Origin of the sequence: Streptomyces sp. CB01881, from assembly GCF_002953255.1 — a bacterium.
Classification (GTDB): Bacteria; Actinomycetota; Actinomycetes; order Streptomycetales; family Streptomycetaceae; genus Kitasatospora.
On sequence record NZ_CP026498.1, the window covers coordinates 4,706,003 to 4,754,302 of the forward strand.

General features: G+C 72.8%; 49 protein-coding genes. 17 read left to right on the forward strand and 32 right to left on the reverse strand.

Annotated features, from left to right (window positions below):
- Nucleotides 1–611: 611 nt before the first annotated feature.
- Entirely contained in the window at nucleotides 612–1,880 is a 1,269-nt protein-coding gene (gene tyrS, locus C2142_RS10415; protein WP_148642376.1) for a tyrosine--tRNA ligase, read from the reverse strand.
- A 293-nt stretch (nucleotides 1,881–2,173) separates the two neighbouring features.
- On the opposite strand from tyrS, the gene C2142_RS10420 reads away from it, so the two are divergent.
- Entirely contained in the window at nucleotides 2,174–2,701 is a 528-nt protein-coding gene (locus C2142_RS10420) for an HNH endonuclease (RefSeq protein WP_148642377.1), read from the forward strand.
- Between the two features lie 51 nt (nucleotides 2,702–2,752).
- On the opposite strand, the gene C2142_RS10425 is transcribed toward C2142_RS10420, so the two are convergent.
- The 7 genes from C2142_RS10425 to C2142_RS10455 all read right to left on the reverse strand — a co-directional run bounded on the left by C2142_RS10425 (nucleotide 2,753) and on the right by C2142_RS10455 (nucleotide 8,909).
- Entirely contained in the window at nucleotides 2,753–4,726 is a 1,974-nt protein-coding gene (locus C2142_RS10425; protein WP_148642378.1) for a PQQ-binding-like beta-propeller repeat protein, read from the reverse strand.
- A 127-nt stretch (nucleotides 4,727–4,853) separates the two neighbouring features.
- Nucleotides 4,854–5,159, reverse strand: a complete 306-nt coding sequence (locus C2142_RS10430) for a 4a-hydroxytetrahydrobiopterin dehydratase (RefSeq protein ID WP_148642379.1) — start codon at nucleotides 5,157–5,159, stop codon at nucleotides 4,854–4,856.
- 74 nt (nucleotides 5,160–5,233) lie between these two features.
- Nucleotides 5,234–5,410: a DUF1272 domain-containing protein gene (locus C2142_RS10435; RefSeq protein WP_148642380.1), complete on the reverse strand. Its 177-nt coding sequence runs from the start codon at nucleotides 5,408–5,410 to the stop codon at nucleotides 5,234–5,236.
- 34 nt (nucleotides 5,411–5,444) lie between these two features.
- Complete coding sequence (locus C2142_RS10440) at nucleotides 5,445–6,203, reverse strand: sulfite exporter TauE/SafE family protein (RefSeq protein WP_148642381.1); 759 nt, start codon at nucleotides 6,201–6,203, stop codon at nucleotides 5,445–5,447.
- Between the two features lie 279 nt (nucleotides 6,204–6,482).
- Nucleotides 6,483–7,529 (reverse strand): SPFH domain-containing protein, encoded by a 1,047-nt coding sequence (locus C2142_RS10445; protein WP_148642382.1) that lies wholly within the window; start codon nucleotides 7,527–7,529, stop codon nucleotides 6,483–6,485.
- Between the two features lie 10 nt (nucleotides 7,530–7,539).
- The gene (locus C2142_RS10450) at nucleotides 7,540–7,962 is read right to left on the reverse strand and encodes an NfeD family protein (RefSeq protein WP_148642383.1); all 423 of its coding nucleotides are present in this window, start codon (nucleotides 7,960–7,962) and stop codon (nucleotides 7,540–7,542) included.
- A gap of 155 nt (nucleotides 7,963–8,117) precedes the next feature.
- The gene (locus C2142_RS10455) at nucleotides 8,118–8,909 is read right to left on the reverse strand and encodes an ABC transporter ATP-binding protein (protein WP_148642384.1); all 792 of its coding nucleotides are present in this window, start codon (nucleotides 8,907–8,909) and stop codon (nucleotides 8,118–8,120) included.
- 119 nt (nucleotides 8,910–9,028) lie between these two features.
- On the opposite strand from C2142_RS10455, the gene C2142_RS10460 reads away from it, so the two are divergent.
- The gene (locus tag C2142_RS10460) at nucleotides 9,029–9,859 is read left to right on the forward strand and encodes a hypothetical protein (RefSeq protein ID WP_241002490.1); all 831 of its coding nucleotides are present in this window, start codon (nucleotides 9,029–9,031) and stop codon (nucleotides 9,857–9,859) included.
- 8 nt (nucleotides 9,860–9,867) lie between these two features.
- Here the strand turns inward: C2142_RS10460 and C2142_RS10465 are convergent, their stop codons facing one another.
- The 4 genes from C2142_RS10465 to C2142_RS10480 all read right to left on the reverse strand — a co-directional run bounded on the left by C2142_RS10465 (nucleotide 9,868) and on the right by C2142_RS10480 (nucleotide 14,996).
- Nucleotides 9,868–10,272, reverse strand: a complete 405-nt coding sequence (locus C2142_RS10465) for a hypothetical protein (protein WP_153882771.1) — start codon at nucleotides 10,270–10,272, stop codon at nucleotides 9,868–9,870.
- A 94-nt stretch (nucleotides 10,273–10,366) separates the two neighbouring features.
- Nucleotides 10,367–11,026 carry a response regulator transcription factor gene (locus C2142_RS10470; RefSeq protein ID WP_148642385.1) on the reverse strand — a complete coding sequence of 220 codons (660 nt, stop codon included), beginning with the start codon at nucleotides 11,024–11,026 and terminating at the stop codon, nucleotides 10,367–10,369.
- Complete coding sequence (locus C2142_RS10475) at nucleotides 11,019–12,116, reverse strand: GAF domain-containing sensor histidine kinase (protein ID WP_241003162.1); 1,098 nt, start codon at nucleotides 12,114–12,116, stop codon at nucleotides 11,019–11,021. The genes C2142_RS10470 and C2142_RS10475 overlap by 8 nt, the downstream gene beginning before the upstream one ends.
- Nucleotides 12,117–12,428: 312 nt before the next feature.
- Nucleotides 12,429–14,996, reverse strand: coding sequence for an FHA domain-containing protein (locus C2142_RS10480; RefSeq protein WP_241002491.1), 2,568 nt, complete (start codon nucleotides 14,994–14,996; stop codon nucleotides 12,429–12,431).
- A 301-nt stretch (nucleotides 14,997–15,297) separates the two neighbouring features.
- Between C2142_RS10480 and serB the strand changes: the two genes are divergently transcribed.
- Entirely contained in the window at nucleotides 15,298–16,560 is a 1,263-nt protein-coding gene (gene serB / locus C2142_RS10485; protein ID WP_148642388.1) for a phosphoserine phosphatase SerB, read from the forward strand.
- A gap of 60 nt (nucleotides 16,561–16,620) precedes the next feature.
- Here the strand turns inward: serB and C2142_RS10490 are convergent, their stop codons facing one another.
- The 3 genes from C2142_RS10490 to C2142_RS10495 form a co-directional block, all read right to left on the reverse strand.
- Nucleotides 16,621–17,148, reverse strand: a complete 528-nt coding sequence (locus C2142_RS10490) for a histidine phosphatase family protein (RefSeq protein ID WP_148642389.1) — start codon at nucleotides 17,146–17,148, stop codon at nucleotides 16,621–16,623.
- A 246-nt stretch (nucleotides 17,149–17,394) separates the two neighbouring features.
- Nucleotides 17,395–17,517 carry an SGM_5486 family transporter-associated protein gene (locus C2142_RS41505; RefSeq protein ID WP_277347249.1) on the reverse strand — a complete coding sequence of 41 codons (123 nt, stop codon included), beginning with the start codon at nucleotides 17,515–17,517 and terminating at the stop codon, nucleotides 17,395–17,397.
- Between the two features lie 95 nt (nucleotides 17,518–17,612).
- Nucleotides 17,613–18,899, reverse strand: a complete 1,287-nt coding sequence (locus C2142_RS10495; protein ID WP_241002492.1) for an MFS transporter — start codon at nucleotides 18,897–18,899, stop codon at nucleotides 17,613–17,615.
- 164 nt (nucleotides 18,900–19,063) lie between these two features.
- Here C2142_RS10495 and C2142_RS10500 point away from each other — a divergent pair, with 164 nt between their 5' ends.
- From C2142_RS10500 to C2142_RS10515, 4 genes are all read left to right on the forward strand, one after another.
- Nucleotides 19,064–19,738, forward strand: coding sequence for a FadR/GntR family transcriptional regulator (locus C2142_RS10500; protein WP_148642391.1), 675 nt, complete (start codon nucleotides 19,064–19,066; stop codon nucleotides 19,736–19,738).
- A 346-nt stretch (nucleotides 19,739–20,084) separates the two neighbouring features.
- Nucleotides 20,085–20,411, forward strand: a complete 327-nt coding sequence (locus tag C2142_RS10505; RefSeq protein ID WP_148642392.1) for a hypothetical protein — start codon at nucleotides 20,085–20,087, stop codon at nucleotides 20,409–20,411.
- 2 nt (nucleotides 20,412–20,413) lie between these two features.
- Nucleotides 20,414–22,582 (forward strand): DUF6571 family protein, encoded by a 2,169-nt coding sequence (locus C2142_RS10510; protein ID WP_148642393.1) that lies wholly within the window; start codon nucleotides 20,414–20,416, stop codon nucleotides 22,580–22,582.
- Nucleotides 22,579–23,646, forward strand: a complete 1,068-nt coding sequence (locus C2142_RS10515) for a hypothetical protein (RefSeq protein ID WP_148642394.1) — start codon at nucleotides 22,579–22,581, stop codon at nucleotides 23,644–23,646. The genes C2142_RS10510 and C2142_RS10515 overlap by 4 nt, the downstream gene beginning before the upstream one ends.
- A gap of 67 nt (nucleotides 23,647–23,713) precedes the next feature.
- Here C2142_RS10515 and fabI read toward each other — a convergent pair whose 3' ends face one another.
- A complete protein-coding gene (gene fabI / locus C2142_RS10520; protein ID WP_148642395.1) occupies nucleotides 23,714–24,481 on the reverse strand; it encodes an enoyl-ACP reductase FabI in 768 nt (255 codons plus the stop codon).
- A gap of 2 nt (nucleotides 24,482–24,483) precedes the next feature.
- Entirely contained in the window at nucleotides 24,484–25,203 is a 720-nt protein-coding gene (gene fabG / locus C2142_RS10525) for a 3-oxoacyl-[acyl-carrier-protein] reductase (RefSeq protein ID WP_148642396.1), read from the reverse strand.
- A gap of 419 nt (nucleotides 25,204–25,622) precedes the next feature.
- On the opposite strand from fabG, the gene C2142_RS10530 reads away from it, so the two are divergent.
- From C2142_RS10530 to C2142_RS10555, 6 genes are all read left to right on the forward strand, one after another.
- Nucleotides 25,623–26,768 carry an MBL fold metallo-hydrolase gene (locus C2142_RS10530; protein ID WP_148642397.1) on the forward strand — a complete coding sequence of 382 codons (1,146 nt, stop codon included), beginning with the start codon at nucleotides 25,623–25,625 and terminating at the stop codon, nucleotides 26,766–26,768.
- A gap of 184 nt (nucleotides 26,769–26,952) precedes the next feature.
- Nucleotides 26,953–28,506, forward strand: coding sequence for a TldD/PmbA family protein (locus tag C2142_RS10535; protein WP_174315687.1), 1,554 nt, complete (start codon nucleotides 26,953–26,955; stop codon nucleotides 28,504–28,506).
- Entirely contained in the window at nucleotides 28,506–29,903 is a 1,398-nt protein-coding gene (locus C2142_RS10540) for a metallopeptidase TldD-related protein (protein WP_148642398.1), read from the forward strand. The genes C2142_RS10535 and C2142_RS10540 overlap by 1 nt, the downstream gene beginning before the upstream one ends.
- 29 nt (nucleotides 29,904–29,932) lie before the next feature.
- A complete protein-coding gene (locus tag C2142_RS10545) occupies nucleotides 29,933–30,478 on the forward strand; it encodes an RNA 2'-phosphotransferase (protein WP_148642399.1) in 546 nt (181 codons plus the stop codon).
- Nucleotides 30,479–30,584: 106 nt separating this feature from the next.
- The gene (locus C2142_RS10550; RefSeq protein WP_148642400.1) at nucleotides 30,585–30,968 is read left to right on the forward strand and encodes a DUF3099 domain-containing protein; all 384 of its coding nucleotides are present in this window, start codon (nucleotides 30,585–30,587) and stop codon (nucleotides 30,966–30,968) included.
- Nucleotides 30,969–31,255: 287 nt separating this feature from the next.
- Nucleotides 31,256–31,498, forward strand: a complete 243-nt coding sequence (locus C2142_RS10555; protein ID WP_148642401.1) for a hypothetical protein — start codon at nucleotides 31,256–31,258, stop codon at nucleotides 31,496–31,498.
- 82 nt (nucleotides 31,499–31,580) lie between these two features.
- Here the strand turns inward: C2142_RS10555 and moaA are convergent, their stop codons facing one another.
- The 3 genes from moaA to C2142_RS10570 all read right to left on the reverse strand — a co-directional run bounded on the left by moaA (nucleotide 31,581) and on the right by C2142_RS10570 (nucleotide 34,630).
- The gene (gene moaA, locus C2142_RS10560) at nucleotides 31,581–32,570 is read right to left on the reverse strand and encodes a GTP 3',8-cyclase MoaA (protein WP_241002493.1); all 990 of its coding nucleotides are present in this window, start codon (nucleotides 32,568–32,570) and stop codon (nucleotides 31,581–31,583) included.
- Nucleotides 32,571–32,666: 96 nt separating this feature from the next.
- Nucleotides 32,667–34,277: a cation acetate symporter gene (locus tag C2142_RS10565; RefSeq protein ID WP_148642403.1), complete on the reverse strand. Its 1,611-nt coding sequence runs from the start codon at nucleotides 34,275–34,277 to the stop codon at nucleotides 32,667–32,669.
- On the reverse strand, nucleotides 34,274–34,630 hold the full coding sequence (locus C2142_RS10570) for a DUF485 domain-containing protein (protein ID WP_241002494.1): 357 nt from the start codon (nucleotides 34,628–34,630) through the stop codon (nucleotides 34,274–34,276). The genes C2142_RS10565 and C2142_RS10570 overlap by 4 nt, the downstream gene beginning before the upstream one ends.
- Nucleotides 34,631–35,007: 377 nt before the next feature.
- Here C2142_RS10570 and C2142_RS10575 point away from each other — a divergent pair, with 377 nt between their 5' ends.
- Nucleotides 35,008–37,443, forward strand: coding sequence for a hypothetical protein (locus tag C2142_RS10575; protein WP_148642405.1), 2,436 nt, complete (start codon nucleotides 35,008–35,010; stop codon nucleotides 37,441–37,443).
- Nucleotides 37,444–37,521: 78 nt separating this feature from the next.
- Here C2142_RS10575 and C2142_RS10580 read toward each other — a convergent pair whose 3' ends face one another.
- Nucleotides 37,522–38,565 (reverse strand): zinc-dependent alcohol dehydrogenase family protein, encoded by a 1,044-nt coding sequence (locus C2142_RS10580; protein WP_148642406.1) that lies wholly within the window; start codon nucleotides 38,563–38,565, stop codon nucleotides 37,522–37,524.
- 180 nt (nucleotides 38,566–38,745) lie between these two features.
- Here C2142_RS10580 and C2142_RS10585 point away from each other — a divergent pair, with 180 nt between their 5' ends.
- Nucleotides 38,746–39,741, forward strand: coding sequence for a DEDDh family exonuclease (locus C2142_RS10585; RefSeq protein WP_148642407.1), 996 nt, complete (start codon nucleotides 38,746–38,748; stop codon nucleotides 39,739–39,741).
- Nucleotides 39,742–39,772: 31 nt separating this feature from the next.
- Nucleotides 39,773–40,567, forward strand: a complete 795-nt coding sequence (locus C2142_RS10590) for an SURF1 family protein (RefSeq protein ID WP_148642408.1) — start codon at nucleotides 39,773–39,775, stop codon at nucleotides 40,565–40,567.
- A 60-nt stretch (nucleotides 40,568–40,627) separates the two neighbouring features.
- On the opposite strand, the gene trxA is transcribed toward C2142_RS10590, so the two are convergent.
- From trxA to C2142_RS10605, 3 genes are all read right to left on the reverse strand, one after another.
- Nucleotides 40,628–40,960, reverse strand: coding sequence for a thioredoxin (trxA, locus tag C2142_RS10595; protein WP_148642409.1), 333 nt, complete (start codon nucleotides 40,958–40,960; stop codon nucleotides 40,628–40,630).
- Nucleotides 40,961–41,386, reverse strand: coding sequence for a MerR family transcriptional regulator (locus C2142_RS10600; RefSeq protein ID WP_148642410.1), 426 nt, complete (start codon nucleotides 41,384–41,386; stop codon nucleotides 40,961–40,963).
- A gap of 95 nt (nucleotides 41,387–41,481) precedes the next feature.
- Nucleotides 41,482–42,057, reverse strand: coding sequence for a hypothetical protein (locus C2142_RS10605; RefSeq protein WP_206670975.1), 576 nt, complete (start codon nucleotides 42,055–42,057; stop codon nucleotides 41,482–41,484).
- 175 nt (nucleotides 42,058–42,232) lie between these two features.
- Between C2142_RS10605 and C2142_RS10610 the strand changes: the two genes are divergently transcribed.
- Entirely contained in the window at nucleotides 42,233–43,003 is a 771-nt protein-coding gene (locus C2142_RS10610) for an SDR family oxidoreductase (RefSeq protein ID WP_148642411.1), read from the forward strand.
- Nucleotides 43,004–43,021: 18 nt separating this feature from the next.
- On the opposite strand, the gene C2142_RS10615 is transcribed toward C2142_RS10610, so the two are convergent.
- The 8 genes from C2142_RS10615 to C2142_RS39595 form a co-directional block, all read right to left on the reverse strand.
- A complete protein-coding gene (locus C2142_RS10615) occupies nucleotides 43,022–43,660 on the reverse strand; it encodes an alkaline shock response membrane anchor protein AmaP (RefSeq protein ID WP_148642412.1) in 639 nt (212 codons plus the stop codon).
- Nucleotides 43,657–44,559, reverse strand: a complete 903-nt coding sequence (locus C2142_RS10620) for a DUF6286 domain-containing protein (RefSeq protein ID WP_148642413.1) — start codon at nucleotides 44,557–44,559, stop codon at nucleotides 43,657–43,659. Before C2142_RS10620 ends, C2142_RS10615 begins: the two co-directional genes overlap by 4 nt.
- Nucleotides 44,556–44,915: a hypothetical protein gene (locus tag C2142_RS10625; RefSeq protein WP_148642414.1), complete on the reverse strand. Its 360-nt coding sequence runs from the start codon at nucleotides 44,913–44,915 to the stop codon at nucleotides 44,556–44,558. The genes C2142_RS10620 and C2142_RS10625 overlap by 4 nt, the downstream gene beginning before the upstream one ends.
- The gene (locus C2142_RS10630) at nucleotides 44,915–45,106 is read right to left on the reverse strand and encodes a hypothetical protein (protein WP_148642415.1); all 192 of its coding nucleotides are present in this window, start codon (nucleotides 45,104–45,106) and stop codon (nucleotides 44,915–44,917) included. Before C2142_RS10630 ends, C2142_RS10625 begins: the two co-directional genes overlap by 1 nt.
- Before the next feature lie 72 nt (nucleotides 45,107–45,178).
- Entirely contained in the window at nucleotides 45,179–45,688 is a 510-nt protein-coding gene (locus tag C2142_RS10635; RefSeq protein ID WP_148642416.1) for an Asp23/Gls24 family envelope stress response protein, read from the reverse strand.
- Between the two features lie 211 nt (nucleotides 45,689–45,899).
- Nucleotides 45,900–46,706, reverse strand: coding sequence for an enoyl-CoA hydratase/isomerase family protein (locus C2142_RS10640; protein ID WP_148642417.1), 807 nt, complete (start codon nucleotides 46,704–46,706; stop codon nucleotides 45,900–45,902).
- Nucleotides 46,707–46,937: 231 nt separating this feature from the next.
- Entirely contained in the window at nucleotides 46,938–47,171 is a 234-nt protein-coding gene (locus C2142_RS10645) for a helix-turn-helix domain-containing protein (protein ID WP_049658450.1), read from the reverse strand.
- A gap of 327 nt (nucleotides 47,172–47,498) precedes the next feature.
- Nucleotides 47,499–48,300: ATP-binding cassette domain-containing protein (locus C2142_RS39595; protein WP_241002495.1), on the reverse strand; the 802-nt coding region annotated here is incomplete at its 5' end.

Consider the following 48,300-nt stretch of genomic DNA (forward strand, 5'->3'; position numbering starts at 1 on the left):
CACACCCGCGTTGAGCGGCACGGCAACCACCGGAATAGGGCGGCCCCGCGCACTGCGTCCTCGCTGTGTTATTTCAAAAGGAATCTCCAACCCCAGAAGAATCTGAGGCCGGGGATGTCAACATATCTGGCGTTGACTTTTGGCACGCTGTTGAGTTCTCAAGGAACGGACACTTCCTTCGGACCGCCTTCCAGCGGGCCCTCCGGGTGCTTCGTTCTTTCGTGTTCCCAGCTTACCAGATGTTTTCCGCTCCGTTTTCCGGAGTTTCATTCATCCGACCCTTGCTGGCCAGGTCCGCTTTTCTGCGGCGACCTCCACATTAGCTTATTTCGAGACTTGCTCGAAATTCCCCGCTTTCACTGGCCGACGAGAACGCCAACCGACCCAACCGAATGGGCATCGAGTGAAAGTTAGGACTTGCTGAGTGTGATGGCCGCTCCGGCTGGTCCGCGGCGGCCTCTCGGCCTCTCCGTGCACCTGCCCGCTTCAAGCGACTCGTTCAACACTAGGCCAGCCGGGCGGCCGCGTCAAACACCGAGGGCCGGATCTGTCCAGATCCGGCCCTCGGTGTTCAGAACCGCAGGTCAGCGGTCATGCGGTTTCGGCCACGCTCAGCCGGCCGCGACCAGCTCTGCCGCGGCCAGGTTGCGCTTGCCGCGACGCAGCACGAGCCAGCGGCCGTGCAGCAGGTCGGCCTCGGTGGGCACGGCCTCCTCGTCCGTCACCTTGACGTTGTTGAGGTAGGCGCCACCCTCCTTGATCGTCCGGCGGGCCGCGGAGCGGCTGGGCGCCAAGCCGACAGCGACCAACAGGTCGACCACGGGCTGGAGTTCGGCGACCTCGGCCTTGGGGACCTCGGCCAGCGAGGCGGCCAGGGTCGGCGCCTCCAGGTCTGCGAGGTCGCCCTGGCCGAACAGTGCCTTCGACGCGGCGACGGCGCGCTCGTACTGATCGGCGCCGTGGACCAGCGTGGTGAGCTCCTCGGCCAGCGCGCGCTGCGCGAGGCGGGCGGCCGGGCGCTCGGCGGTCTCGCGCTCCAGCTCCTCGATCTCCTCCTTCGAGCGGAAGCTGAAGATCCGCAGGAAGTTGGGAACGTCCCGGTCATCGGCGTTCAGCCAGAACTGGTAGAAGGCGTACGGGGTGGTCAGCTCGGGGTCGAGCCAGACCGTGCCGGACTCCGTCTTGCCGAACTTGGTGCCGTCGGCCTTGACGATCAGCGGGGTGGCCAGCGCGTGCACCGACTTGCCGTCCGCCTTGCGGATGAGGTCCGTGCCGGCGGTGAGGTTGCCCCACTGGTCGCTGCCGCCGGTCTGCAGGGCGCAGCCGTAGCGGCGGTTCAGCTCCAGGTAGTCCATGCCCTGGAGGATCTGGTAGCTGAACTCGGTGTAGCTGATGCCCGCGTCGGAGTTGAGCCGCCGGGCGACGGCCTCCTTGGCGATCATGTTGTTGACGCGGAAGTACTTGCCCACGTCGCGCAGCAGGCTGATAGCCGACATCCCGGAGGTCCAGTCCAGGTTGTTGACCATGCGCGCGGCGTAGGGGCCCTCGAAGTCGAGGAAGCGCGAGATCTGGCCACGCAGGCGCTCGACCCAGCCGGCCACCGTCTCGGGGTCGTTGAGCACGCGCTCGGCGGTGGGCTTCGGGTCGCCGATCAGGCCGGTGGCGCCGCCGACCAGGCCGAGCGGGAGGTTCCCCGCCTGCTGGATGCGGCGCATGGTCAGGATCTGCACCAGGTTCCCGAGGTGCAGGCTGGGGGCCGTCGGGTCGAAGCCGCAATAGAACGTGACCGGGCCGTCCGCGAACGCCTTGCGCAGTGCGTCCTCGTCAGTGGAAAGGGCGATCAGCCCGCGCCACTGCAGCTCGTCGACGATGTCCGTCACGGTCACGCTTCTCCTTCGGTCGGGCGTCCGCCCGGTGCGGGCCCGGTTCGGTCGGGCCCCGGTGCGGAACGGCTCCAGCGTTGTAGAGCCTACGCGGTCCCGGCCAGCGGGTTTTCGCCGAGGCGGCCCGCGGGGAGGGTGCCGGCGCCCGCCACGCCCCTGTCCGACACCGGAAATTCCGTTGTTCGTCGGCCCCGGGCCCCTTCAGAGTGGTTCCACCGCCGTGCGGCGGCAGTGACGTGTGTGGAGACGGTCGTGCCGCCGTGGCACGCCTCTGGAAAGGGTGGGCCGAGGTGCGCAGCACGCTGGTTCTGAACGCAAGCTACGAGCCCCTGACGACGGTGTCCCTCCAGCGTGCCGTGGTCCTGGTGCTCCAGGACAAGGCCGTGGTGGAGCAGGCCCACCCGCTGCGGAGCGTCCGCGGGACGGGCATCACCGTCCCGGTGCCCCGGGTGATCAGACTGCAACGGTACGTACGGGTGCCGTTCCGACAACAGGCTCCGTGGTCGCGTCGTGGCGTGCTGGTCCGGGACCAGCACCTGTGCGCCTACTGCGGCCGCCGGGCAACCACCGTGGACCACCTGCAGCCCCGGTCGCGCGGAGGGGTGGACAGCTGGATGAACACCGTGGCCGCCTGTGCCGAGGACAACCAGCGCAAGGCCGACCGGACGCCGGAGCAGGCCGGGATGAAGCTGCTGCGGAAGCCCTTCGTACCGACGCCGCAGGCCACCCTCATGATGGCCCTGGGCCTGCGCGGCTCGGACGTCCGTGAGCTGGCCGAGTGGCTGCCGACGGTGGCGCCGACGCCCTCCGCCGCGTAGCCGGGCCGGGCCCGGCCGGGAGCGGAGCCGCCGACAGCCCTCGGCCCGCGCTCAGCCCTTGGCCTGGTACCCGGCCGCCGTGCCGAAGGTGGCCGCGTGCTCGGGCACCGCGACGACCTGGCCGCCGCCGATCAGCACCCGGCCGGAGACCAGGAGCGAGCCGGTGCCGGCCGGGAAGTTGCCGCCGACCGCCTCCTGGCCGTTCGCCAGGGCGAAGCGGCTGAGGTGGGCCGGCTGGTCACGGCGTTCGTCGGCGGCGAGCACCAGCGCGCCGCCGTCGACGCCGACCGCCCGGACGACGCCCTTCTCGCCGGCAGCCGTCTTCCAGCGCTGCCGGCCGGTGTCCAGGTCGTAGCCGACGACGGAGACCGCGCCGCCACCGCTCGCCGGTGCCAGCGTGGTGACCATCGTCCGGTCCTGGAAGAAGACGTCGGGAGTGGCCGAGAACGTACCGTGCGCGACGTCCAGCCGGCCCTCCCCCGCCCTTACGGGGATCTCGGCGGCCGGGTCACCGGTCGGGCCCCAGGCGAACACCTTGTCGCCCTCGGGCTTCTCGCCGGTGGTGAGGACGACGGACGGCTCGGCGGAGAGCACCGTCACCGTCTTCGGCTGGTTGTTCAGGCCCCGCCACCAGCTCACCTTGCCGTCGGCGGTGCCGATCGAGACGGCCTGGTCGACGGGGGTGGAGTCCGCGCAGGAGCTGGCGACCATGACGGTCTTGCCCGCGACACCGCCGGAGAGCGTGCAGAACTTGCCCTGGCCGGTGTACTGCCAGACGTCCTTGCCGTCGGCGGACTCCCAGGCGACGGCGCGGTCGTCGCCGACCGCGATCACCTTGTCGTCGGTGACGCCGACGTGGGCGTTGTAGGTGCCCTTGGCGTCGGAGACGGTCTTGGTCCAGGCATTCTTGCCGGTCTTGGTGTCGACGGCGGCCACCAGTGTGCACGGGCTCTTCGGGTCCGCCTGGGTGCGGAACAGGGCGGCGCCGAGGCCGGCCTGGTTGACGCTCGGCGAGAGGCCGCAGGGGACGGCGCCGGCGGCCGGCGGCTCGACCGACCAGGTCGGCTTGCCGTCCGTACGGTCGTAGGCGTGGACGCCGGTCGCGTCCGCGCGCACCACGGCGTCGGCCAGCGCCCAGCTGCCGACCAGGGTGTCGTCGGCGCCCGGCTGGAGCGCGGCGGCGGGCTGGGCGGACCAGGCCTTGGCGTGGGCGACGGCGAAGCCGGGCTCACCGCCGGCGTTGTCGGCGGAGGCGCTGCCGCCACCCTCGACACCGACCATCAGTGCGGCTACCACCAGCACGCCGAGTGCGGCGACACCGGCGCCGGCGCGGATCGTCAGGGCGCGGCGGCTGGGCGCGTGCTCGGCGGAGACCACCGCGTCGGCGGCGGCCCGGGCCTTTGCCGCGAGCCCGCTCCGCGCGGACCCGTCCCCGTCGCGACCGGCGTTGCCGTCACGCCCGCCGGTGTTCGCGTCGCCGTCGCCGTTCCCGGCGGGAGCGCCGCCCCGGCGCCCGGACGAACGGCGGGCAGGCGGTTCCGTCCCTGCGACGGGTGCGACCGGTTCGGGTGCCGGGTCGCGGTCCGGCTCCCGGTCCGGCTCGGGATCGAGCTGCACGTACCCGTCGGCGGAGTACGCGGCGCCCACCGGGGCGTACAACTCCTCACCGGCCGACTGCTGCGGGACGGCGTACGGGGCGTACTGCTGCTGCTCGTGCTCGGCGTACTGGTAGTACGGCTGGTACTGCCCGCCCGGGTAGCCGCTGCCCTGGGCGTACCCGGTCTCCCCGTACCCGGCCTGGCCGTGGCCGCTCTCCCCATAGCCGCTCTGGCCGTAGTCGCTCCGGGCATGACCGGTCTGGTCGTAGCCCTGGGCGTCGTGCCCGCTGCCGGTACCGGTGGCGGATCCGTACCCGTGGGCGACCTGCCACTGCTGCTGCCCCGGGTACCCGGCCGGCCACTCCTGCTGTGCCTGCTGCGGGTACCACGGCTGCTGCTGGGCGTCTCCGAGGGGATCCTGAGCCATCCGTTCCGTCCCTCCCGACCGCCAGCAGTGCGGCAGTCAGCATCTCACGCCGCTCCGGGAGCCTCCCGGGTGCCCCGGAACGCCCCCTTCCGACCTCGACGCGGACGCGGCACGGGGTGAACGCCGCTCAGTCGGTCTCGGCGCTCAACGCGGTGTCGATCCGGGCGGCGAGGGTGAGGTCGAGGGCGGTGAGACCGCCGGCGCTGTGGGTGGAGAGGGCGAAGCGGAGGGTGCGCCAGCGGATGTCGATGTCGGGGTGGTGGTCCAGCGCCTCGGCCTGCTCGGCGACCGCGACGACGACCCGGATCGCCGCCGGGAAGTCCCGGGCGTCGGCGGTGCGGACGATGGTGTCTCCGCCCTCGCGGGTCCATTGCGGCAGGCCGGCCAGCGCGGCCGTGATCTCGTCCTCGGTCAGGCGTGCTCTGCTGCTCATCGGACCGCTCCCGTGCGTCGGGTGAAAGCCTGGCCGGAGGTCAGGGTGAGCCAGGCGGAGGTCAGGGTGGGGCGTCAGGTCTTCCGGCGCGGACGGGGCACCAGCTCGCCGCTGCAGTTCGGGCAGGTGGCGGCCATCGCCCCGGTGCAGTCCGCGCAGAAGCTGCACTCGAAGGAGCATATGAAGGCGGGGCCGTCCACGGCGAGCGACACCTCGCAACGCTCGCAGGTGTCGCGCATCTCCAGCGCCATGACGTCCCCCAGGGTGAGAAGAGCTGATGAATGATCAGCTGACGAGCAGCTTGGTGACAGCCGCCAGGCCGACCACCACGATGATCCCGCGCAGCGCCGGCGCCGGCAGCCTGCGGCCGACCTTGGCGCCGAGCAGACCGCCGCAGAGCGAGCCGACGGCGATCAGGCCCGCGGCGGCCCAGTTGACGGTCGAGGTGAAGAGGAAGAAGACCGCGGCGACACCGTTGACGATCATCGCCAGGGCGTTCTTGACGGCGTTGATCCGCTGGAGGTCCTCCTGGAGCAGCATGCCCATCAGCGCCATCAGCAGGACGCCCTGGGCCGCGCCGAAGTAGCCGCCGTAGATGCCGGTCAGGAAGACCCCGCCGAGCAGCACCAGGCCGCCGTCCGGGTCTCCCCCGGGCCTGCGGCGGGCGGCGACCGCCTTGGCCACCCGCGGCTGGATCACCACCAGGACGAGGGCCAGCAGGATCAGCACCGGCACGATCGCGTCGAACGCCGAGCTCGGCAGCTCGATCAGCAGCACCGCACCGACCAGACCACCGAGCAGCGAGGCGGAGCCGAGGCGCAGCAGCCGCCGGCCCTGGTCGGCCAGCTCCCGGCGGTAGCCGATCACGCCGCTGAGTGAACCGGGCACCAGGCCGAAGGAGTTGGAGACGTTGGCGGTGACCGGCGGGATGCCGATGGCGAGCAGGACGGGGAAGGTGATCAGGGTTCCGGAGCCGACGATCACGTTGATCATCCCGGCTCCGGCGCCCGCCACCAGGACGGCGATCGCCTCCCAGAGCGTCATGGGTCACCTCTCCTCTCGGTCCTGTCCCGTCCGGTCCTGTCCGGCCCTGTCCGGTCCTGTCCGGTCCTCGCGGTCCCGTCCGGGGCGATCATGCCGGACGGGGGCCGGGCCTACCAGAGCCGCCCATGATTCGGGATGCACAACACACCCCTGGAAGGCCGGAAACGGCCGGAAACAGCCGGGAACGGCCGGGAACGGCCGAGGGCCCGCCTCCCGTACGGAACGGGGGCGGGCCCTCGGCGCGCGGTGGCCCGGCCACTCGGCCGGCCGGTCAGCCGGTCACTCGGGGTCGATCTTGCGGTACTCGCGGGCCGGGTCGACCCGGGGGCGGGCGGCGCCCTTGGTGTCGGTGTCGAGCGGGCGCGGGCCGGCCGCCGGGTCCAGCGGGACCTGGGTGGCGGCCGGGGACGGCACGCTGGGCGCGGCGACCGCGCCGCCGTTCGCACCACCGTTGCCGGCCAGGCCGGTGAACGCGCCGCCGAGGCCCTTGAGGGCGTCGCCGACCTCGCTCGGGATGATCCACAGCTTGTTGGAGTCGCCCTTGGCAAGCTCGGGCAGGGTCTGCAGGTACTGGTAGGCGAGCAGCTTCTGGTCGGCGTCGCCGTCGTGGATCGCCTCGAAGACCGTCCGGATCGCGGCCGCCTCACCGTCCGCGCGCAGCACCGCGGCCTGGGCCTCACCCTCGGCCTTGAGCACCTCGGCCTGCTTCTCACCCTCGGCCCGCAGGATCTGGGCCTGCCGGGAGCCCTCGGCGGTGAGGATCGCGGCGCGCTTGTCACGGTCGGCGCGCATCTGCTTCTCCATCGAGTCCTGGATGGAGGTCGGCGGCTCGATCGCCTTCAGCTCGACGCGGTTGACGCGGATGCCCCACTTGCCGGTGGCCTCGTCCAGGACGCCGCGCAGGCCGGCGTTGATGACCTCACGGGAGGTCAGGGTGGATTCGAGGTCCATCGAGCCGATGATGTTGCGCAGCGTGGTGACGGTGAGCTGCTCGATGGCCTGGATGTAGCTGGCGACCTCGTAGGTGGCGGCCCGCGGGTCGGTCACCTGGTAGTAGATCACCGTGTCGATGTTGACGACCAGGTTGTCCTGGGTGATCACCGGCTGCGGCGGGAAGGGCACGACCTGCTCGCGCAGGTCGATCCGGTTGCGGACCCGGTCGATGAACGGGACGACGATGTTCAGGCCGGCGTTGAGCGTCCGGGTGTAGCGGCCGAAGCGCTCCACGATCGCGGCGCTGGCCTGCGGGATGACCTGAATCGTCTTGATCAGCGCGATGAATGCCACCACGACCAGGACGACCAGGACGATAAGGACGGGTTCCACGGACTCTCCCCTAGACGACCAGGGCGGTCGCGCCCTGGATTTCGACGACGTCGACCTGCTGCCCCGGCTGGTACACACTGCCGGGGTTGAGCGCGCGGGCCGACCAGATCTCGCCGTTGAGCTTGATCCGCCCGCCCTCCCCGTCGACCTGTTCCGCGACGACCGCGGTGGCGCCCTTCAGCGCCTCGATGCCCATCTTGACCTGCGGGCCCTTCGTCATCTGCCGGTACGCGATGGGCCGGACCACGACCAGCAGCCCGGCCGAGACCGCGACGAAGGCCAGGACCTGCCAGACCACCCCGGCGCCCAGCCCGGCGACACCGGCCGCGGCGAGCGCGCCGACGGCGAACATGGCGAACTCCGGCATCGCGGTGATCACCAGCGGTATGCCGAGGCCGACGGCGGCGAGGAGCCACCAGATCCAGCTGTCCACGTGTCCATCCTAGGGAGCGAAGGGCCTTCGAGGCGGACAGTTCCCGCAGGTGGAGGGACGGAAACCGGTCGCACGTGCGACCGGTCCCAGTTCAGCGGAGTTCAGTGGCGTACGGGGGGCTCCGGCGCGGGCCCGGGCGGGTCCGGCCGCGGGCCTCAGCCGAGCGGCAGGCCCTGCGCGGACCAGCGGTCCCCGTGCCGCTCCAGGGTCAGCGGCAGGCCGAAGCACTTGGAGAGGTTGCGCGCGGTCAGCTCGGTGTCGATCGGGCCGGCGGTGAGCACCTTGCCCCGACGGATCATCAGGACGTGGGTGAAGCCGGGGGCGATCTCCTCGACGTGGTGGGTGACCATGGCCATGGCCGGCGCGAACTCGTCCTGGGCCAGCGCGCCGAGGCGGCGGACCAGGTCCTCGCGGCCGCCGAGGTCGAGGCCGGCGGCCGGCTCGTCCAGCAGCAGCAGCTCGGGGTCGGTCATCAGGGCGCGCGCGATCAGGGTGCGCTTCTTCTCGCCCTCGGAGAGGGTGCCGAACTTGCGCGTGGTCAGGTTCGACATGCCCAGGCGGTCCAGCAGCACCAGCGCGCGGGACTCGTCGAAGTCCTCGTACTTCTCCTGCCAGCTGACCGTCATGCCGTACGCGGCCGTCATCACCGTCTGCAGCACGGTCTGCTCGGCGGGCAGCTTGTCGAACATCGCGGCGCCGGCCAGGCCGATCCGGGAGCGCAGCTCGAAGACGTCGATCTCGCCGAGCTTCTCGCCCAGGACCGACACCTTGCCGGAGGTCGGGAAGAGGTACGTGGAGGCGATCTGCAGCAGGGTCGTCTTGCCGGCGCCGTTGGGGCCGAGGATGACCCAGCGCTCGCCCTCCGAGATGGACCACGAGACCTGGTCGACCAGCGCGTGCCCCTCCCGGACCACGGATACGTCCACCAGCTCCAGCACGTCGCTCATGCCTACGCCTTCCCCAAACTCAAATCACGGCCGTCGGTGCGGGCGGGCAGCCTACTCCGGCGGCCGGGTGGCACGGAGTGGGTGCGCCGCACACGCATGGGCAAACCTACGCCACGCGGATGACCGCCGATTCCGTAGGCTGGCCGGATGCTCGCGACTCCTGCCGACAATCCGTACGAAGAGCCCCGTTCGGGCGGCTGGCCGCCTGGGGCAACGCCTTGCTGGCCGGTCTGGTGCCGCCCGACAACGCCGCCGCGGCCGTCCTCGGGGCCGACGAGAGCCACCGGGTGACCGGACTTCCCGGGGACGCCCCGGGCGAGCAGCACGGGCTCACCTGGGCGCTCGGACGGCTGCGCGTCCTCGGCGTGAAGGGCCTGCGGCTGGCCCTGCCGAGCGCCGGGCACCCGCTCGGGCTGACCGGCCCGCCGGCGTTCAACGACCGCGCGCTCGGCGCGGGCGAGGCCGTGCTGGCGGTCGGCGTTCCGCTCGGGCTCGTCCCCGAGGTCGAGGTGTTCGGCCCGGCCGGGGACCGCTCGGCGACGGTGCTCTGGCGCTGCGCCGAGGTGAACGACACCCCGCCGGCCGACGTGCCCTCGCTGCACGAGGCCGAGCGCGAGATGGCGGACGGCCTGCGCGAGGCCACCCTGCTGCTCACCCGCCTCGACGTCGCCGGCGCCGGCCCGGAGGCGCTGCGCGCCCTGGAGGCCTACCGCCGCCGCGGCCACGTCGAGCTGCTCGCGCCCGGCTACCCGCCGCGGGCCGTGCGCGTCCTGGAGTCGGCGCGGCAGGTCTCCGCGCTGCTCGCGATCGCCTCCGACAGCCACGGCGCCGCGGTCAGCGCCTCCGAGATGGCCTCCCGCCAGGCCGTCCTGGCCCCCCTGCGCCGCACCGCGCGCCGTGCCCAGGTGGCGGCGTACAACGCCCTGGTGGACGAGCGCGACGCCCGCTGACCCGGCACTCAGCCGACGGACTCCCCGCGCCACGGGTCGGCGGCGTAGCGCGCCAGCACCTCGGTGCGGTCGTAGCGGCCGTCCGGTCCGCGGGTCAGGCCGCCGCGGGCGGCGAAGAGCTGCAGGCGGCGTGCGGACCAGCCGAGCTCCTCGGCGGCCTCGGCCTCCGAGAGGCTGTCCGCCGGCCGTCGGGTCCGGGCCCGCGTCTCGGCTTCGGCCGCGGCCTCGGCCTTGAGCAGCCGGGCCGCGACCACCTCCTCCAGCGCCTCGGCCGCCGCCCGCGACCAGCGCCCGCCCTCGACGTCCGGCTCCGGCACGTGGCCCAGGCACCGGGCCCGGTGCATCAGACGCTGCGACAGGCCCAGCTCCGCGGCCAGCATGCCCGGGCCGTACTCCCTGCGCGGTGTCCTCATCCGGCGCCTCCCCCGTGATCGTCGACGGTCCCAGGTTCGCACACGCAGCTGACAGCCCGTCAGCCCGCCCCGGCTGCGGCTGACGGACCTGCGGCTAACGCCCCTCCCGGGCCTCCCCGTGCCGGACGGCCCAGAGGGCGGCCTGGGTGCGGTCGGCGAGGTCCAGCTTCATCAGGATGTTGGAGACGTGCGTCTTCACCGTCTTCTCGGACAGGTGCAGGCTGCGGGCGATCTCCCGGTTGGAGCGGCCGTCGGCGATGTGGCCGAGGACTTCGCGCTCACGTTCGGTCAGGGTGCCGCCGCGGCCCTGCGGCGGGCGCGGGCCGTCGTCGGAGAGCAGCGCCTCGGCCAGCTCGGGCTGGAGCAGCACGTGGCCGGCGTGCACCGAGCGGATCGCGCCGGCCAGCGCCTCCGGGTCGACGTCCTTGTACACGTACCCGGCGGCGCCGGCCCGCAGCGCGGGGACCATGGTGCGGTGCTCGGTGAAGCTGGTGACGATCAGGATCCGGGCCCGGCTGCCCTCGTCCTTGAGCGTGCGCAGGGCCTCGATGCCGTCCATCCCGGGCATCTTGAGGTCCATCAGGACGACGTCCGGGTCGAGTTCGCGGGCCCGGTCGACGCCCTCGGCGCCGTCGGCGGCCTCGCCGACCACCTCGATGTCGTCCTGCACCTCCAGGAAGGTGCGCAGGCCGCGACGGACGACCTGGTGGTCGTCGACCAGCAGGACGCGGATCGCTGGCGTGGTGTCAGGCACCGGGGACCTCCATCTCGACGACCGTCCCCGCGCCGGGGGCCGAGTCCAGGGTGAGCGAGCCGCCGACCGCGGAGGCGCGGTCGCGCATCGAGGCCAGGCCGAGGTGGCGGCCGGCCCGGCGGACGGAGTCGGGGTCGAAGCCGCGCCCGTCGTCCCGGACCCGCAGGACGGCGCCGCGGGCGGGGGTGCCGGTCAGCGTGACGGTCACCCGCCGGGCGCCGGAGTGGCGCAGTGCGTTGTGCAGGGCCTCCTGGGCGACCCGCAGCAGCGCCGCCTCCTGCGCGGGCGGCAGGGCGCGCACGCCGTCGGCGGCGAAGGCGACGTCGGCGCTGTGGGCGCGGTCGAGGACCTGCACCTGGGAGGCGAGGGTGGCACTGAGGCCGTCCTCCTCCAGGGCGGCGGGCCGCAGTTCGACGACGACGGCGCGCAGTTCGTCGGCGGCCTCGGCGGCGAGCCGGGCGACCTCGGCGAGCTCGGCGCGGGCGCGCGCCGGGTCGCGCTCGACCAGGGTGGCGGCGGCCTTGGCGGTGAGGCGCAGCGAGAAGAGCTTCTGCGAGACGGCGTCGTGCAGGTCGTGGGCGATCCGGGCGCGCTCGCCGGCCAGGGTGAGTTCCCGGCTGCGCTCGTAGAGGCGGGCATTGGAGAGGGCGAGGGCGGCGTGGGCGGCGAGGATCCGCAGCAGCTCCTCGTCGTGGTCGGTGAAGCCGCCGCCGCCGCGCTTGTTGGCGAGGAAGATGACGCCCATGACGAGCGGTTCGTCCTCGGTCGCATCGGTGTCGAGGACGGGCATGCCGAGGAAGGCCTCGAGCTCCGGGTGGGCGGCGGGCCAGCCCTCGAACGCGGGCGCCCTGCGGACGTCGGCGAGCCGGGTGGGGCCGGTCTCGTGGAGCATCTTGGCGAGGACGCCGTGCTGGCGGGGCAGCGGGCCGATGGCCTTCCACTGCTCGTCGGTGACGCCGTCGACGACGAACTGGGCGAAGCCCCCGTGGTCGTCGGGCACGCCGAGGGCGGCGTACTCGGCGTCGAGCAGGCCGCGGGCGGAGGCGGTGATCCGGCGCAGGACCTCGCGCACCTCCAGGTGGCGGCTCATCGCGAGCAGGGCCCGGCTGACGGCCTCGATGCCGGCGAGGCAGGGCTCGCAGGCGGGCAGCGGGCCGTCGGGCGGCGGGCCGACCGGGATCCGGTCGACGGGCAGCAGGCCGGCCCGGGGGCGGCGGTCGGTGGGCGGGGTGGGCATACCGCCAAACTACCGCCGCCGGGCGGGCCGCCGCGTCGGTCCGGGGGCGCGCGGGGAGCAGGTCCGCAGACCTAGGGCGCCGGGCCCTCCGAAGGGGCCGGGTACGCCGAGGGGCGGCCCTCCCCGTCCCCGGGAAGGGCCGCCCCTGTCGAGCGGTGGAGGGCGTCAGCCCTTCTGCATGACCTCGGGCTCGTGGCGGCGCTGCAGCCGCGTGATGACGAGGCCGAGAACGACCGAGATCGCCACCAGCGCGCCGGCGTCGATCAGCAGCTGGCCGACGCTGTGGTCCCACAGCGGGTCGTACTCGGGGTTCTTGAAGTCCTTGTTCCACGGACCGAGCAGGTGCGAGAGGTCCAGCGTGGTGGCGACCATACCGGTGCCCCAGCGGGCCGGCATCAGCCAGGCGGCCTGCTCCAGACCGGGCTTGCCGAAGATCTGGAAGAGGCAGCCGGTGAAGACGACCTGGACGATGGCGAACATGACCAGCAGCGGCATGGTCTTCTCGGCGGTCTTCACCAGCGCGGAGATCATCAGGCCGAACATCATCGCGGCGAAGCTCAGCAGGATCATGCCGATGGTCATCTCGATGAGCGGCATGTTCTTGACGATCAGGCCGTGCTCGGGGAGCTTGCGCGGCAGGAAGCCGACGGCGGAGATGATCGCGCCCTGGATCACGCTGAAGACGCCCAGCACGATGATCTTGGACATCATGTACGCCGAGCGGGACAGGCCGGTGGCCCGTTCCCGTTCGTAGATCGCCCGTTCCTTGATCAACTCGCGGACCGAGTTGGCCGCGCCGGAGAAGCAGGCGCCGATCGCCATGATCAGCATGATCGTCGCGGCCCCGCTGTTGATCCCGAGCTGCCTCTTCGGGTCCGGGGCGAGGCCCGCCGCGTTGGGGATCAGCACGCTGACCGCGCCGATGACCGCGGGCAGCAGCACCGACAGCGCGAGGAAGCCGCGGTCCGAGGCGAGCACGGACATGTAGCGCCGCATCAGCGTCCACAGCTGGGAGCCCCAGCTCTGCGGCTTCGGCGGCCGGACGGCCTCCTGGGCCACCTGCACGTGCTGCACCTCGCCCGCCTCCACGGTGGGGGCGGAGTACTGCTGATAGTGCACCGAACCGCGGTACCGGCCGGCCCAGTCGTGGTCCGGGTAGTTCTCGAAGGCCTGGAAGACATCGGCCCAGGTCTCGTACCCGAAGAAGTGCAGCGCCTCGTCCGGCGGGCCGAAGTAAGCCACCGAGCCACCCGGCGCCATCACCAGCAGCCGGTCGCAGAGCGCGAGTTCGGCCACCGAGTGGGTCACGACGAGGATGGTGCGGCCGTCGTCGGCGAGGCCGCGCAGCATCTGCATGACCTCGCGGTCCATGCCCGGGTCGAGGCCCGAGGTGGGCTCGTCCAGGAAGATCAGCGACGGCTTGGTGAGCAGCTCCAGGGCGACCGAGACACGCTTCTGCTGGCCGCCGGAGAGCGCGGTGATCTTGTTGTCGGCACGCTTGTCGAGGCGCAGCTCGTACAGCACCTCGTCGATCCGCGCCTCGCGCTCGGCGGCCTCGGTGTCGCCGGGGAAGCGCAGCCGGGCCGCGTACTTGAGGCCGGTGCGGACCGTCAGTTCCTTGTGCAGGATCTCCGACTGCGGCACCAGGCCGATGCGCGAGCGCAGTTCGGCGAACTGCTTGTAGAGGTTGCGGCCGTCGTACAGGACGTCGCCGCGGTCGGCCGGGCGGTAGCCGGTGAGGGCGCGCAGCAGGGTCGACTTGCCGGAGCCGGATGGGCCGATGACCGCGACCAGGGACTTCTCCGGGACGCCGAAGGAGACGTCGTTGAGCAGGACCTTCTTGCCGCTCTTGAAGTCGACCTCGACGGTCAGGTGGCGGGCGGAGAAGGAGACGGCGCCGTTGTCGACGAACTCCTGCAGCTGGTCGCCGACCAGGACGAAGCTGGAGTGACCGACGGTCAGGCGGTCCTGCGGGCCCATCAGCTGACGCTGGACGCGCATGCCGTTGAGGAAGATGCCGTTGTGGCTGCCGAGGTCGACGATCTCGTACCGGCCGTCGGGCAGCTGGCGCAGCTCGGCGTGGTGGCGGGAGACCTGGAGGTCGGAGACCACGATGTCGTTGTCGAGCGCGCGGCCGATCCGGACGGTGTTCATCCCGGCGCTCAGGCTGCGGATCATCGTCGGCTGCGGGCCGCCGGCGTCGTGCCGCGGGGCCTGCTGCTGGGGGAAGCCGCCCTGCGGGCCCGGCTGCGGGAAGCCCTGCTGCTGCGGGAAGGGCTGCGGCTGCGCCTGCGGCTGTCCGCCCCACTGCTGCTGGGGCTGCTGCTGGACCGGGGGCTGCTGGGCCCACGGCTGCTGCTGGGCGGGCGCCTGGGGCTCCGGGGCGTGGGCACGGCTGGTGGCGGCCTCGTGCCAGGCGGGGGCCTGCGCGGCGGCCTGGGCGGGTGCGGAGAAGCCGAGCCGCGGCCCGTTCTCGGCGTTGCCGAGGTTGACCACGGCACCCGGGAAGAGCTGGGCCTGCATGGTGCGGGCGCCACCGGTGTACGTACCGTTGGTGCTCCCGTGGTCGTCGAGCTGCCAACCCGCCCCGTTGAAGGAGATGGTGGCGTGGTGCCAGGAGACCCTGGCGTCGTCGAACAGGAAGTCCGACTGCGGGTTGCGCCCGATGGTGTAGGACCGCCCCGGCTCCAGAGTCCGCTGCTGTCCGTTGATCTCAATGACGAGTTGCGGCACTGCTCGCCCGCCCCGCTCTCTCGGTCCCCCGATTGTGGCCCCCGACCGGGGGTGCAATGATCCTGAATCTGACGGGCGAATCATTCCAGCCCGTCGCCCGTTGACGAAAGTCACCCCCGGTGACTGTGACCAGGCGGCAACGATTCGCGGACGGCCCCGCCACCACCCCCGGCCGTCACCTCTGCGCAACCGCCCGGTCACCGGGGTGGCGCGCACCCGTTCCGCGCCTCCCCCACCGGCCCGTCCACGACGCGGACGGGTGCCGTGACCTCGCCGGACGCCCGGTAGCGTGGGAGGCATCATGAACGCATCGCCCTTGGCCGCCGAGCCGTTCCCCGCCCCGCAGCCCCGGACCGAGGACGAGCGCACCCTGCTCGTCAAGGTGTTCGGCAAGGACCGCCCCGGCATCACCGCCGGCCTCTTCGCCACCCTGGCCGGGTTCGGTGTCGACGTGATCGACATCGAGCAGGTCGTCACCCGTGGCCGGATAACGCTGTGCGCCCTGGTGACCCCGCCGGCCGGCGGCGCCCCCGGTGCGGAGGGCGAGCTGCGCTCCACCGTGCACCGCTGGGCCGAGGAGCAGAAGCTCCAGGCCGAGATCATCTCCGGCATCGGCGACAACCGGCCGCGCCGCGAGGGCCGCTCGCACGTCACCGTGCTCGGCCACCCGCTGACCGCCTCCGCCGTCTCCGCGCTCACCTCCCGCATCACCGCCTCGGGCGGCAACATCGACCGCGTCTTCCGGCTGGCCAAGTACCCGGTGACCGCGGTCGAGCTCGCCGTCTCGGGTGTCGCCACCGACGAGCTGCGCGCCGGGCTGGCCCAGGAGGCGGCCACCCAGCGGGTGGACATCGCCGTCGTCGCGGCCGGGCTGGAGCGCCGGGCGAAGCGGCTGATCGTGATGGACGTCGACTCGACCCTGATCCAGGACGAGGTGATCGAGCTGTTCGCCGCCCACGCGGGCTGCGAGGAGGAGGTCGCCGAGGTGACGGCCGCGGCGATGCGCGGCGAGCTGGACTTCGCCGAGTCGCTGCGGGCCCGGGTGGCGCTGCTGGCCGGCCTGGACGCCGCCGTGACCGAGAAGGTGCGCGCGGAGGTCCGGTTCACGCCGGGGGCGCGCACCCTGATCCGGACGCTCCAGCGGCTGGGCTTCCAGGTCGCGGTGGTCTCCGGCGGGTTCACCCAGGTCACCGACCACCTGGTGGAGCAGCTGGGGCTGGACTACGCGGCCGCCAACACCCTGGAGGTGGTGGACGGGAAGTTCACCGGCCGGGTCGTCGGCGAGATCGTGGACCGGGCCGGCAAGGCCCGCTGGCTCGCCCGCTTCGCCGAGCAGGCCAAGGTGCCGCTGGAGCAGACGGTGGCGATCGGTGACGGCGCCAACGACCTCGACATGCTGAACGCGGCCGGGCTGGGCGTGGCCTTCAACGCCAAGCCGGTGGTGCGGGAGGCCGCCGACACCGCGGTGAACGTGCCCTTCCTGGACACCGTCCTCTACCTGCTGGGCATCACCCGCGAAGAGGTCGAGGCGGCCGACGTGCTGCACGGCACTCCGACGGAGTAGCTCCCGCAGGGGCGTGAGGGGCGCGGGGACATCGTCCCCGCGCCCCTCACGTGCATCCGGTCAGTCCTGCGGGGTGTGGTACGAGACCAGCTCGGCCACGCCCGGCTCGACGCCCTTCCACGAGCCGCTGAAGCTGAGGACGGCGATCGCGGCGGTCGGGAACCCGCCCAGCCGCAGCCGCTCCAGCGCGTCCCGGTCGCCCTCGTCCCCGGCCAGCACCTGGGTCAGCCCGAGCACGCCGGGGTTGTGGCCGACCAGTACCAGATCGGCGTACTCCTCCGGGGTCTCCTGGAGGACGGTGATGATCTCGCCGGGGCTGGCCTCGTAGACCCGGTCCTCGTACACGGTCTTCCGGGAGCGCTTCGGCAGCTCGTGCGCGGCGAGCTTCCACGTCTCCCGGGTGCGCAGGGCCGTGGAGCAGAGCACGTAGTCGGGGTTGATGCCGGAGTCGGCGAGCCAACGACCGGCGTCCGGGGCCTGGTGACGGCCCCGGTCGGCCAGCGGCCGCTCGTGGTCGTCGACGCCGTTGGGCCAGTCGGCCTTGGCATGGCGGAGAACGATGATCCTGCGGGGCGTGTCGGCGCTCATACCCAGCAAGCTTGGCAGAAAAGCCGCCGGGGGGCGCGACGCCCCCGGTTGCCGCCACCCTCAGGAGTGGAGGGTGCCATCATGCGGCGTTCGCCGGGGCTTCCCGTGCCGGCCAACGGCAGGTCGCCGGGTGGTCAACGGCAGGTCGCCGAACGATCGGGCGCAGGTGCCCGGCGGTCGGCCCGGGGCCACCGGACGGCCGCGCGAAGGTCGCCGCCGCCGGCCGGCCGGGTTCCGGGGCGGACGTCAGCCGAGGTTCTTGGCGATGCTGGCGACGATGATCAGCAGGACGACGATGCCGGCGATCGCCGCGGCGAGCTGGCCGAGCTTCTTGTGGCCGTCGGTGGGGTTCGGTTCGAGTACGGGCATGACCGGATTCTCCCACCCCGGCCATGCCCGCCGGGAACCGGCCCCTCGGGACGGTCATCCCTCGGACCCGCCCGTCGTCCGTCGTCCGTCGTCCGTCAGGCCTTGGCGGGGGCGGCAGGGCGCACCGCCTCGTCCTCGATGTGCCGGGCCAGCGCCGCCCGCAGGCCGAACAGCATCTGCGGCACCAGCAGCAGTGCGAGGAAGCCCAGCGGCAGGTACCAGTCGCCGGTGGCCTGGTACAGACGGCCGATCAGGATCGGGCCGGGGATGGAGATCAGGTAGCCGACGCCCTGGGCGAAGGCGGAGAGCTGGGCCACGCCGCCGGCGGTCCGGGCGCGCAGGCCGATCATGGTGAGCACCAGCGGGAACGCGCAGTTGGACAGACCCACCAGGGTCGCCCAGACCCACGGCGCGGCGGCCGGGGCGAGGGCCAGGCCGGCGTACCCGGCGATGCCGCAGGAGGCGAGCACCACCACGAAGAGCCGCTGGTCGCCGCGGCGGGCGGCGAGGTTGGGCAGCACGAAGGAGACCGGGACGCCGATCACCATGGTCAGCGCCAGCAGCACCCCGGAGGCGCCCTCGGAGACGCCGGCGTCCTGGAAGATCTTCGGCAGCCAGCCCATCACCACGTACGCGCCGGTGGCCTGGAGGCCGAAGAAGCAGGCCATCGCCCACGCCGTCCGGCTGCGGGTGATCGGCAGCCGGTCGGTGGCGGCACCACCGCCGGCCCGCTCGCCGCGCTCGCGCCTGAACACCAGGACCGCCACCCAGAGCAGCAGCGCGAGCCCGGCGAGCCCGGCCCAGACCCCCAGGCCGACCCGCCAGTCGCCGCCGAGCGCGCTGGTCAGCGGCACGGTGACGGCCGCGGCGAGCGAGGTGCCCGCCGACAGCGACATGGAGTACAGGCCGATCATCGGACCGACCTTCTCCGGGAAGTACCGCTTGATCACCACCGGGATGAGCACGTTGGAGACCGCCACGCCCGCCAGCGCCAGCGCGGTGAGCAGCAGGAAGACCGCCGTCCCGCCGGCGAACGAGCGGGCCAGCACGCCCGCGGTGATCGCACCCAGGCCGGCGGTGATCACGGCGATCGGGCCGAGCCGCCGGGCCATGCCGGGCGCGGCGAAGCCGAAGAGCGCGAAGCAGAGCGAGGGGACGGCGGTGAGCAGGCCGGCCACCGTCGGGTTCATCCCGAGGTCGGCGCGGACCTGGTCGAGCAGCGGCCCGAGGCTGGTGACGACGGGGCGGAGGTTGAAGGCGGCGGCGGCGATCGCGACGGCGAAGAGCCAGCCGAGGTACCTGCTCCGGGGTGAACGCGGCTGCTCGGTCTGCGGCCGGACCCCGGCGCGCGGGGCGGTGGTGGTGTCTGCTGCGGAAGGCATGGGCGCCATCATAGAATGATGGGATGAATTAGCGCACCTTGGAATTGGCATGATGTCCCGGCCCCCCGAAACACCGTCCGACCCCGTAGCACCGCCCGCCGAACGCCAACCCACCCACCGGCCGCCGCCCCCACCGTCGCCGACCGAAGCCGCAAGGAGTCCCCGTGGCGCTGTCCTCACCGAGGCGCACCCCGCTGTCCGACCAGGTGATCGCGCAGCTGCGCGCCCAGATCACCTCGGGCGAGTGGCCCGTCGGCTCGCGCATCCCCACCGAGGCCTCCCTGGTCGAGCAGCTCGGCGTCGCCCGCAACACCGTCCGCGAGGCCGTCCGCGCCCTCGCCCACAACGGCCTGCTGGACATCCGCCAGGGCTCGGGGACCTACGTCCTCGCCACCAGCGAGCTGGCCGGGGTCATGCACCGCCGCTTCGCCGACGCCGACCAGGCCCAGGTCGCCGAGCTCCGGATCACCCTGGAGACCTCCGCCGCCGGCCTGGCCGCCACCCGCCGCACCGACCGCGACCTCGCCCTGCTCGACGCGACCCTCGCCCGCCGCGAGGAGGCCTGGCAGTCCGGCGACGCCGAGGACTTCGTCCAGGCCGACGCCGCCTTCCACCAGGCCGTCGTCGCCGCCGCCCACAACGACGTCCTCGCCGCCCTCTACGCCGACCTCGGCGAGGTCACCCGCGCCCACCTGCGCCACGACGTCGGCCCCGAGCTGATCGCCGAGCGCTACCTCGGCCACGACGAGATCCTCGACGCCATCCGCGCCGGCGACTCCCAGCGCGCCTCCGTCGAAGCCGGCCGGGCCATCGGCGCCTGCGCCCCCACCGACTCCTGACCCCGGGGGCCGGGGCCCGACCCCGGGCCCCGGCCCCACCGGCCGACGACCCGCACGGCGGCACCAGCTCCCGTCACCCCGGCCGGCACGGCGGCCACCCACCACCCCCGGCCGGCCAGGACCTCGCCGCCGGAGTCCCGCCCTCGACGTCTGCGCGATCCACTCGTCACTCCCCGTGACAGGTCGGGCACAGGGCGCACCGACCGGCGGCGACGTGCGGGTGAGGGCCGTGGTCCCACGTGTACGGAAGGCCTTCCCGCGGCCGGGTTTTGACGTGCTAACGTCCCGTGGAAAAATTTGCCGGCGGTCAAGTGCCGGCCAAGAACGGGCAAAGCGGGGAGATTCGATGGCTGATCCGGACGCGAAGCCGGGCGGGGTTCCGACGCAGGTGTCGACGGGTGCGCTCGACAAGGCCGCCACCTCGCTGGACGGCATCGCCAACGACAGCACCGCCGCGGGCAAGGCGGCCGACGAGGGCACGGCGGCCGCGGCGACACAGCTGAGCGGGTGGGACACCGCGGGGGCGCTGCGCGGGGCACTGCAGGAGTGGCACGAGCAGGTCGCGCAGCTCAACGGGCGCCTCAACCAGGAGGCCGGGATGATGCGGCAGACCCACACCAACTACGTCAGCGTCGAGCACGGCATCGCGACGTCGTTCACCAAAGGGGCGTGAGCATGCTCGGGTTCGAAGACGTCATGAAGGCCGACCTGTCGGGGATGGCCAAGGCCGCCGCCGACTGGACCGAGATGGCCCGGAAGTACGAGGCCGTCCAGCACCGGCTGGAGAACGAGGTGCTCTCGGTCACCGGCAACGGCGGTCTCTGGCTGGGCTCCACCGCTTCCGCCGCCAACCAGCACGTCCTGTTCACCAAGCAGCAGACCGTCGACGCGCAGACCGAGGCGAAGGCCGTCGCCTCGATCATCACCGACGCGCACGGCGACTTCGAGTCGGCGCAGAACAAGCTGAGGCAGACCGTCGAGGACGCCCGGAACGACGGCATGAAGGTGACCGGCACCGGCGCCGTCATGTTCGACGTCGGCGCTCTCGACCCCGCGACCAAGGCCGCCTACCGCCACGAGCCGGACTACCAGCGCGAGCGCAACGAGGCCGCCGGCAGGTGGGCCCAGAAGATCAAGGTGTACCTGGAGGAGGCCACCGCCGCCGACCAGCGGGCCGCCCTCAAGCTGCGCCGCGCGGCGAAGGTCGGCGACCTCGTCAACGAGTTCAACGGCCAGGCGGTGGGCGGCGGTGACGTCGCCGACGGCAGGCGCGCCGCCGAGCTCGCCCAGCGGCTCAAGGACGGCGGCAAGCTCAGCCCGGAGGAGCTCGCCGAGCTCAACAACCTGATGAAGGCCGACTCGGGCAGTCCCGAGTACGGCCGGACCCTCCTGACCGCGCTCGGCCCGGAGGGCACCCTGCTGCTCGCCGACGAGCTGGAGCTGCGGATCAACGACCGGGGCGGCAAACTCAAGGGCGAGTACGGCGAGTTGCAGACCAACCTCGCCAACACCGTCGCCGGTGCCACCCGTGACCCGAAGAGCCCGTTCTACCAGGAGTTCCGCAAGGGCCTTCAGGAGGCCGGCGTCAAGAACATCAACAAGCGCCACTTCGGCGGCGGCGCGGAGCCGATCTACGGCTACCAGACCCTCGCCACCCTGCTCCAGCACGGGAACGCCGGGTACGGCAAGGAGTTCCTGAACGACCTCGGCACCGACATCGTCAACGCCGAACGGGGCGACAAGAACCGCTGGTCCTCGCACCAGTTCAACGGCCCGCGCCCGGACCTCGTGCACGACCCCGTCGACGGCGTGCTGAAGCTGATGGGCCAGAACCCCGAGGCCGCGACCATGTTCCTGGACCCGAAGTCGCCCGGCGCCGACGACCGGCTGAAGTACCTGCTGCGCGATCGCGAGTGGCCGACCTCGTACGTCAACACCCTGTACGGCCCGCCGATCATGGACAAGACCACCCACCAGGCCGGGCTGGCCGCCGCGTTGGAGGCGGCCGCCACCGGCGACGTCCCCGGCGAGGGCACCCACCACGGCGGCCCGCACACCCCCGCGCAGGCCCGCGTGATGCAGGGCGCGATCGACGCGCTGGACGCGGACGGCAAGGGGGCCGAGGTCCACGAGGACCTGCGCCGGCCGCTGGCCGACGCCCTCTCGGACTACGTGGACGACACGCACCGGATCCTGAGCGAGCACGTCAGCAACGCCGCCCACGACGGGGCCTGGGAGGAGAACGGCGTCGGCCACCTCGGCGGCACCAGCGACCACCTGGTCCGGGTCATCCGCGGCGTCTCCGAGGAGCCCGAGGCGTACGCCACCCTCTACAACGCCGAGCGCGCCAAGTCCGCGGAGATCATCTCCGGCCTGCCGGCCGACCCCCGGGTCAACGACGGCGACCGGACCCTGCCCGGCCAGCGGGTCGGCACCGCGCTCGGGGCGTACGACGCCGTCCGCTCGTCCGTCTTCCTGGACGAGAAGGACGACCGGATGGAGTGGGCCGACAAGACCGGCGAACTGGTCTCCTCGATCAGCGGCACCGCGACCGGCTTCATCCCCGAGGCCGGCGACGTCGTCGGCGGACTGGCCGACCAGGGGATCAACTCCTGGGTGGACCACGTCAAGGAGGAGGCCCAGCACAAGGGCAACCTGGACACCTCCAACGGCCACCAGGCCGGCCTGACCCAGAGCAAGCAGATGGTCCTGGAGTGGGGCACCGACCACGGGTACGGCGAGAACGCGCAGATCGTCGACCAGATCTCGGCGTCCATGGACAACGGCCACGACACCGGGTACAACAACGCGGCGATCGCCCTCGGACGGAACGGTCAGAAGTGAGCCCCTCCCGCCGAGCCCGGCGTGTGCTGCTGATCGTCGTCCCGGTCCTCGTCCTCGCCCTGGGGGCCGGCGGCTACGCGGCCTGGCGCTACACCGACCTCTTCACCCCGGACCGGCTCTGCGGGGGCGCCGTCGCGACCGGGGACGTGCAGAAGGTACTGGGCGGCGGGAGGGTGAGGGTCGTCGACAGCAGCTTCTCGAAGGACCGGTCCGACCCGCAGGCCGCCTGCATCATCGACGTCGGGGAGGGCGGCGGGACGACCGCCGAGCTCACGCTGCGGACCCACCGGGTCGACGCCCTCGACCGCGACGTCACGGTCGACCCGGGGATGTCCCAGCCCGACCGGGGACCGGTCGGCGCGTTCTCCAACGGCACCGGCTGGCTGATGCTGCCGCCCGGCTGCCGGCTGCCCGTCCGCGACCGTGACCGCCTGGCCGCCCGGGACGCCGACGTGCTCACCGCGGACGTGCGCCACCGCGGGAAGCCGGCCGACTGGCAGGACGCGCCCGCCAAGGAGACCCCCTCGCCCGAGACCCGGGCGGCGCTCGCCCGGCTGGCCGCCGGGTTCGGGGCGACGGTCGCGAAGTCCTCCGGCTGCGGGGCGGCCGACGTGCCGGACGTCCACCTGACGGCGGCCGGCACGTCCTGGCAGCCCGCCGTCGACGGGCAGCTCTGCGGCCTGCCGGGCGCGGGCACCGGTACCGGCGCCCAGGAGCTCGTCCAACGGGTCAGCGACCCGGCGGCGCCGATCCGGACCTGCTGGGTCTACAGCGGGACCCTGAACGAGCCCGCGATCCGGTTCACCAGCAGCACCGCGGCCCGGTACCCGGCGCTCGTGGCCGGGCCGGAGTCCCTCGGCAAGCCCCTGCCGGCGAGCTGGCGGGGCAAGGGCTCGGACAGCGTCGTGCTCGCCCCGTGCGGGAACGGCAACGTGTTCCTCCACCTGGCCGGGCGCGATCCGTACGTCGACCCTGCGGTCCCGACCCGCGACTCCCCGCTGTTCCGGTCCTGGGCCGACGCCACCGGCACCGGCCTAGGCTGCGGACCCCTCACCCCGAGGTGACCCGCACAGCACGCTGCCCGGCACCCCTCGCAGGGTGCCGGGCAGCGGCGTACGTGCGTGCGGACCGTCAGGCGCCGATGGCGTGCAGGCCGCCGTCCACGTGGACGATCTCGCCGGTGGTCTTCGGGAACCAGTCCGACAGCAGGGCGACGACACCCCGGCCGGCCGGCTCCGGGTCGCTCAGGTCCCACTTCAGCGGGGAACGGGCGTCCCAGGTGGCGGCGAGGTCGCCGAAGCCCGGGATGGACTTGGCGGCCATCGAGCCGATCGGGCCGGCCGAGATCAGGTTGCAGCGGATGTCCCGCTCGCCCAGGTAGCGCGCCAGGTAGCGGTTGGTCGACTCCAGCGCGGCCTTGGCCGGGCCCATCCAGTCGTACTGCGGCCAGGCGAACTGCGCGTCGAAGGTCAGGCCGACCACCGCACCGCCGTCCTGCATCAGCGGCAGCAGCGCCATGGTCAGCGACTTCAGCGAGTACGCCGAGACGTGCATGGCGGTGGCCACGGACTCCCACGGGGTGTCCAGGAAGTTGCCGCCCAGGGCGTCCTGCGGGGCGAAGCCGATCGAGTGGACGATGCCGTCCAGGCTCGGCAGGTGCTCGCGGACCTTGTCGGCGATGCCCGCCAGGTCCTCCTCGCTGGAGACGTCCAGCGACAGCACGGTGACCGGCTTCGGCAGCTTCTTGGCGATCCGCTCGGTCAGGCTCGGGCGCGGGAAGGCGGTGAGGATGATCTCGGCGCCCTGCTCCTGGGCGAGCTTCGCGGTGTGGAACGCGATGGAGGACTCCATCAGCACTCCGGTGATCAGGATCCGCTTGCCCTCAAGGATTCCACTCATGTTCAGTGACCCATGCCCAATCCGCCGTCGACGGGAATGACGGCTCCGGTGATGTACGCGGCCTCGTCCGAACCGAGGAACCGCACGGTGGAGGCGACCTCGGCGGGCGCCGCGTAGCGGCCCAGCGGCACGCCCGAGACGATCTCCGCGCGGCGCTCGTCACTGAGCACTGCGGTCATGTCGGTGTCCACGAAGCCGGGGGCGACCACGTTGACGGTGATGTTGCGCGGGCCCAGCTCGCGCGCCAGCGAGCGCGCGAAGCCCACCAGGCCGGCCTTGGAGGCGGCGTAGTTGGCCTGGCCCGGCGAGCCGGAGAGGCCGACCACCGAGGAGATCAGCACGACCCGGCCCTTGCGGGCGCGCATCATCAGCTTCGAGGCGCGCTTGACCACCCGGAACGTGCCGGTGAGGTTGGTGTCGACGACGGAGGTGAAGTCCTCCTCGGACATGCGCAGCAGCAGGGTGTCGTGGGTGATGCCGGCGTTGGCGACCAGCACCTCCACACCGCCGTGCTTGGCCTCGACCTCGGTGAACGCCGCGTCCACCTGGGCGGCGTCGGTGATGTCGCAGCGCACCGCGAGGACGTCGTACTTGGCCAGCTCCGCGGGGACCTCACCCGAGCGGCTGGTGATGGCGACCTTGTCGCCCGCCTCGGCGAAGGCCAGGGCGATCGCGAGGCCGATGCCCCGGTTTCCTCCGGTGACGAGAACCGAGCGGCTCAACGATCCACCTCTCTCCGTAAGTGTGCGCACGTCGGAATGCGTACGCAGTGTGACGCTATCGGTCGTCCCGGGGCTCAGACGCATCGGGCTCCCACAGCGCCGCCCCGGAGGAACTGTCGCAATCCGACAATCCGTGCCCGTGCCGGTTCCCCGGATCCCACACCGCGGCACACCGGCACCGTACCTCCACCGCCCGCGTCGTTGTGGCCTCCCGCGGTCCCCGCCGCGCCCGCTCCCCCGCCCTGCCGGGCCCGGTGCCGCCCGGCGTCGAAGACCCGGCCGGGCCTCCGGGAACACGCGCCGCGGCGTACCCGTTGCCCCCGGTGGTGCGGGACCACCGGGGCCGACCGTACCGCTTCCCTGGAAGGGCCCCGGCGGCCCGGCGATTCACGGGGCCGACGAGCGAAGGCAGAGCGCGGATGATCGAGGGACTGCCCGGTACCACCAACCGACGCGGACGACTGCTGGCCCTGGCCGCCCTGGCGGCGGGCACGGGAGCCGCCGCCTGGGCCCTGCGCGACCTGCCGGCCGCGTTCGGACGGCGGCCGGACGGCGGGCGCGAGGAGCGGGTGCGCGACTCGCCGCAGTACCGCGACGGGGTCTTCCACAACGCACCGTCCACGGTGGCCCGCGCCAAGTCCACCCCCGACTTCGACCGCGACACCGTGCGCCGGATGCTGTTCCAGCGCGAGGGCCGGGTACCCGCGCACCCGGTGCCGACCGTCCGCCCGCCCGGCGGGTCACGCCCGGCCGCCGAGGGCGTGGAGATCACCTGGTACGGGCACGCCTCCGCACTGGTCGAGATCGAGGGCACCCGGGTGCTGCTCGACCCGATCTGGAGCGAGCGCTGCTCCCCGTCCGCGCACGTCGGCCCCAAGCGGCTGCACCCGGTGCCGGTCGAGCTGGAGGAGCTGCCGCAGGTCGACGCGGTGCTGATCTCGCACGACCACTACGACCACCTGGACATGGCGACGGTGAAGCGGCTGGTCCGCAGCCAGTCGGCGCCGTTCGCGGTGCCGCTCGGCATCGGCGGGCACCTGCGCCGCTGGGGCGTCCCGGAGCACCGGATCATCGAGCTGGACTGGGACGAGACCTGCAACCTCGGCGAGCTGGCGGTCACCCTGACCTCGGCCCACCACTTCTCCGGCCGCGGCCTGACCCGCAACACCACGCTCTGGGGTTCCTGGGTGATCGCCGGGCCCACCCGCAAGGTCTTCTACACCGGGGACTCCGGCTACTTCGAGGGCTACGCGAAGATCGGCGCGCAGCACGGCCCGTTCGACGCCGCGCTGGTCCAGATCGGCGCCTACGACGCGGCCTGGGCGGACATCCACATGACCCCGGAGGACGCCGTCCTCGCCCACCGCGAGCTGAACGCCGGCCTGCTGGTGCCGGTCCACTGGTGCACCTTCAACCTGGGCCTGCACCCGTGGTCCGAGCCGATCGAGCGCCTGCTGGCGGAGGCCAAGCAGCAGGCCGTACCGCTGGTGGTCCCGCGCCCCGGCGAGCGCGTCGACGTCGACAACCCGCCCGAGCTGGACGGCTGGTGGGAGAGCGTCATCTGACGCCCGCACCGCAGCGGCCCGGCCGGCGGCGGGCCGGGCGCCCGGGCCGGGCGTCAACCCACGCGTGTCACCGGGGAAATGCGCTGGCCGAAACCCTGTCCACGGGCAATGATGCGGTGCGGGTACCCCTGTCCGGGGCCGCCCGCACCGCCGCCCCTCCGACCAGGGAGCCCGATTGCCTCCGATCCCCCCGACCAGCAGTGCCGGCGCCGCGCACGGACGCGCCGTCGACCCGCTGTTCCTCGCCTACCCGCTGCACGCCCTGGCCGACGCCGCCCTCACCCGGGCGCGTGAACTCGGGGCCGAACACGCCGACTTCCGGCTGGAGCGGGTCCGCAGCGCCTCCTGGCGGCTGCGCGACGCCCGGCCGGCCGGCACCTCCGACAGCGTGCAGCTCGGCTTCGCCGTCCGGGTGCTGCTGGACGGCGCCTGGGGCTTCGCCGCCGGGGTGGACCTCACCGCGGCCGCGGCGGCGAAGGTCGCCGAGCAGGCCGTCGCGGTGGCCCGGCTCTCCGGCGGGATCAGCCGGGCGGCCGGGTCGAAGGAGCGGGTCGACCTGGCGGACGAGCCGGTCTACCCGGACGCCACCTGGGTCTCCGCGTACGAGGTGAACCCCTTCGAGGTGCCGGACGCGGAGAAGACGGCGCTGCTCGCCGACTGGAGCTCCCGGCTGCTGACCGCCGAGGGCGTCTCGCACGTCCAGGCCACGCTGCTGACGGTGCAGGAGAACAAGTTCTACGCCGACACCGCCGGCACCGTGACCACCCAGCAGCGCATCCGGCTGCACCCGACGCTGGAGGCCACCTCGGTGGACGAGCGCACCGGGGCGTTCGACTCGATGCGCACCCTGGCCCCGCCGGTCGGGCGCGGCTTCGAGTACCTCCGGGGCACCGGCTGGGACTGGGACGCCGAGCTGGCCGAGCTGCCCGTCCTGCTGGCCGAGAAGATGAAGGCCCCGAGCGTCGAGGCCGGCCGCTACGACCTGGTGATCGACCCGTCCAACCTCTGGCTGACCATCCACGAGTCGATCGGCCACGCCACCGAGCTGGACCGGGCGCTCGGCTACGAGGCCGCCTACGCCGGCACCTCCTTCGCCACCTTCGACCGGCTGGGTTCGCTCAAGTACGGCTCCGAGCTGATGCACGTCACCGGCGACCGCACCGCCGAGCACGGCCTCTCCACCGTCGGCTACGACGACGAGGGCGTCGCCACCCAGTCCTGGGACCTCGTCAAGGACGGCGTCCTGGTCGGCTACCAGCTGGACCGCGGGATGGCGAAGCTGAAGGGCTTCGACCGTTCCAACGGCTGCGCCTTCGCCGACTCCCCCGCGCACGTCCCGGTGCAGCGGATGGCCAACGTCTCGCTGCAGCCGGCCGCCGGCGGCCCCGACACCGAGGGCCTGTTCGCGGGCGTGGAGAACGGCCTGTACATCGTCGGCGACCGCTCCTGGTCGATCGACATGCAGCGCTACAACTTCCAGTTCACCGGCCAGCGCGCCTACGCCATCAGGAACGGCGAACTCGCCGGCCAGGTCAAGGACTTCGCCTACCAGGCCACCACCACCGACTTCTGGGGCTCGATGGCGGCCGTCGGCGGCCCGCAGACCTACGTCCTCGGCGGCGCCTTCAACTGCGGCAAGGCGCAGCCCGGCCAGGTCGCGGCGGTCAGCCACGGCTGCCCCTCGGCGCTGTTCCGCAACGTCAACGTGCTCAACACCCAGCAGGAGGCGGGTCACTGATGGCCGCGATGCAGCCCCACGAACTCGTCGAGCTGGCGCTCGGCCTCTCCCGCGCCGACGGCTGCGTGGTGATCGCCGACGAGGAGTCGACCGCCAACCTCCGCTGGGCCGGCAACGCGCTCACCACCAACGGCGTCACCCGGGGCCGCCGGCTCACCGTGATCGCCACGGTGGCCGGCGCCGAGGGCACCGCCTCCGGGGTGGTCGCCCGCGAAGCCGTCGTCCCGGACGAGGTGGAGAGCCTGGTCCGGGCCGCCGAGGAGGCCGCCCGGGCGGCCGGGCCGGCCGAGGACGCCCAGCCGCTGGTGGCCGACCGGCCGTCCTCGCCGGACTTCACCCGGCCGCCGGCCGAGACCTCGATCGACGTCTTCGCCGACTTCGCGCCCGCCCTCGGCGAGGCCTTCGCCCGGGCCGGCGCGCAGGGCGAGCTGCTGTACGGCTTCGCCCGGCACGAGCTCGTCTCCAGCTACCTGGGCACCTCCACCGGCCTGCGGCTGCGCCACGACCAGCCGACCGGCACGGTCGAGCTGAACGCCAAGACCGCCGACCTCTCGGGCTCGGCCTGGGCCGGCGCCGCCACCCGGGACTTCACCGACGTGGACGTCACCGACCTGCACGCCCAGCTGACCAGGCGGCTGGCCTGGGGCGCGCGCAAGGTCGACCTGCCGGCCGGCCGGTACGAGACGCTGCTGCCGCCCTCGGCGGTGGCCGACCTCATGGTCTACCTGAGCTGGTCCTCCGGCGGCCGGGACGCCTTCGAGGGGCGGACGGTGTTCTCCAAGCCCGGCGGCGGCACGCGGATCGGCGACAAGCTGGCCAAACTGCCGCTGACGCTGCGCTCCGACCCGGCGGAGCCGGGCCTGGAGTCGGCGCCGTTCGTGCTGGCGCACTCCACCGGCGGGGACTCCTCGGTCTTCGACAACGGCGTGCCGCTGACCGCCACCGACTGGATCCGGGACGGCGAGCTGGCCGAGCTGATCACCACCCGGCACTCGGCCGGCCTCACCGGCCTGCCGCTGAAGCCGGCGATCGACAACCTCGTCCTGGAGACGGCCGACCAGGAGGCCGCGCCGACCCTGGACGAGATGATCGCCCGCACCGAGCGCGGCCTGCTGCTCACCTGCCTCTGGTACATCCGCGAGGTGGACCCGGCGACGCTGCTGCTCACCGGCCTCACCCGGGACGGCGTCTACCTGGTGGAGAACGGCGAGGTCGTCGGCGCGGTGAACAACTTCCGGTTCAACGAATCGCCGGTCGAGCTGCTCGGCCGGATCACCGAGGTGGGCCGCACCGAACGCTGCCTGCCGCGCGAGTGGAGCGACTGGTTCACCCGGGCGGCGATGCCCCCGGTGCGGGTCGCGGACTTCAACATGAGTTCGGTCAGCCAGGCCTCGTAGCCGGGCTGCCGGGGAGGGATCGAAAACGAGTGGACGAGAAGCGCACGGTCAGGATCAGCAAGATGCTGTCGCGCATCCTGCGGCACGAGCCCGAGCGGGTCGGGGTCGCCCTGGACGCGGCCGGCTGGGTCCGGGTGGACGTCCTGCTGGCCGCGCTGGCGGCCAAGGGCAACCGGCTGACCAGGGCTGAGCTGGACCACGTGGTGGCGACCAACAACAAGCGCCGGTTCGCCTACTCCGACGACGGGCTCTCGATCCGGGCCAGCCAGGGGCACACGGTGGCGGTCGACCTCGGTCTGGCCGCCGCCGAGCCCCCGGCGGTGCTGTTCCACGGCACCGCCTCCCGGAACCTGCCGTCGATATTCCGTGAGGGCCTGCGGGCGATGGCCCGGCAGGACGTCCACCTCTCGGCCGACACCGACACGGCGACCCGGGTCGGCGCCCGGCACGGCCGCCCGGTGGTGCTGTCGGTCGACGCCGCGGCGATGGCGGCGGCCGGCCACGAGTTCCGGATCAGCGCCAACGGCGTCTGGCTGACCGACGCGGTGCCGCCGGAGTACCTCTCTCAGCCCTGACGGCCGCGTGTCCGCCGGACCCGGTCTCGTCGCCGGTCCCCTCGCGGCGTACCGTGAGGAGGCCGCGCGGCGAGACGCGCGGGCGCGTGGACGAGGGCGGTAGGACATGGGCAAGAGCGCCGGCGGTGGAGAGGTCCACCGGATCACGGGGGCGCGCAGCAGCCTCACCGAGGACGTCCGCGGGCGGCAGCGCCGCTACGTGGCTTCGATGCTGCTGCGCACGGCCTGCGTGCTGCTGGGGGTGATCCTGTGGGACGTCCAGCGGTGGCTGGCGCTCGTGGCACTGGTGGGCGCCGTACTGCTGCCGTACTTCGCGGTGTTGATAGCCAACGCCGGCCGGGAGCGGGCGCCGGGTCTGCCGAGCACCTTCGACGTGCCGCCGGACGTTGCGCTGATGCTCGGCCCCGGTGGTTCCGGTGGGGCTGGTGCGTCGCAAGGTACGGATGTGGCAAAGGGTGTACCCACCGATTCTCCACAGAGCCCGAGCTGACCGTCCGTTTTATGAGGGTTTTCACCAACCCCCCGGGTAGAAAGCTCAAAAGAAGCTCAGATTAATCATGCAAGACCTCCCCATCCGGGTGTCCTGCCGTGACATACTGCGTACGCGCTCCGCATCCCCCGTCGGAGCGACGGACCGACGCCGGGCGGCTCCCCCCGTGGCTGCCCGGCGTCGCCATGCCCTCCCCCGGACGGCATGAGGCCCGCCGCCGGGCGCGCGAGGGGTCGCGTGAAAGACTGGCGGTGCAGACCCACCCGCCAGCACCCGAGGACGACCTGATGGATTCGCCGGACTCCCCGCAGACGCAGACGCAGACCCCGGTCTGCTCCGCCAAGGGCTGCCGGGCGGACGCCCGCTGGGTGCTGGTCTGGAACAACCCCAAGCTGCACACCCCGGACCGCCGCAAGACCTGGGCGGCGTGCGAGGAGCACCGAGAGCACCTGTCGCAGTTCCTCGGTGTGCGCGGCTTCCTCAAGGAGGTCGTCGCCTTCGCCGACTGGACCCCCGAGGACGGCGACTAGCTCCCCCGGGGCCGCCCCGCCCCGGTCCGGTACGCCGCTCGGCCGTCGCTCAGCCCTCGCTCCGCCGCCGCTCAGCCGCTGCTCAGCCGCCGATGGCCGACATCGGGCGGTCGGGCTGGAGGAACTCCGGGGCATCGATCCCGGCCCCCGCCTTCTTGCCCCACATCGCCGCACGCCACAGCCCGCCGATCTCGGCGTCGCTGCCGCCCGAGCGCAGCGCCGTCCGAAGGTCGGTCTCCCCGGTCGCGAAGAGGCAGTTGCGCACCTGTCCGTCGGCGGTCAGCCTGGTCCGGTCGCAGGCGCGGCAGAACGGCCGGGTGACGGAGGCGATCACGCCCACCCGGCCCGGGCCGCCGTCGACCAGCCAGCGTTCGGCCGGCGCCGCGCCGCGGCGGGCGGAGGGCTCGGGGGTGAGCGTGAAACGGCCGGCGAGCCGGTCCAGGATCTCCTCGGCGGTGACCATCGCGGAGCGGTCCCAGCCGTGCTGGGCGTCCAGCGGCATCTGCTCGATGAACCGCAGCTCGTAGCCGCGCTCCAGGCACCAGGCGAGCAGCTCGGGCGCCTCGTGGTCGTTGACCCCGCGCATCAGCACGGCGTTGAGCTTGACCGGCGTCAGCCCGGCGGCCTCGGCGGCGGCCAGCCCGTCCAGGACGTCCTGGTGGCGGTGGCGGCGGGTGAGCGTGTGGAAGGTGTCCGGGTCGAGGGTGTCGAGCGAGACGTTGACCCGGTCCAGGCCGGCGGCCTTCAGTGCCGCGGCCGTCCGGGCGAGGCCGATGCCGTTGGTGGTGAGGGAGAGCTCGGGGCGCGGTTCGAGCGCCGCGCAGGCGTCGACTATGCCGACCAGTCCGGGCCGCAGCAGCGGCTCGCCGCCGGTGAACCGGACCTCCCGGACCCCGAGGTCACGGACCGCGACCGTCACCAGCCGGACGATCTCCTCGTCGGTGAGCAGGTCCGGCTTGGCCAGCCACTGCAGGCCCTCCTCCGGCATGCAGTAGGTGCAGCGCAGGTTGCACCTGTCCGTGAGGGAGACCCGCAGGTCGACGGCCTGCCGGCCGAAGGTGTCGAGGAGCACGGCGGTCCTTCCCGGATTGTGCGGCCGGCCCCGGGAACGCGGCCGGCCCGGCCGCCGCAACCGGCGGGCCGGGCCAGCTTAGCCATCGTCCCCGTGTCAGTGGGCGCCCAGTCCGGTCAGCGAGCGGACCTCCAGTTCAGCGTACTTCGCCGGGTCGGCCTTCTCCCCGGAGAGCAGGGTCCCGATCCAGCCCGCCAGGAAACCGACCGGGATGGAGACCAGGCCGGGGTTCTCCAGCGGGAACCAGTGGAAGTCGGAGTGCGGGAAGAGCGAGTTCTTGCCGCCGGAGACGACCGGCGAGAACAGCACCAGCGTCACCGAGGTGATCAGGCCGGCGTAGACCGAGCTGACCGCACCCGTCGTGTTGAACCGCTTCCAGAACAGCGAGTACAGCAGCGTCGGCAGGTTGGCCGAGGCGGCGACCGCGAAGGCCAGCGCGACCAGGGCGGCGGTGTTGAGCTTCCCCGCGAAGAGACTGAGCACGATGGCGACCGCGCCGATCGCGACGGCGGCCCACTTCGCCGAGAGCACCTCCTCCCTCTCGGTGGCCTTGCCGCGCCGGATCACGTTGGCGTACAGGTCGTGGGCGAAGGATGCCGAGGACGCGAGGGTGAGACCGGCCACCACCGCCAGGATGGTGGCGAAGGCGACCGCGGAGATCACCGCCAGCAGGATCGCGCCGCCGGTGGTGCCCGCGCCGCCGCCGAGCTCCTCGGCCAGCTGCGGGGCCGCGGTGTTGCCGGCCGCGTTGGCCGCCTTGATCGCCTTGGGCCCGACCAGCGCCGCCGCGCCGAAGCCGAGCGCGAGGGTCATCAGGTAGAACCCGCCGATGATGCCGATCGCCCAGAGCACGGACTTCCGGGCCGCCCTGGCGGTGGGCACGGTGTAGAAGCGGACCAGGATGTGCGGGAGCCCGGCGGTGCCGAGGACGAGCGCGATCCCGAGGCTGATGAAGTCGAGTTTGCTGGTGCCGTTCGCGCCGTACTTGAGCCCCGGCTCCAGGAACGCCGCCCCCTTGCCGCTGGCACTGGCCGCGGCGCCGAGCAGCTCGGAGGGGTTGAAGTGGTACTTGGCCAGCACCAGGACGGTCATCAGCGCGGTGCCGGCGATCAGCAGCACGGCCTTGATGATCTGCACCCAGGTGGTGCCCTTCATCCCCCCGATCACCACGTAGACCACCATCAGCGCGCCGACCGCCACGATGGTCGCCTGCTTGGCCCGGTCCCCGCTGACGCCGAGCAGCAGGGCCACCAGGGTCCCGGCACCGACCATCTGGGCGAGCAGGTAGAAGATCGACACCACGATGGTGGAGATGCCGGCGGCGGTGCGGACCGGGCGCTGGCGCATCCGGAACGCGAGCACGTCCGCCATGGTGTAGCGGCCGGAGTTGCGCAGCGGTTCGGCGACCAGCAGCAGCGCGACCAGCCAGGCGACCAGGAAGCCGATCGAGTAGAGGAAGCCGTCGTAACCGGAGAGCGCGATGGCGCCGGCGATGCCGAGGAAGGAGGCGGCGGACATGTAGTCGCCGGAGATGGCCAGACCGTTCTGGAAGCCGGTGAAGCTGCGGCCGCCGGCGTAGAAGTCAGCGGCGTCCTTGGTCTGCCGCCCCGCCCAGACGGTGATGGCCAGGGTCGCCAGCACGAAGAACCCGAACAGGGTCAGCGTGAGGGGACGGTGCTCGGTGGCGGTACTGGCGAGCATCATCATTCGGCGGCCTCCCGGGGGGCGTGGACCACGGCGCCGCGCGCCTCGCGGATCGCGGCGGCGGACGGGTCGAGCCGCCGGTCCGCGTAGCGCGCGTACCAGGCCGCGATGGCGAAGGTGGTGACGAACTGCAGGAGCCCGAGGACCAGGGCGACGTTGACGTGCCCGACCACCTTGGTGCCCATCAGGCCGGGCGCGTAGCAGGAGAGCAGGACGTAGAGCAGGTACCAGAGGACGAAGCCGATGGTGACGGGGAACGCGTAGCTCCGGAACGAGCGCCGCAGTGTTCGGAACTCCTCGCTGTCTTCGATGAGTTCGACTTCCGTAGGGGCGGTGGTGATCGGCGGCGAATCCACTCTGTCTCTCCTCACTCCTTCGGCGTAGCTGTCGCACAAGGGGAACGATCGAACGTGAGGGGCGTCACAATCCGGGTGCGCGCCGCGCAATGCTAGGAGCGTCGCGCCCGCCCCGAAAGGGGTTGACCGCGATCAGCCAGCCGTTCACCCCCTCGCACTATCCAATTGGCTGAAATCAGACCATCCCGCCGGGCCCTGACGCGTACGACCGACCCCCGTCCGTACTGTCACCGCGCGGTGGCAGCCTCCAGCAACTCATGTGATCTTCATGAAGTCATGCCTTTTCGCGCACATCGAGGCGCGCACCGTCGGCGTCCCGTCAGTTCTCCGACGCCGCCGAGGCACTGATCCCGTATCTCCAGGGGGAATCCACCATCGTGAACCGCAGCACCCGCGCGGCACGGCTACTCCTGATGCCGCTCCTGGCATCCGCCCTCGCCCTGGCCGACCCGCTCCCCGCCGCCTCCGCCGCCCCGGCCACCCCCACGACCGACCCGGCCTTCCTGCCCGAACTCGTCGTCCCCGGGCAGCCGTTGCCCCAGCCCCGGACGGAAACCCTGCTCGCCGCCGGCGCCAAGGGCTTCCTGCACACCACGCAGGACGCCACCTTCGCCTGGACCGCCTACGACACGGGCGCCACCACGGTGGTCGGCGCCTACGACGTCGGTCGACCCGATCCCGGATTGCATGGCGCCGGATCGGACGTCACCATCGACACCGACCCACACCAGCCGAGCAAGGTCTGGAAGCTCCGGGACATGGCCTCCGGCACGGTCACCACCCTGAACGCGCCAGAGGCTGCGAATCTCGGAGGTGTCTACGGCGACGCCGTACTGGCCGACAGGTACGTGCCGGTCCCGAACGCCGGGACGGTGATGCTCGGATCCATGGCATTCCTCCGCGCCACCGCCGACGGAAGCACTGTTTCCGTGCCCATCACGGGCTGGCCGGACTCCGGGGTCGTCCCGCGCTCGGTCTCGCACATGGGCGGGGATGCCAAGGAGGCCGCGCTGGGTTTCTTCGACGACGCCGGCAAGTTCCGGATCGCCCTGGCCGACACCCACACCGGTGCACTCCGGGTCTCCCCGCCGGTCGCCTCGGCACGCTCCGCCAGCGCCTCCTGGTTCGCCGGCGCGGCGGCGATCGACGACAGTCACGTTGCCTGGATCGGTGACGACCACAACGTCCACGTGCTGCCCCGTGCCGACCTCGCTGCCGCCGAGAGCGTGATCCCTTTCGACCCCTATGACGGGGCCAGCTCGATCGGCCTGTCCGGCGACTGGCTGTTGAGCGTCGGGCGCCCGCCCTACGACAAGCACGATTCGGCGGTCCCCACCCAGCGGGAGCTGAAGGCCACGCCGATCGGGGGCGGTGATCCGGTCACGGTGATGCCGCACGCCTCACCCACCATCGCCCAGGCCCCCGACGGCACGGCGCTCGTCGAAGGCGGTGACACCGCCGCCGACTGGACGGTCCGCAAGGTCACGGCTGCAGGGGGCGCGGCACCCTCGGCCGTCGCGGTGAACTACAAAGTGGCGCCGGACTCCTACAGGTTGGACTCGCTGAACCTGTCCGCGAACGTCCTCAGCAGCGCCGAGAGCGGCTACGTCCCCAGCATGGGCTTCTACGAACGCCGGGTCACCCCCGGCCCCTCGCCCACCGTGTCGGCCCCCCGTTCCCAGGGTGCCGCCGACTACCTCGGTCCCAACATCTCGTGCGGAGGCAGCAACGCCCTGTGCACGGACATGGTCGGCACCGGTGACGGTCGGGTGGTCCACTTCAGTTCCCGCGGCCTCGTCGTGCGCCAGGACCAGAACGTCCGTGAGATCAACACGAACGGGGTGCGGATCGCGCGCATCGTCGAGGCCGACGGTCGCTTCCTGCTGTTGGACACCTCCCCCGCGTTGTCCTGGAACCCGTCTTCGCTGGCGGTGCTCGACATCGACAATGCAACTTCGGGAACGCCGGTGGCGACGGCCTCCACGGGCGCCGGCACGATCGAGGGCGGCCGGCTGTTCACCGCGGGTTCCAACCCTGGAGAGATCACCGTCTTGGACCTCGCGAACCAGCAGACCCGGACCGTACAGACCGGCCGGGGCTGCGCGGTCACCGACTTGAAGTCAGCCCGCGGGTGGCTCTACTGGAGTTGCCGTGCCGAGGGGTCCGCCGGGCTGCTGCGGCAGGACGGCACGAGCCGCCCCATCGAGGTACCGGCACGCGCCGACGGAATGGGGGACGGGTTCCTCCTCTACACGAACGGCGGCGACAACCGGAGCACCGTGGTGGACTTCCACACCGGTATCCCGGTCACCAGCTCCCTCAAGACCCGCCTCAATCCGAGTCAGCTCGTCAACCCGTGGAGCGTCGACCGCTTCGGCGGCGGTCTGGTCTACGGCGACAAGCACCAGAACCTCCACCTGGTCTCCGTCATCGCCCCCGGCACCACGTTCACCACCGTCAGCCCCGAGCGTCTGCTGGACACCCGTAGCGCCGTCGGCCGGACCGGCACCGACAAGGTCCCCGGCCGCGACGTCTTCAGCCTCCAGGTGGCCGGGCGCGCCAACGTGCCCGCCAACGCCAAGGCCGTCGTGCTCAACGTCACGGCCACGGAGACCGACGGGCCGGGGCACCTCACCGTCTGGGCGTCGAGCGCGCCGCAGCCGACCTCCAGCAACCTCAATTGGACCGGCAGCGGCGTCACCACCCCCAACCTCGTCGTCGTCCCGCTCGACGACGCCGGCCGGGTGATGTTCTTCAACGGTGCCCGGACCGGCACGCACCTCATCGCGGACGTGTTCGGCTACTACGTCTGAGCCCGTCCGGCCGCACCAACGACACCGGCCTGTGCCCCCCGGGGGGCACAGGCCGGTGTCGTGCGATCGACGGACCGGTCAGAAGGCGATCCGCACCTTCAGGGCGGAGCGGTCGTCCATCGCGCGGTAGCCGTCGGGGACTTCGTCCAGGCCGATGGTGCGGTCGAAGACCAGGCCGGGCTCGATGGCGCCGGAGAGGACGTCCGGCAGGAGCTCGGGGATGTAGGCGCGGGCCGGGGCGACACCGCCGTTGAGCGAAACGTTTCGGCCGAACATCTGACCGATGTCGACGCCCGCGCTGCCGCCGTGCGGCACCCCGACGTAGCCGACCGCGCCGCCGTCGCGGGCGATCGAGACGGCCGTGCGCATCGACTCCTCGGTGCCGACCGCCTCCAGCACGGCGTGCGCGCCCTGGCCGCCGGTCAGCTCCTTGACCGCCTCGACCGCGGCCTCGCCGCGCTCGGCGACCACGTCCGTCGCTCCGAAGCGCCGGGCCAGGTCCGTGCGGGCGGTGTGCCGGCCGAGCGCGATGATCCGGCCTGCGCCGAGCCGGTGCGCCGCCAGCACGCCACACAGGCCCACCGCGCCGTCGCCGACCACCGCCACGGTCGCGCCCGGCCGCACGCCCGCCGTGACGGCGGCGTGGTGCCCGGTGGCCATCACGTCGGAGAGGGCGAGCAGGCTGGGCAACAGCTTCTCGTCGCCCGCCGCGTCCTTGGGCAGGGCCACCAGCGTGCCGTCGGCGAACGGGACGCGCACCGCCTCGCCCTGGCCGCCGTCCGAGCCGACCTGGCCCCAGAAGCCGCCGTGCGGGCAGGAGGTCTGCAGGCCCTCGCGGCAGAAGTCACAGCTGCCGTCGGACCAGACGAACGGGGCCACCACCAGGTCGCCCCGCTTGAATCCGGTCACCTCGGCGCCGGTCTCCTCGACCACGCCGAGGAACTCGTGCCCGATCCGCTGCCCGGCCACCCGGGCGGCGACGCCCCGGTACGCCCAGAGGTCGCTGCCGCAGATGCAGGCGTTGACCACACGGACCACGGCGTCGGTCGGGTGCTGGATCACCGGGTCCGGTACGGACTCGATCCGGATGTCGTGGGGGCCGTGGATCACGGTGGCGCGCATGGGGGTTCGTCCTTCGGAAAATCGGCCGCGCGGGGGGTGTTGAGCGGCCCTGGAATATTCGACTGGGTGTACGACGAATACGCTGCCCACTCTATTCCGGCCCGCCGGACCGCTCACTCCGAGCGGCCTTCACCACATTTCGACCGGCCCCCGCCGCCGCGGCGCTTATTCTGTTTGACCATGCATGCGATCCAGCCCGAGACGTCCGGCGAGCCGTGGACCCTCCCCGTCCCCGCCCAGCGCTCCGCCGCCCCCGCCGAGGGCTTCGCGGTGGTGGACGTCGAGACCACCGGCCTCGGCCGCTCGGACCGCGTCATCTCGGCGGGCGTCTACCAGCTGGACACCGAGGGCGAGGTGACCGACCACTGGTACACGCTCGTCAACCCCGAGCGCGACCCCGGCCCGGTCTGGATCCACGGCCTCACCGACGAGCTGCTGACCGGTGCGCCGACCTTCCCCGAGATCGCCGACGAGTTCGCCGAGCGGCTGCGCGGCCGGGTCCTGGTCGCGCACAACGCGCTCTTCGACTGGAACATGATCTCCCGCGAGTTCTCCCGGGCCGGCCGGCACGCCCCGGTCGATCAGCGGCTCTGCACCATGGTGCTCTCCCGCGACCTGCGCCTGCCGCTGCCCAACGGCAAGCTGTCCTCGCTCGCCGCGTACTTCGGCGTCCAGCAGCGCCAGGCGCACAACGCCCTCGACGACGCCCGGGTGCTCGCCGAGGCGTTCCGCCCCAGCCTGCACCTGGCCCGCAGCGGGGGCGTCCCGCTGCCGCTGCAGAACTGCGTCGCCGTCACCGACCTCGGCGACGACGAACCCGTCTCCGCCGCCCGCAGCTCGTGGACGGGCTCGTCCTACCGGCAGGCGAAGAAGCGCCCGCCGTGCCCGTACCCGAACCCCGGGCGCTGGGAGGACGGCAAGCCGCTGGTGCAGGGCATGCGGGTGGCGTTCACCGGCGACACCGCGACCGACCGCGAGCTGCTGGAGGACCGCGCCGTCGAGGCCGGCCTGCACATCGCCACCTCCGTGAGCCGGCTCACCAGCCTGCTGGTCACCAACGAGCCCGGCAGCTGGAGCGGCAAGGCCCGCAAGGCCCGCGAGGTCGGCACCCCGGTGGTCGGCGAGGACGCCTTCCTCCAGCTTCTGCGCGAGGTCGCCCCGCACCCCGGTGCGTGATCCGGTTGTGAGGTGGGCGTACCGTGCCCGTGTGTACCGTTTCCTCCTCTCCCGGCGCTGGCTGATCACGCTGCTGATCGCCGTGCTGCTGATCCCCACCACCATCCGGCTGGGGTTCTGGCAGCTGCACCGCCACGAGGCGCGGGTGGACCGCAACGAGCTGATCGCCCGGGCCCTCACCGACCCGTCCGTGCCGTACGACAGCCTGTCGGCCACGCCCGGTTTCGCCGTCCCCAAGGACCTGACCTGGCGAACGGTGACGGCCGCCGGGCAGTACGACCCGGCGCACGAGTTCGTGGTCCGCAAGCGGACCAATTCCGAGGAGAAGGTCGGCTACTTCGTCGTCACTCCGCTGGTGCTCGCCGACGGCAGGGGCACCGTCCTGGTCAACCGCGGCTGGGTGCCGTCCGGCGAGTCCGCCGCCGCCTACCCGCCGGTCCCGGCCGCACCGTCCGGCGAGGTCACCCTGACCGGCCGGCTGCGCCCCGACGAGGCCGCCACCGGCAGCATCAAGGACCGGGCCGGCCTGCCGGACCGGCAGTTCACCCTGATCAGCACCGTGCAGCAGGCCAAGGAGACCGGCGCCGCCCTGCTCGGCGGCTACCTGGAGCTCACCGCCACCGCCCCGGCCCCGGCCGACCAGCCCGAGCTGCTGCCCGAGCCCAACCACTCGGACATCGGTCCGCACATGGCGTACGCGATCCAGTGGTGGCTGTTCACCGCGATGATCCCGGTCGGGGTCTGGGTGATGGTCCGCCGGGAGGCCAAGGACCGCCGCAAGGAGGCCGCCGAGGCCGAGGTGGCGCTGGAGGCCGTCCCGGCGTAGCCGCCGGCCGGACGCCCGCCGTGGTGCGCCCGCCGTGGTGCGCCCGCCGCCGCAGGCCCGCTACAGCACGTCCTCCAGCTCGCGCAGCAGCCGGGCCTTGGCGCGGGCGCCGACCACGACTTTCACCGGCTCGCCGCCCCGGAACACCATCAGCGTCGGCATCGACAGCACGCCGTACGCGGCCTGCGTCTGCGGGTTCCGGTCCACGTCCAGGCTGACCACCGTCAGCCGGTGGGCCTCCTCCCGCGCGATGTCCGCCAGCACCGGCACCATCTGGCGGCACGGCGGGCACCAGTCCGCCGTGAAGTCCACCAGCACCGGCCCCTGCGCCGCCAGCACCTCGGCCGCGAACGTCTCGTCCGTGACCGCCGGCACACCCGTGATCCGCACCATCTACCGCTCCTCCCGCTCGATCGCCAACTCGCACTGCGGCACCTGTCCGGCGGCCTCCGCCGCCAGTTCGTCCCGGGCCTGCTCGGCCCGGGCGAACTGCTCGGCCACCTGCGTACGGACCTCCTGCAACCGGCCGATGCACGCGTCCAGCTCGGCCAGCTTGCGCCGGTAGACCTCCAGCGAGGCCGGGCAGGAGTCCCCTTCCGGGTGGCCCGCCTGGAGGCACTCCACGAACGGGCGGGTCTCCTCCAGCCCGAACCCGAAGTCCTGCAGGGTACGGATCTGCCGGAGCAGCCGCAGGTCGTCCTCGCCGTACGCGCGGTAGCCGTTGCCGGCCCGCCGGGCGGGCAGCAGCCCGAGCTGCTCGTAGTACCGCAGCGCCCGGGTGGTCGTCCCCGCCCGCTGCGCCAACTCGCCGATCCGCATCCCCGCACCCGCCCTTCCGGCCGCGCTCCGAAGGCCGCCGGGAACGACGGTAGACCTTGACGCCGACGTCAACGCCAGCCGGTCCGCCCGGGCTTCTAGTGCCGGGTGTTGTAGAAGCCGATCAGCACCGCACCCCACCAGCCGGCCTGCGAGACCAGGGCCGAAGCGGCGCCCCTGGTCAGCAGCGGGGCGGGCGGGCGGCGGTCGCCGTAGGCCGTCAGCCTGCGGTGCAGCGTGCTCGCGTACACCCCGTTGAGCGCGATCAGCAGGACGAGCCCCAGCTTCACCTGGGTCAGTCCGGAGGAGAGGTCCGGCTCCAGCATCACTCCGCTGAGCACCAGCCCGGCCAGCCCGCCCCAGACCGGGACGTGCAGCGGCGTGGTGAAGTCCACCACCTGACGCAGCGTGCGGCGGCCGAACAGCCAGAGCAGCCCGTAGTAGTCGATGGCCAGCACCGCGCCCAGGCCCACCACCAGGGCCGCCAGGTGCAGGAACAGTGCGACCGTGTGCAGCGCCGGGTCGGCGTGCAGGTGCCCGGCGGTCCAGGCGCTGGCGGCCCAGAGCAGGCAGACGGCCGCGGCCGCGGCGCCGACCCGCAGTCTGCGCTGGACGTCGTCCGTGACAGCCGCGGCTCCCCCCTGGGCCCGGACGGTGAGGTGACGCTTGGACATGATGGTGCTCCGCGATCGGGGGAGGTAAAGGGCGGACAAGCAAGGGTAGGTTTCCCTAACTTCGTTTCGCCGTCAACTTTCGGCCACCAGGACATCGATCCGGCCATGAAGCGACCGCCGCCGCCACTCCGGACCCGGCCGGTGCCCCTGCTCCCCCACCCGGCAGGATGGGGCCATGGATCTCGGACTGAAGGACAAGGTGTACGTGGTCACCGGCGCCACCCGGGGCCTCGGCTTCGCGGCCGCCCGGGAGCTGGCCGCCGACGGGGCCCGGGTGCTGGTCAGCGGCCGGAGCGAGGAGTCCGTGGACGCCGCCGTCACCGCGCTCGACGCCCTCGGCGGCCCCGGGGCCGCGCACGGCCTGGTGGCCGACAACTCCGCCCCCGGGACCGCCGACCGCCTGCTCACGGCGGCCGTCGAACGCTTCGGCCGGCTGGACGGCGTGCTGATCAGCGTCGGCGGCCCGCAGGCCGGCCCGGTGACGACCGTCCCCGAGGAGGCCTGGCGCGACGCCTTCGAATCGGTCTTCCTGGGCGCCCTGCGCATCGCCCGCGCCGCGGCCGGCGCGCTCGGCGAAGGCGGCGTGATCGGCTTCGTGCTCTCCGGCTCGGTCCGCCAGCCGATCCCCGGCCTCGGCGTCTCGAACGGCCTGCGGCCCGGCCTCGCGATGGCCGCCAAGTCGCTCGCCGACGAGCTGGGACCGCGCGGCATCCGGGTGGTCGGGCTGCTCCCGGCCCGGATCGACACCGACCGGGTGCGCGAACTGGACACCCTCGGCGGCGACCCCGATGCGGCCCGCGCCCAGCACAGCGCCGCCATCCCGCTCGGCCGCTACGGTACCCCGGAGGAGTTCGGCAAGGTCGCCGCCTTCCTGCTCTCCCCCGCCGCCTCCTACCTGACCGGCGTGATGGTGCCGGTCGACGGCGGCGCCCTGCGCACCCTCTGACCGGCCGGCCCCGCCGGGCTACCGCACCCGCGGGTGCTTGCGCCGGCCACCGCGCCCCGGGGCGGCCGGCTTCGCCGCCACCACCCGTACGCGCAGGTCGGCGGGCAGCTCGGCGAGGCCGAGGCTGGTCCGGGCGTCGGTGCGCGGGCCGGTCTCGAAGTGCTCGACCAGCGCCGCCGGATCGCCCCCGGGGGTCAGCCGCACGGCGGCGCGCAGCCGCGGGTGCCGCGGGCCCCGGACCAGGTGGACGTCGGCCCGGTCGACCTCCGGGAGCGCGACCGCGCCGGTCTCCAGCACCTCCTCCAGCGCCCGGCTGCGCAGCCGCAGCCGCAGCCCGGACGCACCGGGTGTGGGCACGCCGACGGTCGCCGGGCCGCTGCGCCGCAGCTGCGCGAAGAGCCACCAGGCCGCGCCGGCCACCACGACGACCAGCCCCCCGATCACGGCGGGCCACCACCAGCCCTGGTCGGACCAGTGGGTCCGCGACTCGACGCTGACCACCGGCTGGTCCGGCGAGGTGAGCGGCCACCAGCCCGGCGGGTCCACGCCCAGCCGCCCGTACAGGTCGAGGCCGCCCGCCAGGACCAGCACCCCGACGGCGAACAGCACCAGCCCGGCCACCCCGAGCAGCACACGGTTGACCGTGGTCCGGCTCATCCCGCCCCTCCCGCCCCGGACGCTCCGGCGTCCCGCGTACCGCCCTGCGCGCCGTTCTGTGCGCCGTTCTGTGCGCCGTTCTGTGCGCTCTCCTCCGCGCCCGCTGCCGTACCCGCCTGCGTTCCGGCCCCCGTGCTGGACCCCACGCCGACCTCTGCCCCGGTCCCCGCACCGGACCCCACGCCCGCCGGCCCACCCGTCTCCCCGTCCGCCGCCGCACCCGTCCCCGCACCGGCACCGGCACCGGCCGCCGCACCCGTATCCGCACCCGTGTCCGCACCCGCATCCGCATCGCCACGGCGCGCACGGCCGCGCCCGGTCCGCACGTCGAGCCGGAGCGGCCGGGCCAGGGTGACCCGCGCCAGCTCCTCCCGCAGCTGCCGCTGCACGCTGGCCGGGTCGGCCGGCCCCCGGAGGAGGATCTTCACCCGGCGGCGGTTGATCCGCAGGGTGAGGTGCTCGACGCCCGGCAGCCCGGCGGCCCGGTCGAGCAGCAGGGTGCCCACACCGGCCCGGTCGATGGCGGCGGCGGTGTCGCCGTGCGGGCGCAACGACAGCCAGCGGCGCAGCCCGGGGGCGAACGCGAGCCAGAGCAGCCAGGCCCCGAGCAGGGCGGCGGCCCCGGCACCGAGCAGGACCCAGGGGTCGTCCAGGTGGCGGGTGGCCAGTTCGTCGGCGATCTCGGCGCGCCAGCGGCGGGCGGAGTGGCCGGTGCGCACGGCGATCACGTCGTAGAGCAGGGCCACGCCGAACACCAGCACCACGGTGGCGACCACCACCGCGGCGAACGTGCGCGGGGCCCGCAGCCGGGGCACGTTCACCACCTCGGGCTCGGGCGGTTCGGCCGTCGGCTCCACCCGCGGGGCTTCCGGCGGGGCTTCCGGCGGCCGCTCGGTCATCCCGCTCCCCTCGGCACCAGCTTCTCCACGACCACCACCACCTCGCTGACGCGGGTCCCGGTCAGCCCGCGGACCTGGGCGGTGACCCGGTCGCGGACGGCGCGGGCGAGCGCGGCGAAGTCGGCGGGGAAGGGCAGGTCGACGGCGACGTGGACGAGGACGGTGGAGCCGGGCGTGGAGACGGACACCTTCGGCGGACCTCCCCGCTCGGCCCGGCCGCGCCAGGCGTCGGCGAGTGCGTCGCGGGCGGCCCGGGCGGCGATCCGGGCGTAGACCCGGTCGGCGATCCGCAGCCGGCCGCGGGCGCCGGGCTCGCGCCGGCGGACGCCGGAGGGGGACGGGGTGAGGGCCGCCATCAACGGTGCCGGTCGCGGCCGCGCAGCAGGTCGCCGAGTTCGCCGAGTTCGATGTCGCCCTCCAGCAGCCTTCCGGCCACGAAGCCGACCACGCCCAGCGCGGCCACCAGTAGGAACGCCGCGAATCCGCCGAAATAGCCGGCGAAGCCGAGGGCCATACCCACCACCAGGCCGATGAGGGCCAGGTTCATCCGCTCCACCTCGTCTTCCGCTGCTTCCCCGCCGCGCGGGCTGCCCCGACCCCGCCACCTCGACGCGGGCCGCTACCTCAGCTTCGGCCTCTGGCCGGAGGAGGGGGTCTCCTCTTCCTCCTCCTCGACGTCAGGCTCGTCGGGGAGGTGGACGTCGTTGACCGCGATGTTGACCTCGACCACTTCCAGGCCGGTCATCCGCTCGACGGCGTCGATGATGTTCTCCCGCACCTGGCGGGCCAGGTCGGGGATGACCACGCCGTACTCGACGACCAGGGCGATGTCGATGGCGGTCTGCTTCTCCCCGACCTCGGCCTTGATGCCGCGCCCGATGCTGGACTTGCCGCCGGGCACCCGGTCGCGCATCGCCCCGAAGGTCCGGGAGAGGCCCGAGCCGAGGGCGTGGATGCCGGAGACCTCACGGGCGGCCATGCCGGCGATCTTCTCGACCACGCCGACGGCCAGCGCGGTGCGGCCGCGCTCACCGAGGGGCTTGCTGCTGTCGCTGCTGGAGGGCGTCGCGGCAGCAGGGGCGGTCGAGGGGTTCTTGTGCAGGGTGGCGGGCGTCGGAGTGTCAGGCATGGGCGCTTCTCCCGTCGTACGGCTCCAGCTATATCGCAAATCGCTCTAACTCTGGCATTTCGCCACGATTCCCGCCCCCGGAGAGCCGCCTCGTGCAGGCCCCGCCCGCGCAGGCCCCGCCCCGGAGAGCCGCCTCGCGGGGGCGGGAACGCCGAAGGCCCGGCTCGCGGGGGCACCCCCGCGGGCCGGGCCTTCGGCAGTGGGCCGGCGGTCAGTCGCCGATGCCGGCCAGGTCGCGCAGCCGGCGGGCCTGGGCCACCCGCTCGGCCGACCGCTGCTCGTCGTACGAGCGGCTGCCCGCCCCCCGGAGCAGCGCCTTGGTCTCGATGACGGCGCTGCGCGGCGCGGCCAGCAGTGCGGCGGCGAGGTCACGGGCGGCGCCGTCGAGCTCCTCGGCGGGGACGGCCAGGTTGGCCAGGCCGGTGGCGGCGGCCTCCTCGGCGCCGACCCAGCGGCCGGTGGCGCAGATCTCCAGCGCCCGGGCGTAGCCGACCAGATCGGTGAGCGGCTTGGTGCCCGCCAGGTCGGGGACGAGGCCGAGCGAGGTCTCCTTCATGGAGAACTGGACGTCCTCGGCGACGACGCGCAGGTCGCAGCCGAGGGCGAGCTGGAAGCCGGCACCGACGGCGTGGCCCTGGACGGCGGCGATGGAGACCAGGTCGGGGCGGCGCCACCAGGAGAAGGCCTCCTGGTAGGAGGCGATGGTGTCGTCGAGGTCCTTGTCCTCGGCGGCGGCCAGCTGGAGGAAGGTGCGCTCGCCGGGGATGCCCTCGGCGGTGAACATCGCGCGGTCCAGGCCGGCCGAGAAGGAGACGCCCTCGGCGCGCAGCAGCACCACCCGGACGCTGCCCGGCAGCCGGCGACCGGCCTCGGTCAGGGCACGCCACATCGCGGGGGACTGGGCGTTGCGCCGCTTGGGCTGACAGAGGGTGACGACGGCAAGCTCGCCGTCGATCTCCAGGCGGACGCCGTCCTGCTCCCAGCTCGGAGCCTGCGGGTCGGTGACGGGGGCGGTCATGCGGGGACCTCCGGTGGCGGGGGACTTGGCTACCGGAGAGTAACAAACCTGGGCGCGCAGCGGCAGGGCGTCGGCGCACGACATCGCGAAAGGAAGGGAGGCGCCGGCCTGCGGCGCGGGCGGGCATGACGATCGGCGGCCGGTTCGCACGGGCCGGGGGCGGACGACCAACTGTCGTCCCCCCGGTCGGCGCCCTGCCGCCGAGTCATCCGCCGATGGACTGACGGACCGTCAGGAGCTGGCTCCAGCAGTAGCTTTGTTCTTGCCCCGCGTGGCACCGCCGCGGCCCCGGAGGATCACTCCGGACTCGCTCAGCATCCGGTGCACGAAGCCGTACGAACGACCGGTCTCCTCCGCGAGAGCGCGAATGCTCGCCCCGGAGTCGTACTTCTTCTTGAGATCGGCCGCGAGCTTCTCACGCGCGGCACCGGTCACCCGGCTGCCCTTTTTCAGAGTCTCGGCCACCCGTGCCTCCTCGTAGCGTTGCTCGGTCAGATTCCCATGATCACCCATCCACAGCGTCCTGGCCACCCATTCGACAAGGTCGATGTCGGGAATGCGTGGTCCGCCGGTGGTGATCCGAGCGCACAAGGGCGCTCACGCAGAGTGCGCGCCCCCGGGGCGATTGCGCCATCCGGCGCGAAAGGGCTGATCAGCAGCGTCGGCCCGACCACGATCGAGTGGCGGGCCGACGGAAGCTCCTCAAACGGAATCCGGGACCTCTTCATTCCCGGACACGCCGTAAGGACTGGTTTTTCTGGTCCAAAGAGAGGACCCGATGTCTACTTCAGGTCAGGCGAGGGAGACCAGATCGGCGTAGGCCGGGCTCCAGAGGTCCTCCACGCCGTCCGGCAGCAGGATGATCCGCTCCGGCTGGAGCGCGTCGACCGCGCCCTCGTCGTGGGTGACCAGCACGACCGCGCCGCTGAACTCGCGCAGCGCGCCGAGGATCTCCTCGCGGCTGGCCGGGTCGAGGTTGTTGGTGGGCTCGTCGAGCAGCAGCACGTTGGCGCTGGAGACCACCAGCGAGGCCAGCGCGAGCCGGGTCTTCTCACCGCCGGAGAGCACCCCGGCCGGCTTGTCGACATCGTCGCCCGAGAAGAGGAACGAGCCGAGGATCTTGCGGATCTGCACCAGGTCGGTGTCGGGGGCCGAGGAGCGCATGTTCTCCAGCACCGTGCGCTCCGGGTCCAGGGTCTCGTGCTCCTGGGCGTAGTAGCCGATCTTCAGGCCGTGACCCGGGATCACCTCGCCGGTGTCCGGCTTCTCCACCCCGGCCAGCATCCGCAGCAGGGTGGTCTTGCCCGCGCCGTTGAGGCCCAGCACGACGACCCGCGAACCGCGGTCGATGGCCAGGTCGACGCCGGCGAAGATCTCCAGCGAGCCGTAGGACTTGGAGAGGTCGGCGGCGGTCAGCGGGGTCTTGCCGCAGGGGGCCGGGTCGGGGAAGCGCAGCTTGGCGACCTTGTCGCTCTGCCGGACCTGCTCCAGGCCGGAGAGCAGCTTCTCGGCGCGGCGGGCCATGTTCTGCGCGGCCACCGTCTTGGTCGCCTTGGCGCGCATCTTGTCGGCCTGCGCGTTCAGCGTCGCGTCC

What these genes read in the sequence shown, in the direction of transcription:
- C2142_RS10555 (WP_148642401.1), top strand. Translation starts at nt 31,256, where the DNA reads ATGGATTCGCCGGACTCCCCGCAGACGCAGACGCAGACCCCGGTCTGC.
- C2142_RS10610 (WP_148642411.1), top strand. Translation starts at nt 42,233, where the DNA reads ATGGATCTCGGACTGAAGGACAAGGTGTACGTGGTCACCGGCGCCACC.
- C2142_RS41505 (WP_277347249.1), bottom strand. Translation starts at nt 17,517, where the DNA reads ATGCCCGTACTCGAACCGAACCCCACCGACGGCCACAAGAAGCTCGGC.
- fabI (WP_148642395.1), bottom strand. Translation starts at nt 24,481, where the DNA reads ATGAGTGGAATCCTTGAGGGCAAGCGGATCCTGATCACCGGAGTGCTG.
- C2142_RS10530 (WP_148642397.1), top strand. Translation starts at nt 25,623, where the DNA reads ATGATCGAGGGACTGCCCGGTACCACCAACCGACGCGGACGACTGCTG.
- C2142_RS10565 (WP_148642403.1), bottom strand. Translation starts at nt 34,277, where the DNA reads ATGATGATGCTCGCCAGTACCGCCACCGAGCACCGTCCCCTCACGCTG.
- C2142_RS10580 (WP_148642406.1), bottom strand. Translation starts at nt 38,565, where the DNA reads ATGCGCGCCACCGTGATCCACGGCCCCCACGACATCCGGATCGAGTCC.
- C2142_RS10605 (WP_206670975.1), bottom strand. Translation starts at nt 42,057, where the DNA reads ATGTCCAAGCGTCACCTCACCGTCCGGGCCCAGGGGGGAGCCGCGGCT.
- C2142_RS10640 (WP_148642417.1), bottom strand. Translation starts at nt 46,706, where the DNA reads ATGACCGCCCCCGTCACCGACCCGCAGGCTCCGAGCTGGGAGCAGGAC.
- C2142_RS10630 (WP_148642415.1), bottom strand. Translation starts at nt 45,106, where the DNA reads ATGAACCTGGCCCTCATCGGCCTGGTGGTGGGTATGGCCCTCGGCTTC.
- C2142_RS10455 (WP_148642384.1), bottom strand. Translation starts at nt 8,909, where the DNA reads ATGAGCGACGTGCTGGAGCTGGTGGACGTATCCGTGGTCCGGGAGGGG.
- C2142_RS10600 (WP_148642410.1), bottom strand. Translation starts at nt 41,386, where the DNA reads ATGCGGATCGGCGAGTTGGCGCAGCGGGCGGGGACGACCACCCGGGCG.
- trxA (WP_148642409.1), bottom strand. Translation starts at nt 40,960, where the DNA reads ATGGTGCGGATCACGGGTGTGCCGGCGGTCACGGACGAGACGTTCGCG.
- C2142_RS10430 (WP_148642379.1), bottom strand. Translation starts at nt 5,159, where the DNA reads ATGAGCAGCAGAGCACGCCTGACCGAGGACGAGATCACGGCCGCGCTG.
- C2142_RS10465 (WP_153882771.1), bottom strand. Translation starts at nt 10,272, where the DNA reads ATGAGGACACCGCGCAGGGAGTACGGCCCGGGCATGCTGGCCGCGGAG.
- C2142_RS10615 (WP_148642412.1), bottom strand. Translation starts at nt 43,660, where the DNA reads ATGAGCCGGACCACGGTCAACCGTGTGCTGCTCGGGGTGGCCGGGCTG.
- C2142_RS10625 (WP_148642414.1), bottom strand. Translation starts at nt 44,915, where the DNA reads ATGGCGGCCCTCACCCCGTCCCCCTCCGGCGTCCGCCGGCGCGAGCCC.
- C2142_RS10540 (WP_148642398.1), top strand. Translation starts at nt 28,506, where the DNA reads ATGGCCGCGATGCAGCCCCACGAACTCGTCGAGCTGGCGCTCGGCCTC.
- C2142_RS10475 (WP_241003162.1), bottom strand. Translation starts at nt 12,116, where the DNA reads ATGAGCCGCCACCTGGAGGTGCGCGAGGTCCTGCGCCGGATCACCGCC.
- C2142_RS10460 (WP_241002490.1), top strand. Translation starts at nt 9,029, where the DNA reads ATGACCGCCGATTCCGTAGGCTGGCCGGATGCTCGCGACTCCTGCCGA.
- C2142_RS10620 (WP_148642413.1), bottom strand. Translation starts at nt 44,559, where the DNA reads ATGACCGAGCGGCCGCCGGAAGCCCCGCCGGAAGCCCCGCGGGTGGAG.
- C2142_RS10510 (WP_148642393.1), top strand. Translation starts at nt 20,414, where the DNA reads ATGCTCGGGTTCGAAGACGTCATGAAGGCCGACCTGTCGGGGATGGCC.
- C2142_RS10635 (WP_148642416.1), bottom strand. Translation starts at nt 45,688, where the DNA reads ATGCCTGACACTCCGACGCCCGCCACCCTGCACAAGAACCCCTCGACC.
- C2142_RS10490 (WP_148642389.1), bottom strand. Translation starts at nt 17,148, where the DNA reads ATGAGCGCCGACACGCCCCGCAGGATCATCGTTCTCCGCCATGCCAAG.
- C2142_RS10440 (WP_148642381.1), bottom strand. Translation starts at nt 6,203, where the DNA reads ATGACGCTCTGGGAGGCGATCGCCGTCCTGGTGGCGGGCGCCGGAGCC.
- C2142_RS10505 (WP_148642392.1), top strand. Translation starts at nt 20,085, where the DNA reads ATGGCTGATCCGGACGCGAAGCCGGGCGGGGTTCCGACGCAGGTGTCG.
- C2142_RS10550 (WP_148642400.1), top strand. Translation starts at nt 30,585, where the DNA reads ATGGGCAAGAGCGCCGGCGGTGGAGAGGTCCACCGGATCACGGGGGCG.
- C2142_RS10495 (WP_241002492.1), bottom strand. Translation starts at nt 18,899, where the DNA reads ATGCCTTCCGCAGCAGACACCACCACCGCCCCGCGCGCCGGGGTCCGG.
- C2142_RS10435 (WP_148642380.1), bottom strand. Translation starts at nt 5,410, where the DNA reads ATGGCGCTGGAGATGCGCGACACCTGCGAGCGTTGCGAGGTGTCGCTC.
- C2142_RS10425 (WP_148642378.1), bottom strand. Translation starts at nt 4,726, where the DNA reads ATGGCTCAGGATCCCCTCGGAGACGCCCAGCAGCAGCCGTGGTACCCG.
- C2142_RS10585 (WP_148642407.1), top strand. Translation starts at nt 38,746, where the DNA reads ATGCATGCGATCCAGCCCGAGACGTCCGGCGAGCCGTGGACCCTCCCC.
- serB (WP_148642388.1), top strand. Translation starts at nt 15,298, where the DNA reads ATGAACGCATCGCCCTTGGCCGCCGAGCCGTTCCCCGCCCCGCAGCCC.